The organism is Nostoc sp., from assembly GCF_036917635.1.
In the GTDB taxonomy this organism is placed as follows: Bacteria; Cyanobacteriota; Cyanobacteriia; order Cyanobacteriales; family Nostocaceae; genus Nostoc.
In genome coordinates this window covers 1-57671 of the sequence record NZ_JBALCW010000043.1, presented here as the reverse complement: position 1 = coordinate 57671, position 57671 = coordinate 1, and the positions used below count along the sequence as shown (strand labels likewise).

The 57671-nt window shown below is 41.7% G+C and carries 35 protein-coding genes and 2 pseudogenes; 26 read left to right on the top strand and 11 right to left on the bottom strand.

Going from position 1 to position 57671, the window contains the following annotated elements:
• The first annotated feature begins 417 nt into the window (after window positions 1-417).
• The 6 genes from V7K32_RS12155 (at window position 418) to V7K32_RS12130 (ending at window position 18138) form a co-directional block, all read left to right on the top strand.
• Window positions 418-1530 carry a ferrochelatase gene (locus V7K32_RS12155; protein ID WP_334993456.1) on the top strand — a complete coding sequence of 371 codons (1113 nt, stop codon included), beginning with the start codon at window positions 418-420 and terminating at the stop codon, window positions 1528-1530.
• A 1247-nt stretch (window positions 1531-2777) separates the two neighbouring features.
• On the top strand, window positions 2778-4187 hold the full coding sequence (locus V7K32_RS12150; protein WP_334993454.1) for a hypothetical protein: 1410 nt from the start codon (window positions 2778-2780) through the stop codon (window positions 4185-4187).
• On the top strand, window positions 4156-5961 hold the full coding sequence (locus V7K32_RS12145) for a hypothetical protein (RefSeq protein ID WP_334993452.1): 1806 nt from the start codon (window positions 4156-4158) through the stop codon (window positions 5959-5961). The genes V7K32_RS12150 and V7K32_RS12145 overlap by 32 nt, the downstream gene beginning before the upstream one ends.
• Before the next feature lie 148 nt (window positions 5962-6109).
• Window positions 6110-10888, top strand: coding sequence for an nSTAND1 domain-containing NTPase (locus tag V7K32_RS12140; RefSeq protein ID WP_334993450.1), 4779 nt, complete (start codon window positions 6110-6112; stop codon window positions 10886-10888).
• A gap of 86 nt (window positions 10889-10974) precedes the next feature.
• On the top strand, window positions 10975-15816 hold the full coding sequence (locus V7K32_RS12135) for an nSTAND1 domain-containing NTPase (RefSeq protein WP_334993448.1): 4842 nt from the start codon (window positions 10975-10977) through the stop codon (window positions 15814-15816).
• Between the two features lie 147 nt (window positions 15817-15963).
• Window positions 15964-18138, top strand: coding sequence for a lipoxygenase family protein (locus tag V7K32_RS12130; RefSeq protein ID WP_334993447.1), 2175 nt, complete (start codon window positions 15964-15966; stop codon window positions 18136-18138).
• A gap of 104 nt (window positions 18139-18242) precedes the next feature.
• Here the strand turns inward: V7K32_RS12130 and V7K32_RS12125 are convergent, their stop codons facing one another.
• Complete coding sequence (locus V7K32_RS12125) at window positions 18243-18788, bottom strand: NADPH-dependent FMN reductase (RefSeq protein WP_334993445.1); 546 nt, start codon at window positions 18786-18788, stop codon at window positions 18243-18245.
• Window positions 18789-19047: 259 nt separating this feature from the next.
• Here V7K32_RS12125 and ftsH point away from each other — a divergent pair, with 259 nt between their 5' ends.
• The 5 genes from ftsH to topA all read left to right on the top strand — a co-directional run bounded on the left by ftsH (window position 19048) and on the right by topA (window position 24584).
• Entirely contained in the window at window positions 19048-20937 is a 1890-nt protein-coding gene (gene ftsH / locus V7K32_RS12120; RefSeq protein WP_334993443.1) for an ATP-dependent zinc metalloprotease FtsH, read from the top strand.
• 26 nt (window positions 20938-20963) lie between these two features.
• Entirely contained in the window at window positions 20964-21200 is a 237-nt protein-coding gene (locus V7K32_RS12115; RefSeq protein WP_334993441.1) for a hypothetical protein, read from the top strand.
• An 84-nt stretch (window positions 21201-21284) separates the two neighbouring features.
• On the top strand, window positions 21285-21491 hold the full coding sequence (locus V7K32_RS12110) for a type II toxin-antitoxin system HicB family antitoxin (RefSeq protein WP_334883700.1): 207 nt from the start codon (window positions 21285-21287) through the stop codon (window positions 21489-21491).
• 2 nt (window positions 21492-21493) lie between these two features.
• Window positions 21494-21718 (top strand): type II toxin-antitoxin system HicA family toxin, encoded by a 225-nt coding sequence (locus tag V7K32_RS12105; protein WP_334993439.1) that lies wholly within the window; start codon window positions 21494-21496, stop codon window positions 21716-21718.
• Window positions 21719-22415: 697 nt separating this feature from the next.
• On the top strand, window positions 22416-24584 hold the full coding sequence (topA, locus tag V7K32_RS12100) for a type I DNA topoisomerase (protein ID WP_334993437.1): 2169 nt from the start codon (window positions 22416-22418) through the stop codon (window positions 24582-24584).
• On the opposite strand, the gene V7K32_RS12095 is transcribed toward topA, so the two are convergent.
• Both V7K32_RS12095 and V7K32_RS12090 read right to left on the bottom strand, forming a co-directional pair.
• A complete protein-coding gene (locus tag V7K32_RS12095) occupies window positions 24581-25702 on the bottom strand; it encodes a hypothetical protein (RefSeq protein WP_334993435.1) in 1122 nt (373 codons plus the stop codon). The two genes, topA and V7K32_RS12095, sit on opposite strands and share 4 nt — an antisense overlap.
• A gap of 271 nt (window positions 25703-25973) precedes the next feature.
• Window positions 25974-26483, bottom strand: a complete 510-nt coding sequence (locus tag V7K32_RS12090; protein ID WP_334993433.1) for a phosphoribosyltransferase — start codon at window positions 26481-26483, stop codon at window positions 25974-25976.
• Between the two features lie 77 nt (window positions 26484-26560).
• On the opposite strand from V7K32_RS12090, the gene V7K32_RS12085 reads away from it, so the two are divergent.
• Window positions 26561-28012: an MFS transporter gene (locus V7K32_RS12085; RefSeq protein WP_334993431.1), complete on the top strand. Its 1452-nt coding sequence runs from the start codon at window positions 26561-26563 to the stop codon at window positions 28010-28012.
• A gap of 264 nt (window positions 28013-28276) precedes the next feature.
• Here the strand turns inward: V7K32_RS12085 and rtcA are convergent, their stop codons facing one another.
• From rtcA to V7K32_RS12065, 4 genes are all read right to left on the bottom strand, one after another.
• Window positions 28277-29329 carry an RNA 3'-terminal phosphate cyclase gene (rtcA, locus tag V7K32_RS12080; RefSeq protein ID WP_334993429.1) on the bottom strand — a complete coding sequence of 351 codons (1053 nt, stop codon included), beginning with the start codon at window positions 29327-29329 and terminating at the stop codon, window positions 28277-28279.
• Between the two features lie 370 nt (window positions 29330-29699).
• A complete protein-coding gene (locus V7K32_RS12075; protein ID WP_334993427.1) occupies window positions 29700-30413 on the bottom strand; it encodes an ABC transporter permease in 714 nt (237 codons plus the stop codon).
• A 128-nt stretch (window positions 30414-30541) separates the two neighbouring features.
• A complete protein-coding gene (locus V7K32_RS12070; protein ID WP_334993426.1) occupies window positions 30542-31306 on the bottom strand; it encodes an ABC transporter ATP-binding protein in 765 nt (254 codons plus the stop codon).
• A gap of 31 nt (window positions 31307-31337) precedes the next feature.
• Window positions 31338-32423 carry an ABC transporter substrate-binding protein gene (locus tag V7K32_RS12065; RefSeq protein WP_334993424.1) on the bottom strand — a complete coding sequence of 362 codons (1086 nt, stop codon included), beginning with the start codon at window positions 32421-32423 and terminating at the stop codon, window positions 31338-31340.
• A gap of 193 nt (window positions 32424-32616) precedes the next feature.
• Here V7K32_RS12065 and V7K32_RS12060 point away from each other — a divergent pair, with 193 nt between their 5' ends.
• Window positions 32617-34626, top strand: a complete 2010-nt coding sequence (locus tag V7K32_RS12060; protein WP_334993422.1) for a serine/threonine-protein kinase — start codon at window positions 32617-32619, stop codon at window positions 34624-34626.
• On the opposite strand, the gene V7K32_RS12055 is transcribed toward V7K32_RS12060, so the two are convergent.
• Both V7K32_RS12055 and V7K32_RS12050 read right to left on the bottom strand, forming a co-directional pair.
• Window positions 34623-35690: an ABC transporter substrate-binding protein gene (locus V7K32_RS12055; RefSeq protein ID WP_334993420.1), complete on the bottom strand. Its 1068-nt coding sequence runs from the start codon at window positions 35688-35690 to the stop codon at window positions 34623-34625. The two genes, V7K32_RS12060 and V7K32_RS12055, sit on opposite strands and share 4 nt — an antisense overlap.
• Window positions 35691-35711: 21 nt before the next feature.
• Complete coding sequence (locus tag V7K32_RS12050) at window positions 35712-36194, bottom strand: tetratricopeptide repeat protein (protein WP_334883713.1); 483 nt, start codon at window positions 36192-36194, stop codon at window positions 35712-35714.
• A gap of 531 nt (window positions 36195-36725) precedes the next feature.
• Between V7K32_RS12050 and V7K32_RS12045 the strand changes: the two genes are divergently transcribed.
• The 6 genes from V7K32_RS12045 (at window position 36726) to V7K32_RS12020 (ending at window position 45794) form a co-directional block, all read left to right on the top strand.
• Window positions 36726-38591 carry an aspartate kinase gene (locus tag V7K32_RS12045; RefSeq protein ID WP_334993418.1) on the top strand — a complete coding sequence of 622 codons (1866 nt, stop codon included), beginning with the start codon at window positions 36726-36728 and terminating at the stop codon, window positions 38589-38591.
• A 376-nt stretch (window positions 38592-38967) separates the two neighbouring features.
• On the top strand, window positions 38968-41025 hold the full coding sequence (locus V7K32_RS12040; protein WP_334993416.1) for a tetratricopeptide repeat protein: 2058 nt from the start codon (window positions 38968-38970) through the stop codon (window positions 41023-41025).
• A 402-nt stretch (window positions 41026-41427) separates the two neighbouring features.
• Entirely contained in the window at window positions 41428-42408 is a 981-nt protein-coding gene (locus V7K32_RS12035; protein WP_334993583.1) for a magnesium transporter CorA family protein, read from the top strand.
• A gap of 431 nt (window positions 42409-42839) precedes the next feature.
• Window positions 42840-43130: a microviridin/marinostatin family tricyclic proteinase inhibitor gene (locus V7K32_RS12030; RefSeq protein ID WP_334993414.1), complete on the top strand. Its 291-nt coding sequence runs from the start codon at window positions 42840-42842 to the stop codon at window positions 43128-43130.
• A gap of 614 nt (window positions 43131-43744) precedes the next feature.
• Complete coding sequence (locus V7K32_RS12025) at window positions 43745-44737, top strand: MvdC family ATP-grasp ribosomal peptide maturase (protein ID WP_334993412.1); 993 nt, start codon at window positions 43745-43747, stop codon at window positions 44735-44737.
• A gap of 64 nt (window positions 44738-44801) precedes the next feature.
• Entirely contained in the window at window positions 44802-45794 is a 993-nt protein-coding gene (locus V7K32_RS12020; protein ID WP_334993410.1) for an MvdD family ATP-grasp ribosomal peptide maturase, read from the top strand.
• A gap of 66 nt (window positions 45795-45860) precedes the next feature.
• Here the strand turns inward: V7K32_RS12020 and acsF are convergent, their stop codons facing one another.
• On the bottom strand, window positions 45861-46955 hold the full coding sequence (gene acsF, locus V7K32_RS12015) for a magnesium-protoporphyrin IX monomethyl ester (oxidative) cyclase (protein ID WP_334993408.1): 1095 nt from the start codon (window positions 46953-46955) through the stop codon (window positions 45861-45863).
• Window positions 46956-47209: 254 nt separating this feature from the next.
• Between acsF and V7K32_RS12010 the strand changes: the two are divergent.
• The 5 genes and pseudogenes from V7K32_RS12010 to V7K32_RS11990 form a co-directional block, all read left to right on the top strand.
• Window positions 47210-47491 (top strand): annotated as a pseudogene (locus V7K32_RS12010) (biliverdin-producing heme oxygenase); the annotation flags it as partial.
• Window positions 47492-47574: 83 nt separating this feature from the next.
• Entirely contained in the window at window positions 47575-48957 is a 1383-nt protein-coding gene (gene hemN / locus V7K32_RS12005) for an oxygen-independent coproporphyrinogen III oxidase (protein ID WP_334993406.1), read from the top strand.
• An 816-nt stretch (window positions 48958-49773) separates the two neighbouring features.
• Window positions 49774-50052 (top strand): GlsB/YeaQ/YmgE family stress response membrane protein, encoded by a 279-nt coding sequence (locus tag V7K32_RS12000; RefSeq protein WP_334993404.1) that lies wholly within the window; start codon window positions 49774-49776, stop codon window positions 50050-50052.
• A gap of 172 nt (window positions 50053-50224) precedes the next feature.
• Window positions 50225-50917, top strand: a complete 693-nt coding sequence (locus V7K32_RS11995; RefSeq protein WP_334993402.1) for a manganese catalase family protein — start codon at window positions 50225-50227, stop codon at window positions 50915-50917.
• A gap of 393 nt (window positions 50918-51310) precedes the next feature.
• Complete coding sequence (locus tag V7K32_RS11990) at window positions 51311-52051, top strand: DUF3891 family protein (RefSeq protein ID WP_334993400.1); 741 nt, start codon at window positions 51311-51313, stop codon at window positions 52049-52051.
• A gap of 427 nt (window positions 52052-52478) precedes the next feature.
• Here the strand turns inward: V7K32_RS11990 and psaK are convergent, their stop codons facing one another.
• Window positions 52479-52739 (bottom strand): photosystem I reaction center subunit PsaK, encoded by a 261-nt coding sequence (gene psaK, locus V7K32_RS11985; RefSeq protein ID WP_334993398.1) that lies wholly within the window; start codon window positions 52737-52739, stop codon window positions 52479-52481.
• Between the two features lie 551 nt (window positions 52740-53290).
• On the opposite strand from psaK, the pseudogene V7K32_RS11980 reads away from it, so the two are divergent.
• Both V7K32_RS11980 and V7K32_RS11975 read left to right on the top strand, forming a co-directional pair.
• Window positions 53291-54523 (top strand): annotated as a pseudogene (locus V7K32_RS11980) (glycosyltransferase family 4 protein); the annotation flags it as partial.
• A 796-nt stretch (window positions 54524-55319) separates the two neighbouring features.
• Window positions 55320-57068, top strand: a complete 1749-nt coding sequence (locus V7K32_RS11975) for an Rqc2 family fibronectin-binding protein (RefSeq protein WP_334993394.1) — start codon at window positions 55320-55322, stop codon at window positions 57066-57068.
• The last annotated feature ends 603 nt before the right edge of the window (window positions 57069-57671 follow it).

Sequence of the window (57671 nt, the reverse complement as noted above, 5' to 3'; positions counted from 1 at the left end):
TTTAAAAGTCAGAATAGTGGAAAGCTCAGGAGATAACTTGAAGGTTTAATGTTAAACTTTTATAAATTCTGACTTATGACTCCTGTTTGACTTTTGACACTTCTCTGCGAGACGCTACGCGTTAAGCGTAGCGTCTCGCAGGCTTTACGACTCCGCTCAGTGTTAACTTTTGACTTCCCCAAAGGGGCTGGGGCTGACCGCTTTTGGTATCCAGTAACACAACAGATGGGGCATTGGTTCAATTTTGCATACCCAATGCCCCACGTAAGTTTTTTATGTCTTTTGATGTATTATTGGGATTTCCCCACCCATCCTATCCCCCTGGATGGGATAGGATAAATTACTAGTAGGGAAAATGTGTAAACTATTCCCTAACTCTAAATCTCTCTGCACTCTGGTTATATTGAGGAACTAATTGTGGTTGCCACGCCGGAAAAAGTACAACATACTCACGAGCATCTATCAGGTAAAGAACGTGTAGCCGTACTGCTTATGGGCTACGGCGAAGTCGAAAGCTATGAAGATTTCGCCAACTATAACGAACAGGCTTTAAATCTACTGACAGCAAAATTCGCACCGGTACCAACCTGGATTTATCCCCCACTAGCAAAGCTTTTGGCGCTATTTGACCGCCATGAGTGGGGACACACACACCACGATTTTATCTCCCCGCATAACGCCATTTTTGAACAGCAGCGGGCTGGAATTGAGAAAAATTTACAAGAAAAATGGGGTGATAAGGTTCAAGTTTTCAAAGCTTTTAACTTCTGCGCCCCTTTTCTACCTAATCAAGTTTTAGCAGAAGTCAAAAACCAAGGCTTCGAGAAGCTGCTGATTTACCCACTGCTGGTTGTTGATTCTATCTTTACTAGTGGGATTGCGATCGAGCAAGTTAACAATGCTCTGGTTGAGTTGACTGATGGTGGAGAACACTGGGTTAAAGCACAGCGTTATATTCCTTCTTTCTTCAACGAACCAGCTTACATCGATTTGATGGCTCATCTGGTTGAGGAGAAAATTGCTGAGTTAGCCGAAGCTTATCTACCTTCTCAAATCGGTATTGTGTTAATGAATCATGGCTGTCCCCATAAAGCGAAAGGCTTTACTTCTGGGATTGCCGAAAGTGAAGCAATGTACGATTTAGTTCGGGATAAGTTGATTAACCGCTATCCCTTAATCTCAGTGGGTTGGCTTAATCACGACACGCCCCTAATTGATTGGACACAGCCAAATGCAGAGCAAGCGGCAAATAACCTGATTCAACTGGGTGCAAAAGTGGTAATTTTTATGCCGATTGGCTTTGCCACAGAAAACCACGAAACTTTATTGGATGTACACCATATCATTCATGCTTTGGAAAAACAGCATCCTGGTACGAACTACGTCCAAATGGCTTGTGTTAACGATCATCCAGAATTTATGGCAATGGTGGCGCAATGGGCTGATGCTCATATTGCAGAGTTGTTGTCAGAGGAAATGGCAGTTAATCCCCAACTAGCTGGACACGATCATCATCACCACCATCATTAATTCGTAATTCGTAATGACGCGACGCTCGAATACTCGCTACCGCGGACTCGCTCATAGCGTTGCTATGCCGTTCGCGTTAGCCTCTCTGAAAGAGAAGGCTTTACGCTGTGCTAACGTAATTCGTAATTAAGAGGCAATACAGTTGAGTTAAGCTTTTTTCTCTCCCCCTGCTTGCCCTGTCTGCCTTAACAGATAAATTTGCTTAACCCAAGCGTATTAGACATCTCCGACAATGAATGTAGAGACGCGAAAGCGCATAGCGGCACGAAGTGCAATTTCGCGTCTCTACAAGGGTTTCAGGTTACGCATATTTAATTTATGGAGATGTCTATTGAATTAAGAGGGGCAAAGTGAGTACTGATTACAACTACGAATTATGTTGATACTTCCACGCTTCAAGGCATGGGATCTTTTTATAGATAGCGAACGCGAGTGCGTCTCGTACAGAAGCGAGTGGTCATATCAAGTTCGGGTGATTACTTGTAATAAAATTTATGAATGTAGGTTGGGTTAGGGAACTCCAAGAAATAATTGAATATTTTTTTATTTGGAAGTCCCTTAAACCAATTCGCAATTCGCAATTCGCAATTACGTTTTGTGACGCGGATTTAGACCCCTAAACTTTGTTAAACAAAGTAAAACCCAACATTAGCAAAGATAAAATGTTGGGTTTCGTTCCTCAACCCAACCTACATATATTATAAGTGTTTAACCGAACCTGATATCAGGCGATACTCCGTATGCTTCAGGAAGCAAAAGTTTTCTTGACCCTTACTGACGCTTAAATTTCCCTGTAACCCTCGGTATGTAGATAAAATTATTTTTTTTTAATTATTCTTAAGTAAAATTCCGAGTAAACCCAGTATTATTACTCAGGATATTTGCACTTGATAAAGTTATCGTGTACGCAATGATATCGACTTGACTAGGTGTTAAGCGATCGTAAGCCAGGAAGCCCAATGAGCATCCAGTTTATTTCCGCGGCCACTGTACTAGTATTTACCAATCCCAAAATACAGGTGTAACCTACACAAAAATAAAGAGAGTGGGAAACGCGCCAGAAGTTCGCTGCGTCACAGTGTATCCAAAAGAAGTTGTTAGTGAAGTATTTGCCTAAGTGGACTTTTAGGCGAAAAAGTTGGCGTGCTGTAATCGAACAGTCAGCATTCTTGTAGAATCAACACACTGTTTTTCTGCGAACTTAGCATTATACATAGAAATCAAACCCTGAGTCACAAGGATTTACGATGCTAATTGAAACCAAAATCGGAACTTCTTTGAACTACTATTTAATCGCTTTTGATGCTAATGGCAAAGAACGCGAAAACAATGGAGAGCTAATTAGCCAAAAGGTATTAGAAATCTTATCCAGCGCCAAAAAGTCTGACAAACCAATCACAGATGTCTTTTTAATGAGCCACGGATGGCAAGGTGACATTCCGGCGGCAAAAGACCAGTATGACAGATGGATTGCAGCTATGGCTAAAAACCAGGCTGATATTGAAAAAATGCAACAGGTGCGGCCAGGATTTAACCCCCTGTTGATTGGTCTACATTGGCCTAGTAAGCCTTGGGGAGATGAAGACCTAAGTGCAGTGTCGCCAGACAAAACAATTGTGTCTTTTGACACGACAGATGATTCTCAGGAAGAGTTAATTGAAGAGTATGCCCATCGGATAGCTGATACTGAAACTACTAGAGAAGCACTCAGAACAATTTTCGCTGCGGCGGGAGAATATAACGCTGCACCTGACACATTACCATCAGAGGTGCGTGAAGCTTATGAGGTTTTGATTAAGGAAGCATCTTTGAGTAGTGAAGGAGAAGATGCAGATGGGTGGAGGGAAAACGAATCATTAAATTTAGATCCTGAAAGTGTATATGAAGCTACTTTGATAGAAGAAAACGAAGATGTCAGCTTTGGAATTGGGGATAGTGTGAAATCAGCCGGAGATGCATTTTTGAACATTCCGAGATTGTTATCTTTTTGGAAGATGAAAGACCGCGCTCGGAAAATTGGTCAAACTAGCGGCTTCAATTTGTTAAACAGACTTCAACAGGTGACAGATAATACTGTGCGATTTCATTTGATGGGACACAGTTTTGGCTGTATTTTTGTTTCAGCGACCGTAGCGGGTACTCAAAATAACAAATTAATCCGTCCAGTTAATTCTCTTGTCTTAATACAAGGCGCTTTATCACTTTGGTCTTTCTGCTCAAATGTCCCTCATAGAAAAAATATTCCTGGTTACTTCCGCTCCATTATTAGCGATCGCAAAGTTACAGGACCGATTGTTACTACCCAATCTCAGTATGATAAAGCTGTCAAAAATGCTTATCCGATGGCGGGAACACTAGGAATATTTGGAGGACAAGATATAGACTTTGACCCTAATAGTGAGAAGACATATCCCGGTGTAGGTGGCATTGGTTGTTATGGAATTCAGGGTGATGGTTTGGAAATTATTAATGATGAAAAAGGTATGCTACCCATGCAAGAATCTTACAACTTTGAACCCGGTAAAATTTACAACTTGGAAAGTAGTAAATATATTGTTGTTCCTCCTAGCCTATTAGACCTTTTTATGGGCGCTCACAACGCTATTGATAAAGCTGAAGTAGCTCATGCTCTATGGTCGGCAGCCATTGCTAGTTAATGAAACAGTGTCTTTAAAAGGTAAAAATAAAGAAGAGAATCCCCTTCTTTATTTTACTTTGTTTGGTGAATTACAAATACAAGGATTAGGTATGAGCATAGAACAGCTGATAAAAGAGCTATATTTCAATGGAATAGACGGTGCATCAGGAGATTATTTGTTGCCTCCATTGACACCTGAGAAGCTTTCTAAGATTGCTCAGGGCGAAGAGTTTGATCCTACAGAAATCAGCGAACTCAAGAAAAAGGATCTGCATGTTAAAGGTTTAGAACCCGACTTTGCGCCGATAGAGGGAGTAGATCCTAAAGACCTCGCACAAACAGGTTGGGGAGTTATTTTCGCTTTTAATGCCGAGCCAGCAATCAAAGAAGCGCTGAAGGAACTGTTAGAACATCGGCAAAAACAAGCGTCGAAAAATCACGAGAATTATTATAAGGAATACACTGGCGCTAAAGGTTATCGTCCAGGGGAGTCAAAAAATCAATTTTTGTCGCGTCATGGAGTTGGCCCTGGCCCTGCTGACCCAGATAAAATGCCTTATTATCTGTTGATTGTTGGCGATCCAGAAACCATTCCTTATCGTTTTCAGTACCAACTTGATGTGCAGTATGCGGTGGGTCGGATTTACTTTGAGACTCCCCAAGAATATGCTCAGTATGCTCGCAGTGTCGTACAGGCTGAAACTACTAATTTAAAACTGCCTCGCCGTGCTAGCTTTTTCGGGGTACGTACCAAGGGTGATGCAGCCACTGAACTTAGTGCTGATAACTTGATTCGACCCCTAGCGGATTGGATGCTTAATGACCAAAAAGATAATAGTTGGACAGTACAAACCTTACTCGCAGAAGAAGCCACCAAAGCACGGTTAGGCAAACTATTAGGAGGTGAAGAAACACCCGCTTTGCTGTTCACCGCTAGTCATGGTATGGGCTTTCCTAATGGGAATGAGCGACAACTACGCCATCAGGGCGCTTTACTTTGTCAGGACTGGCCCGGCAAAGATAAGTGGAATAAAGCAATTCCCGAAGAATTTTACTTCTCTGCGGATGATGTTGGCGATGATGCTAAGTTATTAGGGCTAATTGCCTTTCACTTTGCTTGTTATGGTGCTGGGACACCTAAATTTGATGAGTTTGCCCATAGAAAAGGCTCTAATGAAAGGCCAGCGATCGCTCCTAACGCCTTTATTGCACCTCTACCCCGCAGACTCCTAAGCCACCCCAACGGCGGTGCTTTGGCTGTCATCGGTCATGTGGAACGAGCTTGGGGTTGCTCTTTCGTTTGGGAAAAAACTGGTAAGCAATTGGCAGTTTTTCAAAGTACCTTAAAGCGATTGCTAGATGGTCATCCTGTGGGGTCAGCGGTTGAGTATTTCAACGAGCGCTATGCTGAACTTTCTTCTGATTTGAGTACAGAATTAGAAGAAATTAAATATGGTGCGATCGCCGATCCGATGAATTTATCTGGTATGTGGACGGCAAATAATGATGCTCGTAGCTATGCCATTATTGGCGACCCCGCAGTTAAATTAGTTGTGGGTGAGAATCAGACAAGCGATCGCTCTGTTATCTCATCAGTGAATTTACCTGCTGTCCCTGCAACACCCCAAGTATCTGATACATCAGCAATTGGGCAAGCCCAGGCAAACTTAACCCAAGCCCTAGAAAAGTTTGTCAACACAGTTGAGCAAGCTTCAGTTGACCGCACGGAAAAACTTCAGGCGGCGCTTTTAGCTGTAGTTAGTTTAGTTGACACCTTAAAGAAACTAAATTAACTGCAAATCTGAAAAACTTGGCTTTTCGTAATTTTACGTAGAAGCCAAGTTTATTAGTACATAATTTCACAAGCTACCCGCCAAAAAAATTGCCTCACCTAAAACCTCAGCGTCCCTTTGCGTTTCAAAACACTAAAAAACCCAACCAATGAACACCTTCGAGATTACCATCCAACGCAAATCAGGAGATAACTGGCCAATTGTAGTAGAACACAGTCAACCAGGTATCCTTTTACCGTTGCGATCGGAAGGTAATTTCTGCCTAACCACTGAAGATTTCCAGCATTTAACCAGTCTTCTGGGACAAGTACAGGGTTACGGGACATTATTGGGCAAAGCACTGTTACGAGACGAAGTGCGGGATGGATTTATTAGGGCACTGAGTCAGAATAAAGAAACACTGCGGGTATTGCTATTTATTGAAGCCCCAGACAAAGAACTCAGAACCTTACGCTGGGAAAGGTTATGCGCCCCCATTGATGGCGACTGGCAAATGTTAGCCATCAACCAACGAGTGCCTTTTTGCTTCTACATTCCTGCCATTACTGACCGACTCTTTCCCGCCATTGGGCGGCGGGACTTGCGGGCGTTGGTATTAGTGGCGAGTCCCGCTGATTCTAAAAAGTATAAATTAGACACATTTGATGTGGAAGCTACGGTCAAAAGTGTCCGGTCGGCCTTGGGAGATATCCCCACTGATGTGCTAGCAACAGTTGATGATGCCATTGGTTTACCTACCCTAGACGAACTTTGCGCTCAACTAACTGACCGGACAAAGCAGTATACAATGTTGCACTTTGTCAGCCACGGTAGGGTGCTTGATGATGGCGAAACTCTCCTCTACTGGTCAAAAGCTGATAATACAGTCGAGGTGGTGACAGCGACAAGGTTACTGGAAAGAGTGCGCCCGTTACGAGGAGCTAGAGGGCTACCCCATTTTACTTTTCTCTGCACTTGTGAGAGCGCTAGCCCAGAAGCAGAAGCCGGATTAGGGGGATTAGGACAGCGCTTGGTGCGGGATTTGGGGATGCCTGCGGTGGTGGCGATGACTGAGAAGGTTACTATTAAGACGGCTCAGGCATTAGCAGAGAAATTTTACTCCCAACTTAGAGAGTCGGGGGAGGTGGACTCAGCATTACATGAAGCTACAGCAACTCTTGCAGAACGTGGCGATGTGACTGTACCGGCGCTGTTTAGCCGTTTAGGGGGACGACCTTTATTTAGCGATCAGCTTGACAGAGAATTAACCAACGCCGAAATTCAATATGGTCTGGAGCGGCTTGTCAAGTTGCTACCAGAGCGATCGCCTATCCTAGAAAAGAAGTTCACAGACATAGCGCAGCAGCTAGGAAACACATTAGAGGCTGATGTTACAGCTTTGAGCAAATCAGCCCTCAAAGAACGAGAAGAGGCTTTAGAAGAGATTAACAACTTCTGTGAGGAAATACTTGACCTCAACTTCCATGCTTTGGCATTTGATCGGCAACCACCAAGCTATGATTCTCGTTGTCCCTTCCGGGGCTTGTATCCTTTCCGGGTGGAAAACCGCGAGTTTTTCTTTGGGCGAGAACAACTGATTGTCCAACTGCAACAAAAGCTGAATGAACACAACTTTTTAGCCGTGTTAGGCGCTTCTGGTAGTGGTAAATCATCGGTGGTGTTAGCCGGGTTAATACCGTTGCTACAGGAAAAACAAGCCGATTTGCAGTTAGCGTACATGACACCAAGTTCTCACCCCATAGAAAAACTGCAAACTAGTCTTTCCCAGGTGCAAGTTCAATCTTCAATATTAGTAATCGACCAATTTGAGGAATTATTTACCCTCTGTGCTGATGAAGCAGAGAGGGTAACTTTCATCGAAAAATTGTTAAGCCTGATTCCATATCAAAAAGTTGTAATTACCATGCGAGCAGATTTTTGGGGTGAGTGTGCTATCTACCCCAATCTGAAAGATTTGATGGAGGCTAGGCAAAAACTAATTGGCCCGATGAATGCGGCACAATTGCGGAAAGCGATGGAAATGCAAGCCGCCCAAGTGGGTTTACGCTTTGAACCAGGTTTGAGCAACGTAATTCTGGATGATGTGCAAGGTGAGCCAGGAGCTATGCCACTGTTGCAACATGCATTGTTGGAGATGTGGAAGCGGCGACATGGTAGATGGTTGCGGGCTGGGGAGTATGAAGCCATCGGTGGAGTGAATATGGCAATTTCTCAAACTGCCGATGATGTTTACAATAGTTTGTCACCTTCAGAACAAGACCAAGTTAAGAATATTTTTATTCGTTTAACTCGCTTAGATGAGACTGCCCTACAGGGAGAGAAACGCCGGGATACACGCCGACGGGTTTGGTTAGATGAACTCATACCTGCGGGTAGTAATTTACCACTTATTAAGGAATTAGTCAATCGTTTAGCCGGAGAAGGGGCGCGATTGGTAGTTACCAGTGTAGACGAGTCTACAAATCGAGAAGAGGTAGAAGTAGCCCATGAAGCTTTAATTCGCTACTGGCCTCGGTTGCTGAAGTGGTTAGATGAAAACCGGACTAATTTGCAGCTACGGGAAACTATTCGTCAGGCGGCTTTGGAATGGGAAAATCAACAAAAAGATGATAATTATTTGGTGCATCGGGGCGGGAGATTAGATGATGCTCAGGTGTTAGCCAAACAAGCCGGATTTCTCAACCAACTTGAGGCTGACTACGTAAACGCTTGTTTAGAATTGCGCCTGCGTCTAGAACAAGAAAAAGAAGCACGTCGCCGTCGTGAAATTAGAACAGCTTGGGGGGTAGCTACCGGAGCAGTTGTCGCCTTGATTGTTAGTGCTAGCTTGGGGCTGGTGGCTTTGCAAAAACAGCAAGAAGCGGAACATCAAAAGCGAGAAGCGCAACATCAAAAGCGAGAAGCAGAAATAACTAAAGCTGAGGCCATAAGTCAATCTTCTTCGGCACTGTTTGATTCCCATCAAGAATTAGATGCACTTATAGAAGGAATTAAGGCTGGAAAAATCCTCAAAGAACAAAAAGACACCCAGTCCCTAACTCACTCTCTAGCTATAGGAGCTTTGCAAAAAGCAGTTTATGGGGTTAGAGAGCGCAATATTATTGGACATGGAGATCAGGTCAACAGTGTCGCCTTTAGTCCCGACGGTCAAATCATCGCTTCTGCTAGTGATGACAAAACCGTGAAACTTTGGGATTTAAGCGGCAAGCTACTGCAAACTTTCAAAGGACATCAATCTACGGTCACAAGCGTGGTCTTTAGTCCCGACGGTCAAAGCATCGCTTCTGCTAGTGTTGACAAAACTGTGAAACTTTGGTACTTAAACGGCAAGGAACCGCGAACCTTCACAGGGCATGAGGATGTGGTTAATAGCGTCGCCTTTAGTCCCGACGGTCAAACCATCGCTTCTGCTAGTGATGACAAAACTGTGAAACTTTGGTACTTAAACGGCAAGGAACCGCGAACCTTCACAGGGCATGGAGATAAGGTCAACAGTGTCGCCTTTAGTCCCAACGGTCAAACCATCGCTTCTGCTAGTGATGACAAAACTGTGAAACTTTGGTACTTAAACGGCAAGGAACCGCGAACCTTCACAGGGCATCAAAATTGGGTCTTAAGCGCGGTCTTTAGTCCCGACGGTCAAACCATTGCTTCTGCTAGTGTTGACAAAACCGTGAAACTTTGGGATGTCAAAAACGGCAAGGAAAAACAAACCTTCCAAGGACATGACAATGCGGTTTCAAGTGTAGTTTTTAGTCCCGACGGTCAAACCATCGCTTCTGCTAGTTTGGACAAAACCGTGAAACTTTGGTATTTAAACGGCAAGGAAAAACAAACCTTCCAAGGGCATCAAGATTTAGTCAGAACAGTGGTGTTTAGTCCCGACGGTAAAACTATCGCTTCTGCTAGTGATGACAAAACTGTGAAACTTTGGGATTTAAACGGCAAGCTAGTGCCAACTTTCAAAGGACATGAAAATGTGGTCACAAGCGTGGTGTTTAGTCCCGACAGTAAAACCATCGGTTCTGCTAGTTATGACAAAACTGTGAAACTTTGGTATTTAAACGGCAAGGAAAAGCAAACTTTTACAGGGCATGAGGATGTGGTTAATAGCGTCGCCTTTAGTCCCGACGGTCAAAGCATCGCTTCTGCTAGTGTTGACAAAACTGTGAAACTTTGGTACTTAAACGGCAAGGAACCGCGAACCTTCACAGGGCATGAGGATGTGGTTAATAGCGTCGCCTTTAGTCCCGACGGTCAAACCATCGCTTCTGCTAGTGATGACAAAACTGTGAAACTTTGGTACTTAAACGGCAAGGAACCGCGAACCTTCACAGGGCATGAGAATGTGGTTAATAGCGTCGCCTTTAGTCCCGACGGTCAAAGCATCGCTTCTGCTAGTGATGACAATACCGTGAAACTTTGGTATTTAAACGGCAAGAAACCGCGAACCTTCACAGGGCATCAGGATGTGGTTAATAGTGTGGTCTTTAGTCCCGACGGTAAAACAATCGCTTCTTCTAGTTGGGACAAAACCGTGAAACTTTGGTATTTAAACGGCAAAGAACCGCGAACCTTCAAAACGGATGGAGGTCTGGTCAGTAGTGTGGTCTTTAGTCCCGACGGTAAAACCATCGCTTATGCAAGTTTTGAGGTGGGAAGTACTGACAAAACTGTGAAACTTTGGGATTTAAGCGGCAAGCTACTGCGAACCTTCAAAGTGGATGGAGGTCTGGTCAGTAGTGTGGTCTTTAGTCCCGACGGCAAAACCATTGCTTTTGCTAGTAAGAATACGCTGATTTTGTGGGATTGGAATCTAGATTCTCTGACAGTAAGTGCCTGCGATTGGGTGCGAGATTATCTCAAGAATAACCAGGAGGTAGAAAAGAATGATACGAAGCTATGTGATCGCATCGGCACAAATTAATCAGCGTTGCTGAATGAAAGCATAAATCACACCAAGCGCGATCGCATTCACAAAAAGCATTCACAAGGAGCATTCGAGAATAACTTATGAACACGTTTGAGATTACTATTCAGCGCAAATCAGAAAATAACTGGCCAATTGTCGTAGAACACAGCCGATTTGGTGAACTGTTGCCATTACGCTCAGAAGGTACTCTCGAACTGACTGCTGAACATTTTCAGCAGCTAACTAGTTTTCTCGGACAGTCCAAAGACTACGGTACATTACTCGGAAAAACTCTATTTCGAGATGATATCCGTGATACCTTTGTTGGTGCGATGCGCGAAAGTGAGGAAGCACTGAGAATGTTGCTTTTTATTGAAGCATCAGATCGAGAATTAAGAACCTTACGTTGGGAAAAGCTCTGCGCTCCCATCGATGGTGGGTGGGAGTTATTAGCACTAAACCAGCGAGTACCATTTTCTTTCTACATTCCGGCAATTACTGACCGCCGCTTTCCCCCCATTGGACGGCGAGACTTGCGGGCGCTAGTTTTAGTTGCTAGTCCTAGCGATTCCCAAAAGTATAAATTAGTCGAATTCGATGTTGAAGCCAGCGTTAATAGTGTCAAGTCCGCATTAGGGGAAATACCTTGTGATGTCCTGGCAACAATTCCTGGAGCCATTGGTTTACCCACGCTAGATGAATTGTGTACCCAACTGAGCGATCGCAATAAACAATATACAATACTCCATTTTGTCAGTCACGGTCGGGTAATGGATAATGGTGAAACCATTGTCTACTGGTCAAAAGCTGATAATACAGTAGACGCGATCGCTGCCACACAATTACTAGAGCGGTTGCGTCCATTACGTGGAGCCAGAGGGCTACCACACTTTACTTTTCTTTGCACTTGCGAGAGCGCCAGTCCTGATGCAGAAGGATCGTTAGGAGGCTTAGGGCAAAGATTAGTGCGGGATTTGGGGATGCCTGCGGTGGTAGCTATGACCGATAAAGTTACCATCAAAACAGCCCAAACACTAATAGAGAACTTTTATAAACAACTCAGAGCATCGGGAGAGGTGGACTCTGCCTTGCATGAAGCTACTGCTGCTTTAGCAAAGCGCGGCGATCTTACAGTTCCAGCATTGTTTAGCCGCTTAGGTGGGCGACCCTTATTTAGTGACCAACTTGATCGCGAACTAACCAATGCTGAAATCAAATATGGTTTACAAAGTCTGGGAAAATTATTACCACAAAGAGCGCCAACACTGCAACTAAAATTCGAGATTCCTGCCCAGAAGCTAGAAAACATCTTAGGGGCAGATGTTGCAGCATTAAGCAAACAAACCCGTCAGGAACGAGAGCAGGCTTTAGAAGAGATTAACAACTTCTGTGAGGAAATACTCGATCTCAGCTTTAACGCACTGGCGTTAGATCAACAACCACCCACCTATGATTCTCGTTGTCCCTTCCGGGGCTTGTATCCTTTCCGCGTGGAAAACCGCGAGTTTTTCTTTGGGCGAGAACAACTGATTGTCCAACTGCAACAAAAGCTGACTGAACATAACTTTTTAGCTGTGTTAGGTGCTTCTGGTAGTGGTAAGTCATCGGTAGTGTTAGCGGGATTGATCCCAATGCTAGAACAGTTGCAATCTGGTGTAGTTACAGCATACATGACACCAAGCAGTAACCCGATTGAGCAACTACAAACCACTCTCTCCCCGGTGCAAGGTCAATCTTCAATATTAGTAATCGACCAATTTGAGGAACTATTTACCCTCTGTACTGATGAAACTGTAAGGGTGACTTTCATCGAAAAATTGCTAAGTCTGATTCCATTTCAAAAAATCGTGATTACCATGCGGGCAGACTTTTGGGGCGAGTGTGCTACCTACGGCAATCTCAAAGATTTGATGGAAGCTAGGCAAAAACTAATTGGCCCAATGGATGCGGCAGAATTGCGGAAGGCGATGGAAATGCAAGCTGCCCAAGTCGGGTTACGCTTTGAACCAGGGTTAAGCAACTCGATTCTCGATGATGTTCAAGGTGAGCCAGGAGCTATGCCACTGTTGCAACATGCACTGCTGGAGATGTGGAAGCGGCGACATGGTAGATGGTTGCGTGCTGTGGAGTATGAAGCGATCGGTGGTGTGAATATGGCGATCGCTCAAACTGCCGATGATGTTTACAACAGTTTATCACTCTCAGAACAAGACCAAGTTAAGAATATTTTCATTCGTTTAACCCGCTTGGATGAAACTGCCCTACAGGGAGATAAACGCCGGGATACACGACGACGGGTTTGGTTAGATGAACTCATACCTGCGGGTAGTACTATAGCACTCATCAAGGAATTAGTCAATCGTTTAGCAGGTGAAGGAGCTAGACTAGTAGTTACCACTGTAGACAGTTCTACAAATCGAGAAGAGGTAGAAGTAGCCCATGAAGCTTTAATTCGCTACTGGCCTCGGTTGCTGAATTGGTTAGATGATAACCGGACTAATTTACAGCTACGAGAAACTATCCGTCAGGCAGCTTTGGAATGGGAAAAGCAACAAAAAGATGATAATTATTTGGTGCATCGCGGCGGGAGATTAGAAGATGCTCAGGTGTTATCCAAGCAAGCCGGATTTCTCAACCAACTTGAGGCTGACTATGTAAATGCTTGTGTGGAATTGCGCCTACGTCAGGAACAAGAAAAAGAAGCGCGTCGCCGTCGGGAAATTAGAACAGCTTGGGGAGTAGCGACAGGATCTGTTGTTGCTGTGATTGTTAGTGCTACCTTGGGGGTTGTGGCTTTGCATAAACAGCAAGAAGCGGAAAAAGCTAAAGCTGAGGCAATAAGTCAATCTTCTTTGGCACTGTTTGATTCCCATCAAGGCTTGGATGCACTTATAGAAGGTATTCGGGCAGAAAAGATGCTCAAACAACAAAACATAACCGATTCTATCGGCATACAAGGATTACAAACAGCTATTTATGGGGTAAGAGAATACAATCGGTTGACAAATCATACAGATTCTGTTTACTCTATTGCCTTCAGTCCTGATGGTAAAACCATTGCTACTGCTAGTGGAGACAAAACGGTAAAACTATGGAATTTAGAAGGAAAAGAACTGCTTACCATCTCTGGGCATGAATATGTGGTCAATAGCGTCGCCTTCAGTCCTGATGGTAAAACCATTGCTACTGCTAGTAATGATAAAACGGTAAAACTATGGAATTTAAAAGGAAAAGAACTGCTTACTATCTCCGGGCATGAATATGGGGTCAATAGCGTCGCTTTCAGTCCTGATGGTAAAACCATTGCTACTGCTAGTAATGATAAAACGGTAAAACTATGGGATTTAGAAGGAAATCAACTACATATCCTCTCAGGGCATAAAGATGCGGTCAGAAGCGTCGCCTTCAGTCCTGATGGTAAAACCATTGCTACTGCTAGTAATGATAATACAGTAAAACTATGGGATTTAAAAGGAAAAGAAAAGCTTACCATCTCCGGGCATCAAGATGTGGTCAATAGCGTCGCCTTCAGTCCTAATGGTCAAACCATTGCTACTGCTAGTGATGACAAAACGGTAAAACTATGGGATTTAAAAGGAAAAGAAAAGCTTACCATCTCCGGGCATCAAGAGTTGGTCAATAGCGTCGCCTTCAGTCCTGATGGTCAAACCATTGCTACTGCTAGTGGAGATAAAACGGTAAAACTATGGGATTTAGAAGGAAATGAACTGCTTACCCTCTCCGGGAATGAAAATCCGGTCTATAGCGTCGCCTTCAGCCATGACGGTCAAACCATTGCTACTGCTAGTGCAGACAATACAGTAAAACTATGGAATTTAGAAGGAAATAAACTACATACCCTCTCTGGGCATGAAGATGGGGTCTATAGCGTCGCCTTCAGCCATGACGGCCAAACCATTGCTACTGCTAGTGGAGACAAAACGGTAAAACTATGGAATTTAGAAGGAAAAGAACTACATACTCTCTTTGGGCATGAAGATGGGGTCTATAGCGTCACCTTCAGTCCTAATGGTCAAACCATTGCTACTGCTAGTAATGACAATACAGTAAAACTATGGGATTTAGAAGGAAAAGAACTACATACTCTCTCCGGGCATGAATATGCGGTCAATAGCGTCGCCTTCAGTCCTGATGGTCAAACCATTGCTAGTGTTAGTCATGACAATACGGTAAAACTATGGAATTTAGCAGGAAATGAACTACATACCCTCTCCGGGCATAAAGATGTGGTCAATAGCGTCGCCTTCAGTCCTGATGGTCAAACTATTGCTACTGCTAGTGCAGACAAAACGGTAAAACTATGGAATTTAGCAGGAAATGAACTACATACCCTCTCCGGGCATAAAGATGTGGTCAATAGTGTCACCTTCAGTCCTGATGGTCAAACTATTGCTACTGCTAGTGCAGACAAAACGGTAAAACTATGGAATTTAGCAGGAAATGAACTACATACTCTCTCTAGGCATGAATATGCCGTCTATAGTGTCACCTTCAGTCCTGATGGTCAAACCATTGCTACTGCTAGTGCAGACAAAACGGTAAAACTATGGAATTTAGCAGGAAATGAACTACATACTCTCTCTGGGCATAAAGATTGGGTCAATAGCGTCGTCTTCAGTCCTGATGGTCAAACCATTGCTACTGCTAGTAAAGATACAGCGGTAATCTGGGACTTAAAGGGGAACAAACTACATACCCTTTCTGGACATCGAAATCAAATCACGAGCCTTGCTTTTAGTCCCGACAGTCAAATCCTGGCTACTGCTAGTAAAGACATGAGAGTTATTCTGTGGAATTTAAATCAGGTAGAAGTAGATGAACTGATGGTAAATGCTTGCGATTGGGTGCGAAATTATCTCAAAAATAACAAACACTTAGAAGAGAGTGATAAGGGTCTGTGCGATAGTATTGGCACAAATTAATCCTTTTCATCCACTGCAACCATTGTCAATAACCTCATTTTTATCTCTGATCGAAGCTCGTCCTTTATTATCAACTAGTAAAACTGCATTTTTGAGACAGTTTATGTTGGTATAGCAGTTAAATATTACCAAAAATTAGGAGTCAATATGTCCCTAGCATCTCATATCATATCTTCTTCTTCAGGGCTAACTAAGTCAGACATACAAAGTCTTTTAGTGCTTTTGTATAAATTAGTAAAATTTAGTAAAGCATCATTGCAATATATGCAATATGAATATAACTATGATTATATCCCTCCTCTAGCTATGACAGGCGCTCTACCATTGCCAGTCATTAAAGTAGAACTCCCAGCTCAAGAGTTACCTAATTTAAAATGGGTACTTTCAGTAACTCAAAAACTAACGCTGATTTTGGTAAATGATACTGTCAGTAGCTTTTCAAGTTTCTTTGATCGCAGCGTATCTTACGGATTGGATGATGATGACCAAAGCAATAACTCAGTCCTCAATACTAAAGTCCAAGCTTTAGAAGATATCGAGCAAAAAATTAAACATGCTGAAAGTAGTAAAGAGTTAGAAAAGATTGCTTTGGATCTGGCATCAATTACTCAAGACATTACCGACGAAATTGTTGCTAATAATCCGTCTAACGATGTTTCCTTTGCAATTGGAGAAATCTCTGACTTTGATAGACAGATTATGGCTGTTGATGAGGAATTTGACTCGCATTATTTTCATGATAATGTAGGAGATGTAGATTTTGCAGCATCATCTAACGTAGAAGACTCAATCACAGACTGGTTAAGTTCTGCTTTCAAGAAAATCATTAACTCTGATGCAAAATTGTTGGAGTTAGAAAATACTCAACCCTCGTCTATAGAAGTAGATTTTTCTATAGAGGCATCTGCAAATAAGCCAAGTCTTGAAGATTATAATAAATTATTTAGAAAAATTCCTCTTCCAGAAATTAGTTCTAGGTTTCAAGAAGATTTGGTTTTTGCCTATATGCAGGTTGCTGGCCCAAATCCACTGATGCTTCAAAAGGTATCAGAACAGGAAGAATTTTTACAAATTACCAACGAACAATACCAGCAAATAGTTGATACGTCGGACTCCCTTGAAGCTGCTAAGAGAGAAGGTCGGCTTTATAAAGCTGATTATTCTAAGTTAAAAAACATGGAAAATGGGACTTTTCCTAAACAACAAAAGTATATCTATTCGCCTTTAGCATTGTTTGCAGTACCACCATCTAGTAGCCCATCCCGGTCTTTAGTACCAGTGGCTATTCAGTGTCAGCCGGAACATGCAATATTCACACCTCTAAATGGTGAGAACTGGGCGATCGCTAAAAGCATTGTGCAAATGGCCGATAGCAATTACCATGAACTAATTAGTCACCTTGGCCGCACTCACTTATTTATTGAACCTTTTGTAATTGCTACTAAGCGGCGATTACCAGCAAACCACCATTTAAGAATTTTGCTGGAACCTCACTTTGAGGGAACTATATTAATCAATTACGGCGCTCATAAAATTTTGGTTGCCGATGGTCGTGAAGTAGATGCGATTTTAGCTAGTACAATTGAAAGCGATCGCCAGCTAACTGTTGAAGGTGCCCAAGATTATTTGCATCATTTCAACGATGCCATGTTTCCCAACATTTTAGCGAGTCACGGTGTTGATAATACTTTTGAACTACCTGAATATCCTTACCGAGATGATGGACTGTTGATTTGGAATGCTATTCATAAATGGGTGAATGCCTATTTGAGCAGTTATTATACCAGTGAGCCACAGCTACTAGCAGACCAAGCTTTACAAAATTGGGCGAAGGAATTAATTTCCGAACAAGGAGGTCGCCTCAAGAATTTTGGTGAAGATGCGAATGGTACAATTAAGACGCTAGATTATCTAATTGATGCTGTTTGCACGATCATTTTTACTGCTAGCGCCCAACACGCTGCGGTTAATTTTCCGCAAGGCGAACTCATGACCTATACACCTGCTTTTCCTCTAGCCACTTACTCTCCAGCACCCACAAATCTTAACGAACCAGGCGATTTGATGAGTATCCTACCTCCTTTAGACCAAGCTAAAACTCAACTTAAGGTAACTTATTTGCTTGGCTCGGTCTACTATACCCAGTTAGGGCAATACTCCAACTCATACTTTAAATCCAAGCCACAATTGAGTTCGGCTCTGCTTACTTTTCAAAATGAACTGAAAGGAATTGAAAAAGAAATTAATCAGAAGAATCGTACAAGGATAATGCCTTACAAGTTCTTGCTACCTTCCCAAATTCCACAAAGTATCAATATCTAGTAGTATGTCAAGCTCCTGCAAGAGGTTTTGTAGTAAGCACTTTAGTGATTAGAAAATGAATTTAAGGACTAAAGTCCTTACTACGAACTTACTTACTTGTAGAACTAATTTACACCCCGCAGCTTGCGAGTGTTATCAACTAAACTCTGAGCAAATTGATCAAATCTTTGCGAAAGTTTTTCATCTACCAGCTTGCCTTCAGGACTGAAAGCACCCCAAGCTTGTCCGATGGCAATTTGTTCTGGAATCACCCAACCATGCACCCATCGGACAATTAGCCGTAGGTCATTTAAAGCATTACTATTAGACTGACCACCTAATACGCTGATTAATCCTGTCACTTTATCAGACAGTTGCTCAAAACTCATCAAATCTAGAGCATTTTTTAGCACACCACTAACCCCACCATGATACTCAGGTGTCGCTAAAATTAACCCATCGGCACGGCTGACTGTATCTTGCAATCGCTGAACATCTGGGTATTCTGCATACTCCTTGGCACCAGTGCAAAACGGTAGCTGCAACTGCCGTAAATCGAGAATTTCTACCTCTGCACCCACAGCTTCAACCCTTTGCACTGCTATTTGTAAAGCAAGCTGAGTATAGGAGTTGGGTCTTAAACTCCCACCTATGCCAACAATTCTTACCATAATTAACCCACAAACTATTAACTAACTACTATCACCAGGTTTTTTGAAAAGCGAAATCGTTATGACTATGCTTATTTTAGCGATTTGTGTCGGAATGTGTCAAATTAATATCTACATGGGGACACGAAACTTGGGAATGGTTTTGTGTGGAAGTTAGACTAGATAAGAAAAGTGTAATTTCCAGTTATTACAATTTTTGGTAGAAGAATAGGCATAAAACCATAGCTCAACTTGTGCCAGCAGACAAAGGGTAATTATTATGACAAATTTGGGAAAAAAAGCATTGATAAAAAGACAGTCGTCAAAGCGTGGTGCTTGGGTTGGTGCGCTCGCAGCTAGTTTGATTATGTTACCAGGAATTTTCGGGAGTACTCCCGTTTTGGCACAAAAGGCAGAAAGCACCTCTTTAAATTATGGCGACTTGATCAAGAAAGCGAAGGCGGGAGAAATCCAAAAAGTAGAGCTTGACGAAACTGAACAGCTAGCAAAGGTTTATCTCAAAGGGCAAAAGGCTGATACACCACCGCAACAGGTGAGACTTCTGGCACAAAACACAGAGTTAATTAACATCCTCAAAGATAAGAATGTTGATTTTGGTGAAGTTTCCTCTGCTAATAGTCGAGCTGCTGTTGGATTGTTGCTCAATCTCATGTGGATTTTGCCACTGGTAGCTTTAATGCTATTGTTCCTGCGTCGCTCGACTAATGCTTCTAGCCAAGCGATGAATTTCGGTAAATCCAAAGCTCGCTTCCAAATGGAGGCAAAAACTGGTGTAAAATTTGAAGATGTAGCTGGGGTTGAAGAAGCTAAAGAAGACCTCGAAGAAGTTGTTACTTTTCTGAAACAGCCGGAAAGATTTACCGCAGTAGGCGCACGTATTCCCAAAGGAGTGTTGTTAATTGGCCCTCCCGGTACTGGTAAAACTTTACTAGCAAAAGCGATCGCAGGTGAAGCAGGTGTACCATTTTTCAGTATTTCCGGTTCAGAATTCGTAGAAATGTTTGTTGGTGTAGGTGCATCTCGCGTGCGCGACCTCTTCAAGAAAGCCAAAGAGAATGCCCCTTGTCTAATATTTATCGATGAAATTGACGCAGTAGGTAGACAACGGGGCGCTGGTATCGGTGGCGGTAACGACGAGCGCGAACAAACTCTCAACCAACTGCTCACGGAAATGGATGGTTTTGAAGGTAACACAGGTATTATTATTATTGCTGCCACTAACCGCCCAGATGTTTTAGATACAGCGTTACTCAGACCGGGACGCTTTGACAGACAAGTGATGGTCGATCCACCGGATCTCAAAGGACGACTGGAAATTTTGAAAGTCCACGCGCGCAATAAGAAAATTGATCCTAGCGTATCATTAGAAGCGATCGCTCGTCGCACTCCTGGTTTTACTGGCGCAGACTTAGCCAACTTACTCAACGAAGCTGCGATTCTCACGGCTAGGAGGCGCAAAGAAGCTGTCACCCTTTTAGAAATTGATGCTGCTGTGGATAGAGTCGTTGCAGGTATGGAAGGTACCGCCTTAGTAGACAGCAAGAGCAAGCGGTTGATTGCCTATCATGAAGTTGGACATGCTTTAGTTGGCACATTCCTCAAAGACCATGACCCTGTGCAAAAAGTTACCCTCATCCCACGGGGACAAGCACTGGGATTAACTTGGTTTACTCCCAACGAAGAACAGGGGTTAATTTCCCGTTCCCAACTCAAAGCCAGGATTACTGCTACTTTGGGTGGTCGCGCCGCCGAGGAAATTGTTTTTGGTAAGCCAGAAGTGACCACAGGTGCAGGCAATGACCTGCAACAAGTTACAGGAATGGCGCGGCAGATGGTGACACGCTTCGGGATGTCAGAATTAGGTCCATTGTCACTAGAAAATCAAAGTGGAGAGGTATTTTTGGGACGTGACTGGATGAATAAATCAGACTATTCTGAGGAAATTGCCGCCAAAATTGATTCACAAGTCCGCGAAATTGTCAACAATTGCTACATCAGAGCCAAAGAACTGTTGCAACTCAACCGCATAGTTTTAGAGCGTTTGGTAGATTTGTTAGTAGAACAGGAAACAATTGAAGGTGATGCATTCCGCAAAATTGTTACTGACAATATCCAGGTAGCCGATGCACAAGTGGCTGTACCTCATTAGGCAATAAAATACATCCCTACTACACTGTGGCGGAAGTTTGCCTAACTTTAACAACAGGATTTACGCTGTGCTGTACTAGTGAAAATCCAAAAATTCAGATTCCCGACTCTTTTAAAAAAGTCGGGAATTTTCTTGAACAAAAGTCACAAGTGCGATCGCAAACTGTCTCTATGAGAATTGCTTGGCGTGGACAGCATCAATTCTCGCTAATTACTGCTGTAACTCAACCTGGTATTGGAATAACAAAAAGTTTTAAGATGTAATCATGCCAAATAATTGCTTTTTTGGATGAAATGGTTGCAGGTTATAATCAGAAAGGATTACAACTCTCTTGCTAATAACAGTATATGAAGTTTAATGTAATACTCGATCGTGATGAAGATGGGGTTTGGATTGTCGAGTGTCCCAGTATACCTGGTTGTGTTAGTCAAGGTCAGACAAGAGAAGAAGCCCTAGAAAGTATCAAGGACGCGATCGCAGGTTGTCTTCAAGTTCGTGCAGAACTTGGTTTACCGCTGACTGTGGAGACTCATCAAGTAGAGGTTACAGCGTAATCATGACATCTGCCCTTCCGGTTCTCAGTGGGCGTGAAGTTGTCCGTGTGTTTGAATCGTTTGGTTGGGAATTTGCACGTCAAAGTGCTAGTCACATCATCCTGGTTAAGAAAGGTGAAACAGTAACCTTATCTGTTCTAGATCATCGAGAGGTGGCAAAAGGAACATTGCGTAGTCTTATCCGTACTGCTGGACTTACAGTGAATGAATTCATTGCCGCTATCTAATTGCGTAGTCAGCTACTTTAGATAAATCAGCAAATTCAATCCCCGTATTGTGGTAAAAAGTGTCCACAAAACCAGCGTAATGTAAATTAAACCCAAACTCCATTGATACCGAGGAAGTGCAGAGATGATATCTGGTAGGTGTTCGTCTTGCAGGCGAATATTGTTAAATCCTAATTTAAGGGACTGACAAATAAAAAAATGTTCCAAAACTGACGCAAAAACTCTCTCTATTTCTTCTCTCTGCGTTCTCTGTGCGGCAGTCGCTCATGGGGGAAACCCCCAAGACCGCGCTGCCTTGTCTCTGTGGTTCGTTTATTGGAATAATTTATTTCTTGTCAGTCCCTAAGTAGGTTGTTGAGGCTAAAATCATAGTAATAAGGGACTTCCAAATAAAAAAATACTCAACTATTTCTTGTGGGGTGGGCCGAAAAGCCCGCCCATATACAAGGGCGGGCGAGACGCCCACCCCACAAGATTGGGTAATTTATTTGTTGGAAGTCCCTAATGTCACTACCAACAGCGATCGCACAATCAGGCATCATTTACCTATAAACTGAGTTGAGCAATTTCCCAAGCTTTTTGGTAGAGTATTCTAGAAAATCGAGATCACGAGAATAGGCGTTCGCCTTTGGCGTTGGCTGTGCCATCGCTCATCGCAATTGCCAGTTTATTGCTCAAAATCTAGAACGCAGTTGCTATGATAAAACGCCTGCTTGTGGTAGAGTCTCCCGGAAAAGTCAAAAAACTCAGTCAAATTCTGGGTTCGGATTGGAAAGTTTTAGCTAGTTGTGGCCATATCCGAGAACTCAGCAATGAAGGAGACGATTCCTTGGGCTTCGTGATGGACGGCAGTAATGTCCGGTGTAATTACGTCCCGCGTGACCAACGAGCAAAGGAAACAATCCAGAAACTCAAGTCTGCGGTGAGGCAGGTTGATGAAGTTGTTTTAGCAACTGACCCAGACCGGGAAGGTGAAACAATCGCTTGGCATCTCAAAGAAACGCTGGGTTTAAGGGAGCCGAAACGAGTAATTTATACTGAGATTACAGCATCGGCGGTACAGAGTGCGATCGCTAATCCTAGAAAGCTAGACCAAAACTTAATCGGTGCTGGGCTGTGCCGAGATTGCCTAGACAAGCTGGTAGGTTATAAAGGTAGCCCTTTAGTTTGGGCATTGAATAACGGTGCTAAGAGTGTTGGCAGAGTCCAAAGCGCGACGTTGCACTTAATTTGTCAGCGAGAAAACGAAATTCTGGCTTTTGTCCCCCAAGATTACTGGAGTGTCTGGGTAGATTATGCTGAAGGATTTCGGGCTTTTTACAAAGGGACGGTCGATTCTGCAAAAGATGCAGCAGAGCAAGAAACTGAAGCTCATGATGACGCGAAGGTAGGTAATAGTCCAGAAACGCCAGAGTCTAAGCGCGTTCTTTCCGAAGCAGAGGCTACACGTTTAGTTGAAGAAGCACAGCGACATCCGCATCAGGTGATTCATTTTGAAGGAAAAATTGTTAACCGCCAGCCACCTCCACCATTTACAACTTCCAGTCTTCAGCAAGCAGCTGGTTCAAAGCTGAGGTTTGCTCCTGATAAAACCATGATTGTAGCCCAAAAGCTTTATGAGGCAGGGTTGATTACATATATGCGAACAGACTCAGTAATGCTGAGTCCAGAATTTTGTGCCAGCGCCCGTCAATGGTTAGAGCAAAATGACCCGCAGAATGTACCACAGCAAGTCGCCAAGCATCGTAGTAGCAAATCTGCTCAAGAAGCACATGAGGCGATTCGTCCAACTGATGTGTTTCGTCCCTCAGTTCAATTGCGCTTAGAACTTCCTGATGATGAGTTTAATTTGTATGTGATGATCTGGAAACGGTCAATTGCTTCTCAGTGTCGGGCTGCCCAATTGCGTAAAACTCAGGTGATTACTCGGTCTGGCTCCATACTGTGGTCAGCTAGAGGGCAAGTGATTGAATTTTACGGTTATGCTCGCTACTGGAATAATCTCAGCAAGGATAGTGTTTTACCTTCATTACAACAGGGACAGGCGCTGAAACTGGAGAATGCTGGACACGAAAAGAAGCAAACGCAGCCACCACCCCGTTATAGCGAACCCAAATTGGTGCAACTAATGGAACGTAAAGGAATTGGTCGCCCAAGTACCTATGCTCCTACTGTTGCTACTTTAAAAAAACGAAATTATGTTGAGTTGAAAAAAGATCATTTGCAACCAACAGCATTAGGGTTAGAAGTTGATGCGTTTTTGCTCAAAGCACTCCCTGATTTACTAGAGGCAGAATTTACAGCGAAAATGGAAGATGCTCTTGATGCAATTTCTGAAGGAAAAAACTCTTGGCAGCATTATTTAACTAGCTGGAATCAGAATTACTTTATACCAGCACTTTCCAAAGCTAAAACTGTAGTTGCGAGTTCCTCAATAGGTAAAGCTAATGTGGTAAATGAACGCAAATATGAAACTTCCAAAACTCGATGCCCTGAATGCAAAAATTTTCTCGCCAAAATTCCGAGTAGTAAAGTTAAAAAGAAATATTTCCTCAAATGCACAAAAGGCTGTGAAAATGTCGTGTTGTTTTGGAGCGACTTTAACAAAACTTGGCAGCCACCACAAACTAAAACAGTCCAAGCTGAAAATCAACAAAAATCTCCTGTGAAGATGACAGCATATCCCTGCCCAGTATGTAAGAAACCTCTAGAAGAATACAGTTATATCAAAGAGGGGCAGAGTAAGACAATGTTGCGATGTTCTGACCCACAATCCCGTAAGGATACCAAACATAAAGATGTAGCTTATTTCAGTACCCAAAAAGGGTGGTGGAGTCCTAAGTTTGGGGAAATATCAAAAACTTAACTACCAAGTTTGATACCCTGTTGCTTAAGTAGATTTATCAACAAATTTTTAAATATACCACTTAGGATACCAATAAGAGGAGTAGGTACTGTTAGGAGATATCGACGGAAAGTTTTGATATCGAAGGGCCAAACAGGTAACTCATCGGTCATAGTGTATAAAGTGCGTAGCTGCTGAATTTTTTCAGATTTTTTCTTGAAAGCTTCTGTGTCTTCAGCCAGACTAGTATAAATCCCTGAATAATCTGCTCGGAACTGCCGAGCAATTTTATCTAAAGACTTTTCTTTAGCTCTTTTCATACCGCTATTTGCTGCCAACAATGGCCCAAAAAAACATCCCATTGATATAAAAATATACAATGGAATTACCAGATGAACAAACCAGAATCCTTTTCCGACATTTTCGGTAATCACTTGATACTCAATCACACCAATCAATATACCCAAAACAGCAACTAAATAGGCAGTTTTAAGCGAGTAATCACTTAGACATCGAAGACCACCACAGCGATCGGGATGAAGAGGATTGATATCAAGATCCTTGTTTCCTAAAATTCGATAGAAAATCCAAATATTTGTAATCAAATTAATGACAAGTATACTACCCATATATACAACTGCAAATGTGGCGATCGTAATGGTCAGTCTTGGCAGAAAACTAGAGCTAGTCCAACTATCTTCTAATCTAGGTCTAATGATAAAAACAATAGTGCTGAAAAAGAGAGCGCTGGCAAGTGCAGAAACTTTGCGCCATTTTTGAGAATAGAGGTTAAGAACAAATTGATCAATCTGAAAAAAGTCAATTTCTAATACGTCAGATTTTTCAAGCTCTTGAATTACTTTATCGATCGCTTGAAAACTCCACAAGTAATATCCCAATATTGTTGGATTAATGAAAAGTCCTACTAGCCAGGGAATCCAGTCTTTAAATAACCCCATCTGTCCCTGCTTAGACCACAGCGTATTACTTATCCATGCAGTAAACAAATAAACTACAGTAGCGGTAATTGCTGCCAACAACCCAAAAGTTAGAGGAGAAAGACGAAATTTTTCAATTACTAAATAGGCAACAGGATCAAATCGGTGAAGGTTTCGTTTGTGCGAAATGTCGTTTATCATTCTTTCTTTAACAATGAGTCAGGTAAATAAGCTGTTCTGCATTTAATTTGTATAATTAGGGCGGGCAAGATGCCCACCCCACAAGAGTTTTATTTTATTTGATTATTCAATTTAGATGATTTTCAGCTTAACACCATAGATATTTAGGAGTAAATGTGCCAATTTTGGCAAAATATAGTAACAAATCGGGTGAGCCAAAAAAGCTTACTCCATAACCTTTTTTAATTCTTAATTTAAAATTCTACGTAGCGACACTAAGTACTTATAAACACTAGCTGAACTTAGCCGCAAGTTCTGCAGGGTTCATCTGCTCGTAATGTTCAAAGGGTTGGTGAATCCAGGGGTTTTCAGCTAAGTAATGAACATAATAATCGGGTTTTAGAACAGAACAGGCTTTATACCAAAGTACGGCAGTGCGAATTTCCTCAATGGGGGAATGATTATTTTGCTTGAGCCAAGGTATAGTTTGTTCCAGTGTGATGCCAGAGTCTACTAAGTCATCCACTAGGAGAATACGCGAACCTAATTTTTCGCTGGTCATTGTCAAGTGCTGGGAGAAAATTAAATTACTTCTTTCTTGCTTACCAATGCCACTGTAAGATGAGGTTGCTAAAATTGCCAGTGGTTGCTGGTATATACGGGAGAGAATATCTCCTACTCGTAGTCCTCCTCTGGCAAGACAGATAATTTGGTTGAATTCCCAACCGGATTGATAAATCTGGATAGCCAGTTGTTCAATTTTTTGGTGATAATCTGACCAAGAAACATAAAGGTCTGGCATAAGTCTAACGGGAGTGGTAAATAGCTAATATTGAAGGCGATTGCAGATTTTTTATTTTACTATGAGTGCAAAGTTTTATGAATGATTCTACTGCTGATGACCATGCCCAACGAGATATTCTCAATAAAAAACTCGATTTGAAAACAAAGCTGGCTTACGGTGCAGGGGATTTAGGGCCAGCAATTACTGCAAACATCTCTGTCTTTTATCTACTAATTTTCTTTACCAATGTCGCTGGTATCCCTGCGGGTTTAGCTGGCACTATTTTGATGATTGGCAAAATCTGGGATGGGATAAATGATCCGCTTGTTGGGTTCCTGACTGATAAAACGAAATCTCGGCGTTGGGGCCGTCGTCTTCCTTGGATGTTTTATGGAGCAATCCCTTTTGGGATTTTCTTTTTTTTGCAGTGGATTGTACCGCGATTTAGTGCAAATCAGAGTGAGAATATTTGGCCTCTGTTCTGGTATTACGTAGCGATTGGGATTCTATCTCAGTCCTTTTACACGGTTGTGAATTTGCCTTATACGGCGATGACTCCAGAACTAACTCAAGATTACGACGAACGCACCAGCCTTAACAGCTATCGCTTTACATTTTCTATTGGTGGCAGCATTCTGTCATTGATTTTAGCGCTAATTATTTTTATCAAAATTAGCGATCGCCAACAAGCATATCTCGTTTTAGCAGCAGTTTGTACTGTAATTTCAATTTTAGGATTATATTGGTGCGTTTTTGGAGTCCGCGATCGCATCCTGGCTTTTGAGGCTAAACGCATCCTAGCCGAAGAACCTGCATCTCTCCCCTTCGGCGAACAGCTAAAAATTGTCTTCAGCAACCGACCTTTTTTATTTGTTATTGGTATATATCTTTTTTCTTGGCTAGGTGTGCAGATTACAGCTAGCATTATTCCCTATTTTGTAGTCAATTGTATGAGACTTAAAGAATCAGATGTGCCTACAGTGCTGATTGCAGTCCAAGCAACTGCCCTGCTGATGCTATTTGTCTGGGGGGCGCTGAGTAAAAAAATCGGGAAAAAAATTGTTTATTTTCTGGGAATGAGTTTGTGGATAATAGCCGCCGCAGGGCTATTTTTCTTAAAACCTGGTCAAATAGTTTTGATGTATGTGATGGCTATCATGGCTGGTATTGGTGTCTCCACAGCTTATCTAATTCCCTGGTCCATGATTCCAGATGTGATTGAATTAGATGAACTGCAAACTGGACAACGCAGAGAAGGCATTTTTTATGGCTTTATGGTTTTGCTACAAAAATTTGGTTTAGCTTTCGGGCTGTTTTTGGTGGGAAATGCTTTGCAAGTAGCCGGTTTCAAAGAATCTGTAGCCGGAAGTCCACTACCCATCCAACCTGAATCTGCACTGTTTGCGATTCGCATTGCTGTTGGGCCTATACCTACAGTTTGTTTGATTTGTGGCTTAATTTTAACGTATTTTTACCCAATTACGCGCGAGATGCACGCAGAAATTATGCTGAAACTCAAAGAACGGCAAGCGAAGAGAGGGAGTTAAAGTAGTAGGGGGAGCAGGGGAGGCAGGGGAGGCAGGGGAGGCAGGGGAGGCAGGGGGAGCAGGGGAGGCAGGGGAGGTACTTGTATTTGCGATCGCAAACTGACTTAACCTAAATATATGCCTTTGGCAGAGGTAAATTCAAACGCTCTGGGATGTGGGTAAAGTATTACGACTGCAAGGTATTTTGCCTAACCTAGTATATTAACTTGTGCTTCATTTGTGACTAGCGATCGCTTTTAGGGAAAAGCTTTAATATTGTGAGTATTAAATCTGCATCAAGACAGGAATTACCGACACGATTTTCTCAGCTTCATTTACTCTAATCTGCGCTAACCCAAATTGTTCAATTACTGCTGCATTCGTCGTCAAATGTCTACTCACCTCAGCCACCCGGTAATGACTTTCGTGTGAAGCTAAAGCAGCTGGTAATAATAACTGATCTGCTAAGTGTTCATCCACTGCTGCGCCAGTGTGATGAAACTCAAGTAGTTGCTGACAAGCAATTTCTGCAACTGTCTCCGCCGACAACCGTAATCGCCCAAATCCACCAAAGCCAGTCAAGCTGTTTTCATACTCAGCAGTTAAAAAAATACCCGCCCCAGGTGCTATACCTCTTTCTCGCAAGGCGTGTATAGTAACTTTTAAATGGGCTGACCGTAACAAACTCTCGGCACGATTCGCCATTCGTTGGGGAATATGCGAAGGCAATTCCGTTACCACTGCTAGCCCTCGCACCTGTTGTAAGTTTCCCCGTTCTAACAAGTTGATCCCATTGAGTTTACCACCGCCAGTCACCTGTAACTCTACCTCTCCGCCACCTTTAGGAAACCACCCCCAAGCGCCTAACTTGACTTGGGCTTCTACACCCATGCGTTGCAATATTGGTAAATAAACTTGCTCAATGTACGTTACTGTCGGGCTAAAATTTACATGAGTTCCACCCTTTAGTGTTACTTGGGAATTGCCAGATGCTAGTGCCAGAGGTAAGAGAATTGTCTGTAAAACTAGAGCGATCGCACCCGCAGAACCACCAACTTGTGCTTTACTAACATCAAAGGTATAAGTTCCAGCTTGCACAGCACTACCTGGGATGAATTCCAGCAGCATTGAACCCAAAGCATCACCCTGTAGTTGGGCATTACAAATTCTCGCCGCAGCCCGAACTGCTGTTAAGTGTTGTGCTGCTAATCCTGGTTTTTTGCGTCCAGCGCGAATGCCTGAAATTCGTATGGGTTCGCCAGTGATAGCCGCTAGACTTAAGGAAGTCCGAAGAACTTGTCCGCCTCCCTCTCCGTAGGAACCGTCAATTTCAATCATGGGCGATTATTGGGATGTGGGATTTTGGGTTATCCCCACGGGTGTTGAAATCAAACCACAAATTATAAACGCCTAATAGCTAGCTTTTTGAAGCGAAGTTACACAAATATACAGAAAAAATTTTGATATGTGTTTTTTGTAGTTTGCTAATTTTGAATTTGGAATTGAAGAACCTTGCTTTTACCGGGATTCATCAACCGATATGGATCAACTATTTCCTTAAATTTTAACAGCTCAGGATCAATAACTTTTCTGCCGCCGTCTTCTTTTTAACGCAGAGGAACGCAAAGGTTTACGCAGAGTAACGCAGAGAATTAACTCCTCTGCGTCCCTTTGCGCTTCCCTCTGCGTCCCTTTGCGTTTGAAAATCTTAATTCTCATGTTTCACAGCACTTTCATGCCACTTACTTAATATAAAGTCAGATAAGGCACTCAAGCCGACAAAAATTAATACACCCAACCCAGTTGTGAGAAATAATGCTGCAAACATCCGAGGAATTTGTAAGTTGTAGCTAGAAATTAAAATCCGGTAAGCAATGCCAGATTTTGCCCCGCCAGTACCCGCGACAAATTCCGCAACCACTGCGCCAATTAATGCTAAACCACCGCTAATTTTTAAACCACCTAAAAAATAGGGCATAGCGCTGGGTAAACGGAGATACAGCAGAGTTTGCCAGCGAGAAGCTTTGTAAAGTTGAAATAGGTTGAGCAAGTTCCGGTCAACGCTGTTGAGTCCTAGTGTAGTGTTAGATACGATGGGGAAAAAGGCGACAATCCAGGCACAAACTACTAAAGCGGCGAAGGTGTTATTTTTTAACCAGAGAATGATTAAGGGTGCGATCGCAACTATAGGAGTTGTTTGTAAAATTACTGCATAGGGAAATAAACTGCGTTCAATCCATTTACTTTGGGTAAACAAAATCGCCATTAGTAAACCAGAAATAGCGGCAGCAATAAAAGCAACGACTGTGATTTGCAGTGTAATTAATAGTGATGGAAAAAGCTCGCTCCAGTCAGTAATTAAAGTTTTAAATACTAATAAAGGTCCAGGGAGGATATAAGGAGGTAAATGTGTTATCCGCACAAATATATCCCATAATAATAATGCTATAATACCAACTCCCATCGGTGCCCAAACGTCAGCAGAAAAAAACTTGCTCGATGTCTTTTGTGATTGGGTACGACGGATAAATAGCATATTAGTTCAAAATTTTAAATTGGGGCAAAGCTCATAGCTTTAGCTAGATGCTGAGAAATTTCACGGCAATATTGGTTATACACCAATGATGTGCGAAAGTCATCGTCACGGGGGTAGGGAACATCAATTTTTACATCTGCTACAATCCTTCCCGGACTTGTCCCCATAACTACCACGCGATTTGATAAGTACACTGCTTCGTAAATATTGTGAGTAACAAAAACCACCGTCCAGCGCTGTTGAAGCCACAAATCGAGTAAATCACCATTGAGTTTGCTACGAGTAATTTCATCTAATGCGCCAAATGGTTCATCCATCAACAGGACATTTGGCTGAGTAACTAATGCCCTAGCGATTGATACCCGCATCTTCATCCCACCTGATAACTGGCGGGGATAGTTCTCTTCAAAACCTTTTAATCCTACCAGTTCTAATGTCTGCTGTACTAATTTTTGGCTATATTTTTTAGACATTCTGGACAATTTTAGGGGTAGGCGTATATTCTCCCTGACATTTGCCCAAGGCATGAGTGCGGCATCTTGGAAAACAAAAGCCAGTTTTCTTGCTTGCTGAGTTATACCCCAATCAATATTACCAGAACTCGCGCGTCCCAATCCGGCAATCAGACGCAGGACTGTACTTTTACCGCACCCGGAGGGGCCAACTAAACTAACAAATTGCGACTCTGGAATTGCTAAATTCAGGTCTTGCAGGGCAACAGTGCCATTGGTGTAGACCTTGCTAATCTGATTGAGCGTAATAATGGGACAGTTACTCATTCAAAAAATCTGGAGAATAGCAAGCGATCGCTCACGTCTTGTAATAGCTTACTCCTTTATTCACAAATTGCAAGGTGAAGGCATCTTTGTAATTAGTGTTCGCATCAAAAACACCTGTTTTAACCAAGTTGTCGAAAAACGATTGCCAGCGTTCTTCTTTCATCGCACCAATACCCAATTCTTGAGCATCACCTCCAGTGATTATGGCGTTTTCTTTAAGCTTCTCAAGGCTAAAGTTTAACTGCTCATCAGTAATGTCTGGATTGTCTTTCTTAATCAAGGTATTACCTGGAATTGGTTCCTCAAGGTAGCTATACCAACCTTTAATTGAGGCATCAACAAATCTCTGTACTAAATCTGGGTTTTTTTCTACCAGCTTTTTTGTGGTTTCAATCGTAAAAGCATAGGCATTGTAACCATAATCTGCTAATAATATCACTTGTGGTTCCAACCCTCCTTTCTTTTTAATCTCGAAGGGTTCAGCTGTTAAAAGACCTTGTTGAATAATATTTTTATCTTTCAGAAATGGTTGAACATCAAAGTTATAAGGGCGCTTTTGGTCGTCTGTAAAACCGTACTTTGCCTTTAAAAATGGCCAGTATGTAGCTTCGCCACCAGAACCAACAAGAATCTGTTTTCCTTTAAGTTTTTCCAGGGAGTCGTTACCCGTACCGGGGTGAGTGATTAAAACTTGAGGATCTTTTTGGAAAATAGCGGCCACTGTAATTATGGGAACGTTATCTCTGGAAGCTCCAATCGCATCACCAGCATGTCCCATGATTAAATCAACAGATCCCCCCATTAACAATAAGGTGTAATTACCCCTTGGCCCACCTGGTTTGATGGTGACATCTAATCCATGATCTTTATAAATACCTGTCGCTACAGCCTGGTAGAAACCGCCATACTCTGCTTCCGCCACCCAGTGAATGCTAAAAGTGATTTTATCTAGTTTGGTATCAGACCTGGAGTTAGAAACAGAAGTTACTGGTGATGTTTTGCTACCGTTTGTACAAGCTGCTAATATTCCACTACTTACTGCAATTGAGCCATATTTAATGAATTTACGGCGATTGATGCCACAGATTCCATTTCCAGAGTCATCTAGCTGACTCATTTAATACCTCTCATTTTTACTGAAATAGAGTATTGAAATATACTCTAAATTGTTGGTGGAATTATAGTATAAGATTATCATAACCGCCAAGGTTTTATTTCCATATTTGGCTCAGGTGGGTGAGAATTTGCTTAAAAATATAATCACCTAATCATCTGGAAATAATATGTAAAAAAAATTATATGAAAAAACAATGAGCTTCTGCATTAATCCTCACTGCCCAAACCCGCAAAATCAGAACTCTACGTTATTTTGTCAGAGTTGTGGTTCGGAATTGTTACTTGAAGGGCGCTATCGAGTAGTAAGTGTACTGGGCGGTGGTGGCTTTGGGAAGACTTACGAGGTAATTGAACGCAGTGGTACAACAAAAGTTTTGAAGATTCTGCTACACAGTAACCCCAAGGCGGTATCGCTGTTTCAGCAAGAAGCTCAAGTCTTAAGTCAGCTGGATAATCCCGGAATTCCCAAGGGGAAAGGATACTTTAGCTTTTTGCCCCAAAACAGTCAGGAGCCTCTGCACTGTCTAATCATGGAGAAAATCGAGGGACTAAATCTTGAACAATACTTGCAACAGCGCAATTTCCGCCCGATCGATCAAGAGTTAGCACTCTTGTGGCTGCTGGAATTATTTACCATTCTACATGAGGTGCATCAGCAAAACTTTTTCCATCGGGATATTAAGCCGTCCAACATTATGCTTAAAGGCGATGGACAACTGGTATTAATTGACTTTGGGGCGGTGCGAGAAGTCACACAGACTTATATGCTAAAACAAGCTGCTGGACAGGTAACAGGTATAAATTCCCCTGGTTTCACACCGCCAGAGCAACTTAATGGTCAGGCAGTTTTAACATCAGATTTTTTTGCCATAGGTCGCACCTTTGTCTATTTACTGACAGGCAAAATACCAACCGATCAAGATATTTATGATATCAATACTGATGAGGTGCGATGGCGTAATTATGCTTCTGGTATTTCGCCATTGTTAGGAGATTTAATTGATGATTTGATTAAGCGATCGCCTAGTCAACGTCCTCAAAGCACCAATGTAATTTTACAACGGTTAGCGGAAATTGAACGAGCATTGAAAAGACAACCCAATCGAGGCTCGATCAAAAATTCCTCAAAACCCAAAATAGGTTCACAGATCCGCCGTCGCTTTGGCTTGAGTGTCGGTAATACATCTCCTTTGGTGATGGTAATTGGTGGAGCAATTGCCGCTAGTGCAGTAATTTTATTCATAATTCCGTATCTTATGCGCTCCGACTGGTTTTCTTTGATAAAATCTAGTCCAGCCGAAGAATGGGCAAAAAATCTGGCTTTAGTGAATACGCTAACTGGTCACTCTGACGCGATTTCATCCGTAGCGATCGCACCTGATGGACAAACTATCGCCAGTGCTAGCCATGATCGAACAATCAAGTTATGGAATCTGCAAACAGGCAAACTAATCCGCACTATTTACGGACATTCACTACCAGTTTTATCAGTTGCAATCAGCCCTGATAGTCAAAACCTGGCTAGCGGTAGCCTGGATGAGACAATTAAGCAATGGAATCTTAGTAACGGTCAACAAATTCGCAGCATCAAGGCAGATGGTTATGTAGCTTGGAATAATGCCATAGCTATCAGCCCCGATAATCAGTTCATTGCCACTGGCAGTACAGATAAGACAATTCGGTTATGGAATTTTGCCACCGGTCAACGGCTACGTACCCTTTATGGGCATTCACTGCCAGTTTTATCGGTAGCCATCAGTCCCAATGGGCAGACCCTTGCCAGTGGTAGTACAGACAAAAGCATCCGCTTATGGAATCTCGCCACCGGACAACAACTTCACACCCTCTTTGGGCATACAAGTTGGGTGACTTGCCTCGCCATCAGCCCCGATAATCAGATCGTTGTCAGTGGCAGTCTTGACAAGACAATTAAGTTGTGGAACGTAAACACTGGTGAATTACTCCGCACCTTATCAGGGCATTCGTACTCAGTTTTAGCAGTTGCGATCAGTCCCGATGGTCAGATTCTCGCCAGTGGTAGTTTAGATGGGGAAATTCGCCTGTGGAATCTGGAGACGGGAAAACTTGTCCACACAATTTCTGGACATACCAAGCAAGTTGTATCCCTTGCCATCAGCCAGGATAGACAGACACTTGTCAGTGGTAGTGCAGACGACACAATCAAGATTTGGCGATCGCCCTAAGTCTTTTGATAAGATGCTACTCCTTTATTGACAAATTGCAAGGTAAATGCATCTTTATAATTAACGTTGGCTTTATAAATCCCAACATTAACCATACTCTCAAAGAATGATTTCCATCGTTCCTCACTCATCGCTCCAATACCTTGTTTTTCTGCTGTGCCAGAAACGATAATTCCATATTCTTTCAGCTTTTGAATACCATAATTAATTTGCTCATCCGTCATTTCTGGATTCTCTTTTTTAATCAGCTGATTACCTGGTTGGGGATTTTTTAAGTAGCTATACCAACCTTTAATTGACGCATCAACAAATCGCTGCACTAAATCGGGATTTTTTTCTACTAGTTCTTTTTTTGTTTCAATAGTAGTTGCATAGGTTTGATAACCATAATCTGCTAATAAAAATACTACGGGCTTAAACCCGCCCTGCTTTTCGATAGCGAAGGGTTCAGATGTGATATAACCTTGCTGCACTGAGTTTTTGTCAGTTAAAAAGGGAGCAGGATTAAAATTGTAAGGGCGTTTCTGATCGTCGGTAAAACCATACTTAGCTTTCAGAACAGGCCAATAGGTAATGTTAGCAGAAGCAGAGACATAAATTGGTTTGCCTTTGAGGTCGGTAAGGGTTTTAATTGCTGGGTTGGGATGGGCGATGAGACACTGGGGATCTTTCTGGAAGATTGCTGCAACAGTAATTTTGGGAATACCTTGTGCTATGGCATTCACGGCATCGATGCCATAACCCATAAAAAAGTCTACCGCACCCCCCATCAACAATTGAGTCCCACTGGGAACCTGCGGGCCACCCATTTTGATAGTTACATCTAAACCATAGTCTTTGTAAATACCAGTGGCGATCGCCTGGTAAAATCCGCCGTGTTCTGCTTCTGCTATCCAGTTTGTGCCAAATGTAACTTTATCCAACCGAGAATTGCTTTTTTGAGGTTGGTTGCTGTTAGTACAACCAGCAATGAAGCTACTACCAATCCAGATAGAACCGCATTGAATAAAATTCCGGCGGCTAAGGCGATTAATTGCTGTTGATGAGGATAATGACGGATTCATAAAACAGTATGATGTTCTCTTCTATTTGCCGTTGTAGCTGAATCTAAATGTACATTCTAGAATCAACTTTTGATTCACTAGCGAAAAGGGCTGAATTTCTAAAGCACTTTTAAAAGCTTTAATGGCTTCACCATACTCTCCTAGTGCTGCATAACACAAACCCATACCGTGAAGCGCTCCAAAATGTATTGGATTTATCTGCACAACCATCTGACAATCTGCCAGAGATTTTTGATAATCTCCAATACTGTAATAAAGAAAAGCACGGCGGTTCCAAGCTTCGGCAAAATCTGGCTGGTCTTTGATTAGTGCTGTCAGCGCTGTTTCGGCTTCAGTTATTTCACCCGCATCTAGTAACTTTTGACTGCGATCAATTATTTCCAGCCCATAAATTCCCTTTTGCTGAAACCAAATCCGCCAGATTTTTCTGGTTGCTTTTTCGCGGACTGTGGCATCCGGGTTTTTTAACTCTTCAAGTAAGGAATTGATAGATAAAGAATCCATGAATTTGAAATCAGTGAATATACCTTTGTATTAACTTTCTCACAAAATATATCTATTAAATGATTTTTAAAGTCATCTTTAAATTTGGGGTGATTTATTGCTAATTATGAATTTTCTGTAGGATTTATTGTATTCACTATATGACTAATACCACACTCGACATTTAGAATCATAAAAATAAAAACTAACTAGTGCCGCAAGGCGGATATAAATATACCATTTAAAATGGCGCAAGAAGCTCAAAATAGAATTATGCATGAATGCGTGACTTGCAGTACTAAAGGTAGTTGACAAATCCCTAATGACTAAAAGCTTATAAAAGCATCCCCAAAAAATAATCACCATGCCAAAGCAAATGACGTTTCCAGGTATAAGCTGTTCCACATTTAAATGTATTTCGTGCATAAGGCTGAAGATTAGATGGGGCATTCTGCACGATATTTAGTAAACTATATAACTGATAAGTCTTCAAGGCTTTTTAACCTGGCGGGGCATTGATCAAAGCAGACACAAGGGAATTGCATAAAAGTTATGTCGCTCATAGTTCAGAAATACGGTGGTACATCTGTCGGTTCAGTCGAACGTATTCAAGCTGTTGCACAGCGTGTTTATAAAACTGTTAAAGCTGGAAACTCGCTTGTCGTAGTAGTTTCGGCAATGGGCAAAACCACCGATGGACTCGTCAAACTCGCTAATGAAATTTCTCCAAATCCTAACCGCCGGGAAATGGATATGCTGCTTTCCACTGGGGAACAAGTCACCATCGCCTTACTTAGTATGGCTTTACAGGAACTCGGACAACCAGCAATTTCGATGACTGGCGCTCAGGTAGGAATTGTTACCGAAGCCGAACACAGCCGCGCTCGAATTTTACATATTGAAACTACTCGTCTAATTCGTCACATAAATGCAGGTAAAGTAGTTGTAGTAGCGGGCTTTCAAGGGACATCCAGCGCCGGAGAAATGGAAATTACAACTTTGGGGCGTGGTGGATCTGACACATCGGCGGTGGCGATCGCAGCCGCATTACGAGCGAATTTTTGTGAAATTTATACAGACGTTCCAGGGATTTTAACTACAGACCCCCGCTTAGTTGCCGAAGCCCAGTTGATGGATGACATCACCTGCAATGAAATGTTGGAACTAGCTAGCTTAGGGGCAAAAGTGCTGCATCCCCGCGCGGTGGAAATTGCTCGCAACTATGGTGTCCCCTTAGTAGTTAGGTCTAGCTGGACGGATGCCCACGGTACTTGGGTAACATCAGCCAAACCCCAAGGGCGATCGCTAATCAATCTAGAAATTGCTCTCCCCGTGGATGCTGTAGAATTTGACACCAACCAAGCAAAAGTGGCTTTGTTGCGCGTACCCGATAAACCAGGCATAGCAGCAAGGTTATTTGGGGAAATTTCTCGGCAAAAAATAGACGTAGATTTAATTATTCAGTCAGTTCATGAAGGTAACAGTAATGACATTGCTTTTACTGTCACCACACCAATATTAAAACGGGCAGAAGCAGTAGCAGCAGCGATCGCCCCAGCACTGAGGAGTCAATCTAACCCCAAATCTGACGAAGCCGAGGTAATGGTAGAACATAACATTGCCAAAGTCAGCATCGCAGGCGCAGGAATGATTGGCCGTCCTGGTGTAGCTGCGAAGATGTTCGCTACCCTAGCAGAAGCAGGCGTGAACATCCAGATGATTTCCACCAGCGAAGTCAAAGTAAGTTGCGTAGTCAATGCAGCCGAATGCGATCGCGCCGTCAACGCACTTTGCAGCGCCTTTGAGATAGAGCCAGGGGAGCAGGGAGCAGGGGGAGCAGGGGAAGCAGGGGAAAATAAATTAATTTTTTTATCCTCCCCACTTCCCACTCCCCACTCCCCACTTCCCACTTCTCCCGTTCGCGGTGTCGCCCTCGATTTGAATCAAGCGCGTCTTGCGATTCGCCAATTACCAGATCGGCCGGGGATGGCGGCGAAGTTATTTGGACTGTTAGCGCAGCATAATATCAGCGTTGATATGATTATCCAATCTCAGCGCTGTCGGGTGATTGATGGGGTTCCCAGACGAGATATTGCCTTTACAGTGTCGCGGGTGGATGGGGAAAATGCAAAAGAAATGCTTACCGAAGTAGCAGCAGAATTAGGATGGGGTGAAGTTGTTTTAGATAGTGCGATCGCTAAAGTAAGTATTGTAGGTGCAGGTATGGTGGGACAACCAGGTGTAGCCGCTAAAATGTTTGAAGCACTAGCCGAATACCAAATTAATATTCAAATGATTGCCACCTCAGAAATAAAAATTAGCTGTGTCGTGGCACAAGAGCAAGGTGTTAAAGCTTTGCAGGCTATTCATGCTGCTTTTGGACTGGCTGGTAGTGAGAAATTTGTTGTCCCAGCCTAGAACTAAATTTTTAATTTTAAATTGCTGATTTTGTATTAGTTTGCGAAGGCTGACGAGAGTTTGTGTAGTAGCGTACTCCTACGGAGAAGCAAGCTACGCGTCAGCGTGCCGGAGGCTCTATTCTATCCCACATTCCGCACTTCAAAATGTATTATCTATCTTTTCAATAAAAATTCCTAATAATGTTCAAATTATTAAGTATTAATATTGAATACCATTGGCGATTTATGTTGTTGATTTAACCATTTTTTTCCACCTATGGGAAATCTACGCATATTACACGATGAAGTGCGGAAAGTCGGTTCTATTCGCCCAAAACTTGTTTATTCACCCTCTAAGCTATAATAAAACAATTTATCAGACTATATTTATATTGATGAATAGTCATTTACTAAATGAACATTATCGAATAATTAAAGTTCTCAATGATGGTGATAAGGGAAAAACCTATCTAGTTGAAGATGTTAATTTTGCTGGCAGCCAATTTATAGTAAAACAGTTACGCCCTCCTAGTAACAATCCTCAAAATTTAACAATCTTACGCCATTTGTTTGCCAGTCTTGCAGCAACTTTAGAAAAACTAGGACAGAAACACGAGAAAATTCAAAAGTTAATTACTTATTTTGAAGAAAATCAAGAATTCTATATAGTCCAAGAATTCATCATCGGGAATCCTTTAACTGATGAAATTATCCAAGGACAACCTTTAAGGGAAGACCAAGTAATTAGTCTTTTATCAGATATATTAGAAATTTTAGTGATTGTACATAGCTATGGCGTGATTCATCGGGATATTAAACCAGCTAATATTATTCGCCGTGAATCAGACAAAAAATTAGTTTTGGTTAATTTTGGTATTAATGAAGCCATGACTAATACCATTGAAAATATCGAATATATGCCTATAGAACAAGTTAACGGCAATCTGAAATACAACAGCGATATATATGCTTTAGGTATGGTTGCGATCGCAGCACTTTTAGGTTTATCTGGAACCGAAATATCTAATTTGCGAACTCAGAAAAATCGGCTAACAGGTGAAATAGTTTGGCATAACAAAAATCTAAAAGTTAACAGAAAATTAACAATAATTATTAATAAAATGGTGCGTTTTGACTATCGTAAGCGCTACCAATATGCAACCGAAGTTTTAGACGATCTGAAAAAGATAACAAATCTTGATCGCGATCGGGAAAAACAGCATCAGAAAAAATTATTACTAGTTCTCACTGGCGTAGCTGGGTGTATCACACTTGGTGTTGGAGCGTGGCAATTGAGGTTGCCAAAATTTTTAACAAATGCTCAACAGACATTATATCAAGAGGGAGTCAATAAATATGATGCAGGAAACTATGAAGGAGCAATTGAAGATTTAAATCAGGCGATTGAATTAGATCCAAAAAATGCTTTGGCTTATAATAGGCGAGGCGATGCTTATTATCGATTAGGAGACTACGAGCAAGCACAAGCAGATTCTAGCCAAGCTATTTTACTTAATCCTCAAGATGCTAATGCCTATTTTGACCGAGGATTTGCTTTGTCTGAATTAGGTAAGTACAAAGAAGCGATCGCAGACTATACCCAAGCCATTAAGTTAAATTTTCAGGATGCTTATGCTTATTATGGCCGGGGGTTAGCCCGTACTCAACTGAAGGATAATAAAGGAGCAATTGAAGATTTTAGCAAAGCGATCGCTCTCAAACCTCAGTATACCGAAGCTTACTTGCAGCGAGGGATTATTCACCGTCGCCTGAGACAAAGACTTGAAGCAATCCAAGATTTTGATACAGTAATTAAGATTAATCCTAGTGATGCTAAAGGTTATTATCAAAGGGGTTTAACTCAATCTATTAATCAGCAAAAATATGCAGCAATTAAAGATTATACGGACGCACTTAACATCAATCCCAAATACATAGAAGCTTATCTTAATCGTGGTGATATTTACAGCGATATAGGAGATAAAGTCGAAGCTACTGAAGATTACAAGGCTATTTTACAGATTGATCCTAAATTTAGTGCAGCTTACATCCATAGAGGTATTCACCGCTTTTCTTTCGGAGATTATAAAGGTGCTATTGAAGATTACACCGAAGCGCTAAAATTAGATTCTAATGATGTAGTAGCTTACAATAATCGTGGTAATGCCTATCTCGAACTAGGAAATAAAAAAGCTGCAAATCAAGATTATTCACGAGCGATCGCAATTAATTCTAACAATGCCTTAGCCTACTATAATCGGGGCGTGATTCGCACCAAGCAGAAAAATAAACAAGGAGCGATCGCAGATTTCAAAAAAGCTGCAAAACTATTTCAACAGCAAAGGGAACAAGATAGTTATCAAGATGCACAGAGGGAAATTGCAATTCTGCAAAATAATTCAGCACCAGCGACAACTAACCGCCCTAAATCTGGTAAAAGAGAAAAAAATTGAGCTATGACTCAATACAGTAATACCATTTTAAGGAACGTGAATTAAATAAAATCAAAACTTTATACTGTATCTAGCTTCCTTCTCCAATATATCGGAGAGAGATTGAGGGTGAGGTAAGCTGTCGGACATAAATTGTATGTTATTTAATTCTTATTCCTAAGAGCATGTTTTAAAAGTCCTCTGTTCGGGAGCAAAACGTTTTAGATCCCCATAAATGTCCCTTAAAAAGGGGGGTTGGGGGGATATTCCGAGGTAAAATATCACTAACACCAAGCGGATTGCAATATGTCTATTCCCCGTCATAAACCATAAGCTTTGACATTTTATGTATCATTGTAGTCAAATAAATTATCGCTCAACATGAGTCAAAGTGTTTTCTCGCGACTCAATCAGGATGGCTATATGCTAACTCTCCTCACTTTTTATCCAGACAACCTGGAATTATTCACCAGTAATCATGTCGATAAGGTACTGAAACAAATTGATAGTTATCGCAATATTTGGTTGCGCTGTATTCACTTCCGCGATCGAACTGGAACAGCGATAATTCTTAAGCACTTTGGTCTTAATCCATCTCGTGTTAATATGATTTTCAACCATTCCCCTGTCGGAATTGATGAAGACCTAGAAGATTGTTTATTTGACAGCTATGAAATCCTAACTCCTCAAATAAAAAATCACGAATTTGAGGTTGTTCGTGGCAATATTGTGTTGGGAAATAATTTTATTATCACCTTTGAAATTACTGAATTAAAAGCTTTTACTATTATAGCTAATAATCTACAAAAACGAACTAAAGATATTGAAAACTTAGGAATTAGCTACGTTTTCTATCTCATTTTTAAAGAGGTTTTGAATAATTATCATACTGTATTTGACTATATTTCTAGAAAACTTGATGATTTAGAAGATGAAGTTTTAGAAAATTCGGGTGATGAATTAACATACCAAAAAATTGCCACAATGAGGCAATCGACTCGTTCAGGACGCCGTAATTTTCAAAGCATCAAGTTACTTATGGCTATTATGGATCAGGAAGATTTCCAATGGATAACCCAACCAGTGAAGGAACTATTCAATCAAGAATTAGTTCATCATGTTGATAAACTCTGGCAAGAATATCAAGCTTTGCGAGCCTGGATGTCAGAATTAATGGAAATTCAACGCGATAATATTGCTAGCAAAACTGGTGAACGAATTAATCGTTTAACTATCCTCTCAACCATATTTTTACCAATTACTTTTATGTCTGGTTTTTATGGCATGAACTTCAAATATATGCCGGAATTAGAGCAACCTTGGGCTTATCCTGGTGTGAGCTGCCTAATGGCATTAATTGTGATTGGTAGTATTGTCTATGCTAAAAAACAACGTTGGTTGTAGCCTTGATCAAGTTATAAACAAAAAGATCCTCGACTTCTTGAAGAAGTCGGCGATCTGAGCTTGACTTTTCATGGTATTAAGAGTAGGTAATTATCAATTCTGGAGCATCGGTTATTGTTCCTCATCCTAAGAGGGTATACTGCGATCGCTCGCCGAAGCACACAATTTGCGATTTATCCTCACTTTAGAAACGCTCTCATACAATGTTGGTCGTCTCCCAGAGTTAGATATCACTAAACGAGCCTTAATTCTCTACACTAGCGGTACAACAAATAAACTTAACTATCCATAAAGAGAACAATAAAGTCAATACATTCATACTTGTATTACGAAGAATTACAAATGAAACTTATCCTTGCATGGATAAAACACTATGTAATATTGTTGAGATCAGTGTAAATTGATTTGTACTTAACTGATAGGAGAAAATTATGTCTGAAAACAAGCCAGAACAACTTAATTCACAAGCAGTACCCTTCTTTGCGAGATTTTTAGAAGGGCAAAGCTTTGAAGACCTATCCGATCAAGAATCAGAAGTGATTGGCGGTAGAAGTTGTGGTGTAACTAGCAAGAAGAAACATGAACTTGTCCAAACTCGGAAGTACCCATCCGATCAAGAAGATGTAGTAATAGTAACGGCTCCCGGTCCCTTTGCTATTACTAACAAGTACCCTTCAGACGGCGATGATGATGCAACGCCTGGAATAATAACATCCTTATAAGAAAAATACTGTTAGCTTTGCCAACTCCATTTAGGGGTTGGCTTCCCATTAAACTAATTCGCAATGGGCTTCTCTGCGAGACGCTAAGGCAATGACGCTCTCGAAGAGAGACTAAAAGCTCCCCGGAGGGTTACGCGGACTCGCTCATAGCGTTGCTATGCCGAACGCAAGTGCCTCTCCAAAAGTTGGCTTTACGCTACGAACGCGAGTGCGTCTCGTAGAGAAGAGAGCAATTGCGTTTTGTGTAAGCGACGGGGAAAGCGTACCCCTACAGGGGATCTTGCTACGCACAGCGTCTCGTAGGGGACTTCCAACCAATACAGCACTTTGCAAGTAAATGAAGTACACATCTTAATATGATAAATCTTGTGGGGTGGGCATCCTGCCCGCCCTTGTGTACTTCATTGAAATGAAATGTGCTGTAAATTACCCAATCTTGTGGGATGGGTCACAGGAGAGCCTTTGTATATGGGCGGGCGAGACGCCCACCCTACAAGAATTTAATTTAATCTGATTATGCAATTTAGATGTTTTTTAGCTTACATCTAATCAGCAACGCCTATTTTTTTATAGTTGACAGTAACGACAATACAAGAAACCAATAAAGATATTTTATGAACGTTGACCGTGATGTGGTTTTATTAATTACCCACAGTGGTGATTACTTCACAATAGATAGAGTTGCAGAAGCTGTATCAAAACGAGGCGCACAGCCATTTCGCCTTGATACTGATAAGTTTCCGATGACAGTACAAATCGAGGCGAATTTCAGTAACTCTAGGAGCAATCATAAATTGGAATATGGCACTCGCTCCCTGAACACCGAGCAAGTGCAAGCAGTATGGATGCGACGGATCTGGCAACCTGATTTAGGTAAAGAATTGGCTCCACAATTCCAAGCAGCTTGCTCTAGTGAATCACTCGCAGTCTTAGATGGCTTTTGGGACAGTCTAAGGGGAGCTACCTGGGTGGATGATTTACAACGGATCAGTGCAGCTGAAAACAAGCTACGCCAACTGAAAATTGCATCGGAAGTTGGTCTTGTCATACCTCGGACTATCGTCACCAACAATCCTCAACAAACACGAGAGTTTTTTGGGGAAGTTAAAGGAAAAATGGTTGCCAAGCTACTCAGACCTCTTTCTTATGGGATGCAAGCCTCCTCTTTTTTCATGTATACCAGCGCCGTTAAAGAAGAAGACTTACTTGATGCTGAAACACTGCGCTATTGTCCAGTTGTATTTCAAGAACAAATCCCCAAACAGCTAGAACTACGCGCAGTGTATGTGAATGGTAATCTCTTTGTCGGCGCACTGGATGCGTCTGAGTATGCAGCATCCACCCAAGATTGGCGACGTGGAACAAAAGAGATTCTTACATGGCAACCATATCAATTACCTGATAAACTAATCCGTTGCCTGGATGCTTTTATGGCAAGGTTTGGACTGATTTTTGGAGCATTTGACTTCATCAAAACGCCATCAGGAGAATACGTTTTTTTAGAAATTAATCCTACAGGAGAGTGGGGGATGCTGGAGAGAGATTTGGAATACCCGATCGCAGATGCACTACTTTCAACAAGTCCTAATTATAATACCCTTACTTAAAAATTAAAACCCAACGGGCAGCCCCTATATTTATCTGTAGCGTACTTCATTATTCATCCTTTAAATGACTGTTTTAATCATTACTCACAGCCAAGACAACGAAAGTATTCCTCTTGTTATTCAAGCAATTGAAGCCGAAGGAGGGAAAGCATTTCGTTTTGACACAGACCGATTTCCCACAGAAATTACCTTAGATGTTTACTATGCTGGAAGTGAGCGAGTTACTCTAAGCGTCGAAGACCAGACATTAGATTTGAATGAAGTGTCCGCGGTTTGGTATCGCCGCATTGCAATTGGGTCAAGAATTCCCGAGTCGATGGATAAGCAACTCAGACAAGCTTCACTCAAAGAATCTCGCGTCACCATTGAGGGAATGATTGCCAGTATTAAGGGTTTCCATCTCGACCCTCTGCCAAATATTCGCCGAGCCGAAAATAAGCAACTGCAATTACGAATAGCACGAGAGATCGGTCTAGATACGCCACGCACTCTGACTACAAACAATTCAGTGGCAGTGAAGCAATTTGCCCAAGAGTGTAAGGAAGGAATGATTACAAAGATGCTCTCTTCTTTCGCCATTTATGATGAACAAGGACAAGAAAAAGTTGTGTTTACGAATCCAATTTCATCTGAGGATCTGGAGAACCTCGATGGATTACGTTTTTGCCCAATGACATTTCAAGAAAAAATTTTCAAGGCATTAGAATTGCGGACAATTATTATAGGCAAACATGTGCTGACGGCTGCCGTTGATTCTCAAGCTTTGGATAAGGCGCGTTATGATTGGCGCAAACAGGGAATTGCCTTACTCGACGCTTGGGAACCATACACTCTGCCTGAAGATGTGGAAGAGAAACTGCTCAAACTCATGGCAGAATTTGGTTTGAACTACGGAGCTATTGATATTATTTTGACTCCTGATGGTCGTCATGTATTTCTTGAGGTTAACCCAGTTGGCGAGTTTTTCTGGTTAGAACGCTCTCCTGGCTTACCGATTTCTCAGGCGATCGCACAGGTTCTAATTGAGGCAGGGGGCGATTCTTTACTAAAAATTTAGAAATAAGTCGAGTGAAGAGATTCCCAAAGTCCAATTGTAGATTCAGTTGATGTATGCAGTTACCAATTAATGAACTGTCCCTCTCAATGATTCAGCATCAACGGGTTTAATTAGGTAAGTCTGTAAAAGATGCCCAACAATGGAGGCTATCAAGGGTAATTTTTGGCATAATTTTACAACTAGTGAGCGTAGCTTGCCGCCGTAGGCATCGCTGTTATTAATCTCTGCTAGTTTCAAATTAAGGTCAGAACACTTTTCTAACCGCCGGAAAAACTCTGGGTGATTTGTATTCAAAATCAAAGGAAATGCCCGTGCAGCAGTGTTATTCGTCTCTTGAATGACTCTGGTATTATATTCGCGCGGATCTATGCCAATGGATTGATAAAACGTGGCGCGTTCAAATACTGTCAATGTGTGAGTAGCAAAAACAGTCAGCAAAAAGAAACGCACCCATAATCTAGCTCTCCAATTGTTCCATAATTGAGGTTGCGATCGCAGCAGTGCTTTAAAGAAATCTCCATGTCGATTTTCATCCTGACACCAACTTTCAAACTTGCGAAATAGTGGATAAATTTGGTGTTCTGGATGTTTTTCCATGTGGCGATACACCAAAATGTAGCGCCAGTAGCCAATTTTCTCAGATAGGTAGACTGCGTAAATAATCCACTCTGGCGGAAAGAAGGTATAAGTGCGATTTTTAGTTAAATAACTTAAGTCGAGACAAAGGTTAAAATCTGCCATTGACTTATTCAAAAATCCCGCATGGCGTGCTTCATCGCGCGCCATAAAATTAAAAGCATCCGCTAAAATAGTATTGCGGTTTTTCAGACGGCGTGATAACTCTTTAAACAGTAGAAACCCAGAAAACTCTGAAGTGCAAGAACGTTCCAAAAAGTCAATAAAGGCGACGCGCGTTTCTCCATCAATGTGATCCCAACACTGCTCAAATTCTTCATCACGGACAAAGTGATGACGGTTATAGTCAGTTCGTAACTCCTCTACAATTGCCAGTAACTCAGCTTCCTGGGACGAAATATCCAATTGCGCCGCAGCTTCAAAGTCAGTAGTATAAAACCGTGGTGTTAATAATGTTTCTTGAACAGGCGCTTTTACACCTGGTTTTAGCAACTCAGGTTCGGGCGTTTCCAGAGACTTAACCATAAGAATCCTTTGATTATTTCATCCTTTAAAAGTTATATAAGCATAAATAGCTCGTTGTAGACATCAGTTAAATTATTGAGAGGAAATTGTGAGAAATAAACTTATTACCCGTTGTTTCAGGAGAGTTTAAATGCCTATCTCACAATCTACTATTCAAGTGGGAAGTGCCTAGGGGGGAAAATTAGAAAAATATAAATAAATACTAATAAATTTAGAGTTATATATAAATTAATAGTTAAATAATCTTAGGATAAATACAGCAGAATTTAGATAGTGAACCAGCCTTATTGCTAGGTCATGCCTACACTCGCTACATGGGCGATCTTTCTAGGGGTCAAATGTTACAAAAAGTTGCTCAATCAGCCCTGAAGCTTTCTGGCTATGAAGGCACATCCTTTTATAATTTTGAGCAAATTGCTGACAAAAAAGCATTTAAAGATAAGTATCGTCAGGCATTAAATGAATTAGCCATTGATGATATAACAGCAGAAGGGATTGTTGCAGAAGTGTTGAATGCCTTTGGGTTCAATTTACGGGAGCATCCTGTCAGGTGTAAAAACCTTGATAGCCCTGATTCCCCTCATCTCCCTCATCCCCCTCTTCACTGGAGAGCAACTCAATGGTTTTTCTATTACCTGGTGTCAAGTTTGATCTGGATCTGATTCAAAAGTACGACACTCGCGCACCTAGATACACCAGTTACCCGCCCGCTACAGAGTTAAGCGAAACATTTACTGAAATTGATTTTCAGGCCGCGATCGCAGCCTCGAATCAACGCAAAACTCCTATGAGTCTATATTTCCACATCCCCTTTTGCCAAAGTGCTTGCTACTTCTGCGGCTGTAACACAGTAATTTCCAATAACAAGAATATTGCCAAACCTTACGTAGAATCTTTAGCTCAAGACATCAAAAATACCGCAGCTTTAATCGATCGAGATAGAAAAGTGCTGCAAATCCATTGGGGAGGCGGTACTCCTAATTACTTGGATCGTCACCAAATAGAATTTTTATGGAAAAACATCAATAGCCATTTCAACATCGATCCACAGGCAGAGATATCAATTGAGATTAATCCTCGTTATATCGATAAAAACTACATTTTCTTTTTAAGAGAAATTGGGTTTAACCGTATAAGTTTTGGCATTCAAGATTTTAATACCCAAGTTCAAGTAGCTGTAAATCGTGTCCAGCCAGAAGAAATGCTATTTGATGTTATGAGTTGGGTTAAAGAAGCTAAGTTTAAAAGTGTGAATGTAGACCTTATTTATGGTTTACCTTATCAAACCCGCGAGACATTTCGGGAGACGTTGAAAAAAACTGTTGAGTTAGATCCTGACCGAATTGTTGTCTTTAACTTTGCTTATGTACCGTGGATAAAACCGACGCAAAAAAATATTCCTCAAGAGGCGCTACCCCCAGCCGAGGAAAAGTTAGAGATTCTGAAAATGACCATTGAAGAATTAACGAATAACCAATATCTATTTATTGGGATGGATCATTTTGCTAAAACTAATGATGAACTAGCGATCGCTCAACGCAATGGCACTCTCAAACGCAATTTCCAGGGCTACACTACCCATGCTGAGACAGAACTCTTTGGTTTTGGTTCTACATCCATCAGTATGCTAGAAGATGCTTATGCTCAAAATCACAAAGAATTAAAGGATTATTATCAGGCAGTTGCAGCGAGTGCTTTACCTGTTAGCAAAGGTATTAAACTTACTCAAAATGACATCATCAGACGGGATGTAATTATGGGTATTATGTCTCACTTTCAGTTGCATAAGCAAGATATTGAAAAGAAATATAATATCAATTTTGATGAATATTTCTCTGAGGAACTAGAGGCGTTAAAACCACTAGAAGCCGATGGTCTAGTCAGTGGATCAAAAAATCACATCCAGATTACAGATATCGGTAGATTACTAGTCAGAAATATTGCCGTCATCTTTGATACTCATACAAGAATGCGAGATACAAAATTCTCCCGCGCAATTTGATACCATGTCCGCATAAGAGACTAGCGCCAAGCCAGAAAACCGCACTGGCTCCTCTTAATCGCCTCTCGAAGAGGGGGGAGGGATTATTCGGATTTAATATGATATAAATTATACGACTAAGTAAGTAGGCAAGATAAAACCAAACTATGTAACTAAAAGTAAAATCTCTGTATTTGGCTCGTAGTTGCGCTGTCTTGCGCTTTAGCGCAACTACGTGCCAGTGATAATTATTTGCGCCCACTTACTTAACGGTTACCTACTATCCCCTCAATCGGGAGCATCCCAAATGTGCAAAAACCTTGATAGCCCTAACCCCTTCTCCCTTCAGATGGGAAAGGGGGAACTAGAATTATGTCTCCCCTCTCCCATCTGATGGGAGAGGGGCTGGGGGTGAGGGAAAAGATTTAAGCCAAAATTGGGATGCTCCCCCTCAATCTAGCTTGAAAATAACGGTTGAGGGGATTTAGTAATTACAAAATAAATTACGAATTACAAATTATTTGAAAGCATCTCCAAAAAGTTAGATTATTTTTTTACATCTTAAGATAGATATAAAAAATATATTATTGATTATTTAATGAATTATTCTCTACTAGAGCAAATAACGTCTAGACTTGTGTATTCAATAACTCCTGATTTATCTGAGAAAACTTTTGTTTAGCCTTTTTATCCTTTAAATAAAAATTCCAATTTCCATCTGAACCTTGACGTAAAGTTTTTTGTCTAACTTTTGGATTTAGCATTTATCCCATCTGGTAGAAAGAATTGTGAATCAGAGTTGATAACTTAGATACAAGTGGGATTGTTGAGGGAGTTATGAGTATTCTTGCTTGGGTAGTTTTAGGTTTTTTGGCAGGTGCGATCGCTAAAGCTATTCATCCTGGTTATCAGGGTGATGGAATTATCTCCACAATGATTTTGGGTATCATTGGGGCTTTGGTTGGTGGAAGTCTGTTTACCTTACTGCGAACAGGAACTCTGCAAATTACAGCGGCTGGCGCTGGTTTAACTCTTCCAGGTATTTTAGTGGCTGTGGTTGGCGCAATCGTTGCTATTTACCTATGGGGATTAATCAGAAGAAGCAGCAATGCTTAATCGCTGATTGGTAGTAATCAACACTGACATGACTACTTTATTTTATTGGTTTTCTAGTGAAGCAGCTTGAGAAGCTATTAAATCTCAAATTAGCTATATTTTGAAAGATGCTAGAAGACAATAAAATAGTTTTTCAATTCTCTAACATCATAACTTTTGGAAGTGTAAATCTATGTTTTTTCACAAAAAAGAGCCTATTCATGCAGTTAACGTTACTGAACCAAACCCTCGTTTTGCTCAGTTACTTTTAGAGCAGTTTGGCGGAGCTACTGGAGAACTTAGTGCAGCACTTCAATATTGGGTTCAATCATTCCATGTCGAAAATGCTGGAATTAAAGACATGCTCCAAGACATTGCAATCGAGGAATTCAGCCATTTAGAAATGGTTGGTAAACTCATTGAAGCTCATACTAAGAATACGGATCAAACAGAGGCTTATAAGAGTACTCTATTTGCAGTCCGAGGGATTGGGCCTCATTTTCTAGATAGCCAGGGTAATGCTTGGACTGCAAATTATTTGAACGAAGGCGGAGATGTAGTACGTGATTTAAGAGCTAACGTTGCAGCAGAAGCTGGCGCTCGTCAGACTTACGAAGAACTGATTAAGTTAGCAACTGACAAAGGAACCCAAGAAACTTTAGTCCATCTGTTGACACGAGAAATTTCTCATACCCAGATGTTTATGAAAGCTCTAGATTCGCTGGGTAAGTTGACAGATCCGTTCTTTGGTAATATAAAGCCAGATGAAACTGTTGCTCTCTACTACAACCTATCTACAAACGGAGATGGTAAAGACGAGCGTGGCCCTTGGAATTCTGAACCAACATTCAAATACATTGCGAATCCACTAGAAAAGCACTCTTAATTCCATAGGTTGCAGTTAGGGATTCTTGAAAACTCTCAATCGTTAGGTAGACAAACAGCCCACTTTATTTAGCAATGGTTAAACTGTTTGTCTACATCAGGGATTTGTGAGCCAGAATTTAGCTTTATCTACAATATTCCCGATTTCTTAGAGAAGTCGGGAATTTAAGCGGATCAGTATTTACTGATATTAATTTGGATGCAACACGCGCTTTGGATACATATCTCTGCGGCATGAAGAATGGACTATGTTAGACTCAATTGAAAATGGCTATAAATATTAAGCCACACTGAAGAAGTCAGAGCGATCGCCTCTTCAATATTTATCCCGACGTATCTGAATTCAAAAATTAATTCAACTCAAAATCAAAACTAAGAATCAGGAGATTGATTTGTGATTGTCAATGCTACGCCAAATGGTTGGGAAGTCATTTATCACCGCGCTCATGCTTTGCTAGCAGCTCAACTGGGGGGACACTGGCGACGTAAAGATGCTCCAGCAAGGTTATATGAAACTATCGCTGCAATATCTCACCACGATGATCTAGAAAAAGAGTGGGAAGAAGATATTCTGACTGAAGCCGGTGCGCCATTGGACTTCACCCTCGCCACAAAGAAAGATGCAGAAATTGGTATTAGTAAATTAGCCGATTTGGTAAACAATGCTCGCTACCGGGGACGGTGGGTGGCTCTACTAATTTCCATGCACATCAGCCGTTTAAATGAGCCAAGCCGGGGTGAGTTTCCAGAACTAGACACAATTTTAGATGAGCAACTGCAAAATCAGCAACGTTGGCGTAAGGAACTAGGCATCGAAAAAGAAGAAGTTGATGCAGCCTATGCATTTATGCAATGGTGCGATCGGCTTTCTCTGATCTTATGTCAGCAAGAACTACCTGAGGATCAGCGGTTTTTAGAAATTAGCAAAGGCCCTGAAGGTCAGCGCTATGACATCATGCAGCGGAGCGATAACTTGGTTGTTGTCAAGCCTTGGCCTTTCCAAGACGAAAAATTTACAGTCAACGTCGAAGCCTGCGACCTCTCCCAAGTAAAATTTGAAAGCAGCGCCAAACTAGCTCAAGCACTACAAGAAGCTCCCATCAAGGTACTAGAGTGGACATTCGTTAAAAGTTAGATAGTTGTCGCCGCCATAGTCAGTAATTAAAGCCTCCATCTGGAGGCTTTTGGTATTGCAAAAGTTTCTCTGGCTCAATATCAATTCCAACCAGGAGCTATTCGCTATTAAGCTGAAAATCATCTAAATTGAATAATCAAATAAAATAAAACTCTTGTGGGGTGGGCAACATGAGCGCCCTAATTATACAAATTAAATGCAGAACAGCTTAGTATTCAATAAAAAAGAGCCAGATAAGGGACTGACAAATAAAAAAATGTTCCAAAACTGACGCAAAAACTCTCTCTATTTCTTCTCTCTGCGTTCTCTGTGTCTAATAAGGTTCGTTTATTGGAATAATTTATTTCTTGGAAGTCCCTAACTAACTCTCTGGCTCAAACCTGGAGACAAAAGAATCATCGAATAAAGCCTAATTTGGGTAATAAACCTAAATTCTTCCCAGGTTATGCAGCCCTAATACAACGCCCACTCCTAAGATATGACCAAAGGCGGTACTTGCTAAAAGGGCTGGTAAACCAAAATCACCTAAGAAATTGACTGAGGGTAGTTTTGGTTCTGCATTGGGATATTTGATGGTAGATTTAGCAAAGGCAATGGCAACCATATTAGCAATAATGATAATCACTGCAACTGTGGGACTCCATTGCAGAGGCGTGGTTGCAGCAGCGAGTAAGGTTGAAGTAAACACCCGATTTGCTCCTGAAATTTATAAATGATTGCAAATATAATCTGAGACTTTCCGAACTAAATTCCAGAAAGTACCCGATTTTGCATCAATATTTAACACTTCTTCTCACTACTTAATACAACGTGAGTTCAACGGGATTAATTTAGGACTTACACAAAATCGCCAAAAAGCTTAATTTATCTGAACTACTTTCTCTAAAAGAGGCTGTGCGTGCGGCTGCTTTTTCGCTTCGTCCAACTCAGATTAATCTTTTATAAGCTTTTCAGTAATTTCGCTTTTCAAAAATAGATTGTGATTATATACATAAAAAAACATAATGCTCAATCTATCAAAAGTATGAAATTTAAAAATAGAAACTTTCTATATCTAAAGAAATTAAATATTTATTATATTTAATCTAATAGTATACTTCTGGCAGAAGATGTAAAAAAATATTAGACATAGTAAATTAAAATCAATATTAATCAAAGTTCCTAAACAATTCGGGCAAGTGTGCTATACACGAGTTTGGAACAGCTTAAAACTTTGTTAAAATCAGCAACACACAAACTATGAATACCACCGAAAAACGTATCGCCTTAATTTCCGTCCACGGAGATCCGGCGATTGAAATAGGGAAAGAAGAAGCTGGGGGACAAAACGTTTATGTGCGTAACGTGGGTGAAGCACTAGGGCAGCTGGGATGGCAAGTTGATATGTTTACTCGCAAAGTGAGTCTAGAGCAAGACTCGATTGTTGAACACAGCGACAATTGTCGAACTATTCGTTTAAAAGCTGGTCCCCTTGAGTTTGTGCCGCGAGATGAGATTTTTGAATTTCTGCCAGAATTTGTCGATAATTTCCTTAAATTTCAAGTAAAAAATGACTTTACATACCAGTTAGTTCACAGTAACTATTGGCTCTCTAGTTGGGTGGGGATGCAGTTAAACAAAATCCAAGAGAGTAAACAGGTTCACACATACCACTCATTAGGAGCGGTCAAGTATAACACTATAGATAATATTCCTCTGATTGCTAGTGTGCGATTAGCAGTAGAAAAAGAGGTGTTGGAAAAAGCAGAGCGAATTGTAGCGACAAGTCCGCAAGAACAGCAACACATGCGATCGCTAGTTTCCACTAAAGGTAATATCGACATCATTCCCTGCGGTACAGATATTCAGCGTTTTGGCTCGATTGCACGAGAAGCAGCTAGAGTTGAATTGGGAATTGCCAAAGAAACCAAAGTTGTCTTATATGTAGGACGTTTTGACCCACGCAAAGGGATAGAAACCTTGGTGCGTGCAGTAAACGAGTCTTCGCTACGTGACTCCAAAAATCTCCAGCTAATCATTGGTGGTGGTAGTACTCCAGGTAACAGCGACGGCATTGAGCGCGATCGCATTGAGCAAATCGTCAACGAATTGGGAATGAGCGACTTGACAACTTTTGCTGGTCGTCTGAGTCAAGATATTTTGCCAACTTATTACGCAGGTGCCGATGTTTGCGTTGTTCCTAGTCACTACGAACCCTTTGGACTGGTAGCTATTGAAGCGATGGCAAGCGGTACACCAGTGGTAGCAAGTGATGTCGGCGGACTTCAGTTTACTGTAGTTAATGAAGAAACTGGTTTATTGGCAGCACCACAAGATGTAGATGCCTTTGCATCTGCCATTGACCGAATTCTCTTAAATCCAGAGTGGCGAGATGAATTAGGTAAAGCTGGAAGAGTGCGCGTCGAAACTAAGTTTAGCTGGGATGGCGTAGCACATCAACTGAGTGAACTTTACACCCAACTGTTGGAGCCACAAACAATAGCGTCAACAGCAAAAGAACTAGTAGAATCAACAGCCGAATTAGTAGCCTCAACAGCAAAAGAACTAATGGAGTCAACAGTCGAATTAGTGCAATCAACAGCCAAACAGCCAGTTTTGGTTGCTAAATAATTCTCTGGCGTAACAAATAATGGTGAATGGGTAACTCAGAAGCAAGCAATAATTTTATTTTTCTAGTCGTCACTCACCATTACTCAATCATTTATAGCGGTTTTCGTTTGCGTGAGGTACACCCCTAGGGGGATGTAATGTTGTACCCCATCTAAATCGGAACCGCTATATTCTAAATATTTCTCTATTCTAAATATTTCTCTAGGCTGAGTGATTTCCATTATTAGTTTAATTAGTGGAAATTACCTAGCTGATAACTTGCACCAGTCCCAGCAACCGCCTCAGAATGAATTCACCTCTCTTATAGCTAAAGTCTATCTATTGAAGACTCAATAAGCATTAGAGTCCACTTGAGTGGACTTGCGCTATTAGCCAGAGAATTTATTCTCTGGTGGGAAAGTGGCAGGTGCAAGATATAACTTAGCCTATTTATTTAGCTTGAGCTTACAAAACTCGACACTAGTAAAAAATGTATAAAAACCTAAACTATCATCTAAGTGTTGAGAGTCTATCTGAATATATAGATTTCTGCGTTTTTTTATTGGCAGCTATCATCAAACCAAGTAACGGCTATGATAGTTGAGGTCTGCTATGCTTTGACTAAACGAAAATAAAAGCATAGCGATCGCTACCATTTGAATGTTAACAACTAATCGCTTTGCAACCAGTTGACTTTACCACTCTCACAGCTGCTTGTAGCGAAATCCGCGCTAACTGGCTACCATCACGCTTAGAACAGGTTTACCAGCGCGATCGCTACACTATTGCTATGGCATTACGCACCCTGAAACAGCGAGATTGGCTACAGGTTTCTTGGCATCCTCAAGCAGCACATATTTGTATCGGCGATCCCCCGCCGCGATCGCCAGATACCTTTACCTTTAGCCAACAACTGATACACCAATTGAATGGTTTAGCACTGGTAGCTATTGAAGCGATCGCCCCTTGGGAGCGTGTTATTGATTTGCAATTTGCCCGTCGTCCTGGAGAAACCGCCCTTAATCATGTCTATGCAGAAATCATGGGCAAGTATAGCAACGTCATTCTCACCGACGCTAACAACATAATTATTACTGCTGCTCATCAAGTCAGTCAGCAACAATCTAGTGTCCGTCCCATCCAAACCGGACAACCTTATGAAACACCGCCAAAACTAACTGGAACTGTCCCCAGTTTGAGCGAATCTCAAGAACGTTGGCAAGAACGGGTAAGTTTAGTGCCAGGAGCAATCAAGCGGCAATTGCTGAAAAGTTATAGTGGGTTGAGTGCAGCCCTACTAGAGTTAATGCTGCTAGAAGCAAATATCGCACCAGAAACATCCACCGATAGCCTTAACCCCGACGATTGGCGAAGGTTGTTTGAGCGTTGGCAAGAATGGCTACAAGCCTTAGATTCTAAGACATTTCAACCCGCTTGGACAAAAGATGGCTACACCGTAATGGGTTGGGGTGCAGTTGAAAAGGTCAAAGATATCCAGGAGTTACTTAACCGTTACTACAGCAACCAAATTGACCAACAATTATTTTCTCAATTGCGCCATCAGTTGAGTCAGAAATTGAATAATATTTTGGCGAAATTACGGAATAAGGCTCAAACCTTTAAGACGCGCTTGCAGCAATCAGATCAAGCTGATGAGTATCGGCAAAAAGCTGATTTATTGATGGCTCACTTGCAAAACTGGGAACCGGGGATGAAAGAAATTATCCTTGCTGATTTTGATACAAATTTGCCAGTAGCGATCGCTCTGTTGCCAGATAAAAATGCTGTCCAAAATGCCCAAGGTCTTTACAAACAGCACCAAAAGCTCAAACGCGCTCGTGCTGCCGTCGAACCGCTACTATTAGAAGTGCAGACAGAAATTGAGTATTTAGAACAAGTAGAAGCTGCGATATCTTCGATGGGCTACGCCTACGCTCAGATAGACACCTACCAAACAGCAGAAGATTTGCGAGCTTTAGAAGAAATCCGCGAAGAGTTGATCGGACAAAAGTATTTAGAAGATCCAGAATATCGCAGCCGCAGTGCCAATGAACCCCCCAGCACCAACTTTTATCGTTACCTTACCCCCAACGGCTTTGAAGTATTAATCGGTCGTAACAATCGCCAAAATGACCAATTAACCTTTCGTGTCGCTGGGGATTATGATTTATGGTTCCACACTCAAGAAATTCCAGGGAGCCATTTGCTGCTACGTCTAGAACCCGGTGCTGTTGCTGAAGAAGCTGATTTGCAATTTGTCGCTAATCTTGCCGCTTACTACAGCCGCGCCCGTCAGAGTGAGCAAGTACCAGTAGTTTACACCCAGCCAAAACACGTCTACAAGCCCAAAGGAGCAAAACCGGGAATTGCTATTTATAAGCACGAAAGCATACTTTGGGGAAAACCACAAGTAGTTATTAGTCATTAGTCACTTGTACCTTTCAACTGCGATCGGGGTAAACTGAGCGAAGCGATGCCCTGAGCCGGTCGTTGGGAAATATTACCCCTCATCCCCCTCTATACCTTGCGATATGCTGAATTATTCTGATAGATAGAGGTTTTTAGACCTTGTTTATATCTTTTTTTGATGAATATTCCGGAAAAATCTGTGTTGACTGTTACAATATTTGTTAAGAAAAGTTGCCCGTTGCATTTTGGGAACGCGCAATTGGGTTTTAACTCTCTTGAGAAGACAACGCAAAAAAACATTTTCTAGACCGGCTGTGGGAGGCTGGTCTTTTTGTATTTAACGTGAGCTTCTAAGGAAGACACACGTTGTTAGGACTTACGCGCAGTTAACGAAAAATCGTAGACGCAAAGCGGCTTAAGGCAGGGTAAGCTAAACCACATCTAGTTTGCATATCTAAAATTTTTATAACTCTTGTGGGGTAGGCAACATGAGCGCCTTAATTATGCAAGTTTATTTGTGGAATAGCTTACAAGGAATACTGGGAAGTTTGAAAGCCCCTAAAGAACAGGTACGCAGTACCGCATTCTGTCATCGACGGTAGGGGATGAAAAACGCCTCAGG

Bases quoted from the DNA above. Each gene is read 5' to 3' on its own strand.
- V7K32_RS12150 (WP_334993454.1), top strand. From the start codon at position 2,778: ATGCTAATTGAAACCAAAATCGGAACTTCTTTGAACTACTATTTAATC.
- V7K32_RS12145 (WP_334993452.1), top strand. From the start codon at position 4,156: ATGCTCTATGGTCGGCAGCCATTGCTAGTTAATGAAACAGTGTCTTTA.
- V7K32_RS12140 (WP_334993450.1), top strand. From the start codon at position 6,110: ATGAACACCTTCGAGATTACCATCCAACGCAAATCAGGAGATAACTGG.
- V7K32_RS12135 (WP_334993448.1), top strand. From the start codon at position 10,975: ATGAACACGTTTGAGATTACTATTCAGCGCAAATCAGAAAATAACTGG.
- V7K32_RS12130 (WP_334993447.1), top strand. From the start codon at position 15,964: ATGTCCCTAGCATCTCATATCATATCTTCTTCTTCAGGGCTAACTAAG.
- V7K32_RS12125 (WP_334993445.1), bottom strand. From the start codon at position 18,788: ATGGTAAGAATTGTTGGCATAGGTGGGAGTTTAAGACCCAACTCCTAT.
- ftsH (WP_334993443.1), top strand. From the start codon at position 19,048: ATGACAAATTTGGGAAAAAAAGCATTGATAAAAAGACAGTCGTCAAAG.
- V7K32_RS12110 (WP_334883700.1), top strand. From the start codon at position 21,285: ATGAAGTTTAATGTAATACTCGATCGTGATGAAGATGGGGTTTGGATT.
- V7K32_RS12105 (WP_334993439.1), top strand. From the start codon at position 21,494: ATGACATCTGCCCTTCCGGTTCTCAGTGGGCGTGAAGTTGTCCGTGTG.
- topA (WP_334993437.1), top strand. From the start codon at position 22,416: ATGATAAAACGCCTGCTTGTGGTAGAGTCTCCCGGAAAAGTCAAAAAA.
- V7K32_RS12095 (WP_334993435.1), bottom strand. From the start codon at position 25,702: ATGATAAACGACATTTCGCACAAACGAAACCTTCACCGATTTGATCCT.
- V7K32_RS12090 (WP_334993433.1), bottom strand. From the start codon at position 26,483: ATGCCAGACCTTTATGTTTCTTGGTCAGATTATCACCAAAAAATTGAA.
- V7K32_RS12085 (WP_334993431.1), top strand. From the start codon at position 26,561: ATGAATGATTCTACTGCTGATGACCATGCCCAACGAGATATTCTCAAT.
- rtcA (WP_334993429.1), bottom strand. From the start codon at position 29,329: ATGATTGAAATTGACGGTTCCTACGGAGAGGGAGGCGGACAAGTTCTT.
- V7K32_RS12070 (WP_334993426.1), bottom strand. From the start codon at position 31,306: ATGAGTAACTGTCCCATTATTACGCTCAATCAGATTAGCAAGGTCTAC.
- V7K32_RS12065 (WP_334993424.1), bottom strand. From the start codon at position 32,423: ATGAGTCAGCTAGATGACTCTGGAAATGGAATCTGTGGCATCAATCGC.
- V7K32_RS12060 (WP_334993422.1), top strand. From the start codon at position 32,617: ATGAGCTTCTGCATTAATCCTCACTGCCCAAACCCGCAAAATCAGAAC.
- V7K32_RS12055 (WP_334993420.1), bottom strand. From the start codon at position 35,690: ATGAATCCGTCATTATCCTCATCAACAGCAATTAATCGCCTTAGCCGC.
- V7K32_RS12050 (WP_334883713.1), bottom strand. From the start codon at position 36,194: ATGGATTCTTTATCTATCAATTCCTTACTTGAAGAGTTAAAAAACCCG.
- V7K32_RS12045 (WP_334993418.1), top strand. From the start codon at position 36,726: ATGTCGCTCATAGTTCAGAAATACGGTGGTACATCTGTCGGTTCAGTC.
- V7K32_RS12040 (WP_334993416.1), top strand. From the start codon at position 38,968: ATGAATAGTCATTTACTAAATGAACATTATCGAATAATTAAAGTTCTC.
- V7K32_RS12035 (WP_334993583.1), top strand. From the start codon at position 41,428: ATGCTAACTCTCCTCACTTTTTATCCAGACAACCTGGAATTATTCACC.
- V7K32_RS12030 (WP_334993414.1), top strand. From the start codon at position 42,840: ATGTCTGAAAACAAGCCAGAACAACTTAATTCACAAGCAGTACCCTTC.
- V7K32_RS12025 (WP_334993412.1), top strand. From the start codon at position 43,745: ATGAACGTTGACCGTGATGTGGTTTTATTAATTACCCACAGTGGTGAT.
- V7K32_RS12020 (WP_334993410.1), top strand. From the start codon at position 44,802: ATGACTGTTTTAATCATTACTCACAGCCAAGACAACGAAAGTATTCCT.
- acsF (WP_334993408.1), bottom strand. From the start codon at position 46,955: ATGGTTAAGTCTCTGGAAACGCCCGAACCTGAGTTGCTAAAACCAGGT.
- hemN (WP_334993406.1), top strand. From the start codon at position 47,575: ATGGTTTTTCTATTACCTGGTGTCAAGTTTGATCTGGATCTGATTCAA.
- V7K32_RS12000 (WP_334993404.1), top strand. From the start codon at position 49,774: ATGAGTATTCTTGCTTGGGTAGTTTTAGGTTTTTTGGCAGGTGCGATC.
- V7K32_RS11995 (WP_334993402.1), top strand. From the start codon at position 50,225: ATGTTTTTTCACAAAAAAGAGCCTATTCATGCAGTTAACGTTACTGAA.